This window comes from Streptomyces sp. NPDC097981 (assembly GCF_040302565.1).
GTDB lineage: Bacteria > Actinomycetota > Actinomycetes > Streptomycetales > Streptomycetaceae > Streptomyces.
This window is the reverse complement of the sequence record NZ_JBEORW010000021.1, coordinates 1-56,807: the sequence shown is the minus strand read 5'-3', so window position 1 is coordinate 56,807 and position 56,807 is coordinate 1. Positions and strand designations below refer to the sequence as shown.

At 72.5% G+C, this 56,807-nt stretch carries 49 protein-coding genes (1 of these 49 running past the window's edge); 19 read left to right on the top strand and 30 right to left on the bottom strand.

Annotated features, from left to right (window positions below; all coding sequences use genetic code 11):
* The 3 genes in view from ABTY04_RS21120 to ABTY04_RS21110 are tightly spaced (at most 4 nt apart) and all read left to right on the top strand, a layout consistent with a single transcriptional unit that may run on beyond the window.
* On the top strand, positions 1-327 hold the final stretch of the coding sequence (locus ABTY04_RS21120; RefSeq protein ID WP_352214888.1) for a tetratricopeptide repeat protein. The gene continues 2,838 nt to the left of window position 1, outside the view; 327 of the gene's 3,165 nt are visible here — the last part of the coding sequence; its start codon lies beyond the left edge, outside the window; its stop codon occupies positions 325-327.
* Between the two features lie 4 nt (positions 328-331).
* Positions 332-1,723 carry a CHAT domain-containing protein gene (locus ABTY04_RS21115; RefSeq protein ID WP_352214887.1) on the top strand — a complete coding sequence of 464 codons (1,392 nt, stop codon included), beginning with the start codon at positions 332-334 and terminating at the stop codon, positions 1,721-1,723.
* Positions 1,720-2,793, top strand: a complete 1,074-nt coding sequence (locus ABTY04_RS21110) for a hypothetical protein (protein ID WP_352214886.1) — start codon at positions 1,720-1,722, stop codon at positions 2,791-2,793. The genes ABTY04_RS21115 and ABTY04_RS21110 overlap by 4 nt, the downstream gene beginning before the upstream one ends.
* Before the next feature lies 1 nt (position 2,794).
* Here the strand turns inward: ABTY04_RS21110 and ABTY04_RS21105 are convergent, their stop codons facing one another.
* On the bottom strand, positions 2,795-4,195 hold the full coding sequence (locus ABTY04_RS21105; protein WP_352214885.1) for an aminotransferase-like domain-containing protein: 1,401 nt from the start codon (positions 4,193-4,195) through the stop codon (positions 2,795-2,797).
* Between the two features lie 75 nt (positions 4,196-4,270).
* On the opposite strand from ABTY04_RS21105, the gene ABTY04_RS21100 reads away from it, so the two are divergent.
* The gene (locus ABTY04_RS21100; RefSeq protein ID WP_352214884.1) at positions 4,271-4,933 is read left to right on the top strand and encodes a LysE family translocator; all 663 of its coding nucleotides are present in this window, start codon (positions 4,271-4,273) and stop codon (positions 4,931-4,933) included.
* 194 nt (positions 4,934-5,127) lie between these two features.
* Here the strand turns inward: ABTY04_RS21100 and ABTY04_RS21095 are convergent, their stop codons facing one another.
* Both ABTY04_RS21095 and ABTY04_RS21090 read right to left on the bottom strand, forming a co-directional pair.
* A complete protein-coding gene (locus ABTY04_RS21095) occupies positions 5,128-5,685 on the bottom strand; it encodes a pyridoxamine 5'-phosphate oxidase family protein (protein ID WP_352214883.1) in 558 nt (185 codons plus the stop codon).
* A gap of 122 nt (positions 5,686-5,807) precedes the next feature.
* Positions 5,808-6,044, bottom strand: a complete 237-nt coding sequence (locus ABTY04_RS21090) for a hypothetical protein (protein WP_352214882.1) — start codon at positions 6,042-6,044, stop codon at positions 5,808-5,810.
* Between the two features lie 248 nt (positions 6,045-6,292).
* On the opposite strand from ABTY04_RS21090, the gene ABTY04_RS21085 reads away from it, so the two are divergent.
* Positions 6,293-6,766: a carboxymuconolactone decarboxylase family protein gene (locus tag ABTY04_RS21085; protein WP_352214881.1), complete on the top strand. Its 474-nt coding sequence runs from the start codon at positions 6,293-6,295 to the stop codon at positions 6,764-6,766.
* Between the two features lie 114 nt (positions 6,767-6,880).
* Here ABTY04_RS21085 and ABTY04_RS21080 read toward each other — a convergent pair whose 3' ends face one another.
* The 11 genes from ABTY04_RS21080 to ABTY04_RS21030 all read right to left on the bottom strand — a co-directional run bounded on the left by ABTY04_RS21080 (position 6,881) and on the right by ABTY04_RS21030 (position 18,392).
* The gene (locus tag ABTY04_RS21080) at positions 6,881-8,506 is read right to left on the bottom strand and encodes an ADP-ribosyltransferase domain-containing protein (protein ID WP_352214880.1); all 1,626 of its coding nucleotides are present in this window, start codon (positions 8,504-8,506) and stop codon (positions 6,881-6,883) included.
* A gap of 85 nt (positions 8,507-8,591) precedes the next feature.
* Positions 8,592-9,269 (bottom strand): macro domain-containing protein, encoded by a 678-nt coding sequence (locus tag ABTY04_RS21075; RefSeq protein WP_352214879.1) that lies wholly within the window; start codon positions 9,267-9,269, stop codon positions 8,592-8,594.
* Between the two features lie 235 nt (positions 9,270-9,504).
* Positions 9,505-9,984 carry a peptidoglycan-binding domain-containing protein gene (locus tag ABTY04_RS21070; RefSeq protein WP_352214878.1) on the bottom strand — a complete coding sequence of 160 codons (480 nt, stop codon included), beginning with the start codon at positions 9,982-9,984 and terminating at the stop codon, positions 9,505-9,507.
* Between the two features lie 5 nt (positions 9,985-9,989).
* Positions 9,990-10,385, bottom strand: coding sequence for a peptidoglycan-binding domain-containing protein (locus ABTY04_RS21065; protein ID WP_352214877.1), 396 nt, complete (start codon positions 10,383-10,385; stop codon positions 9,990-9,992).
* A 127-nt stretch (positions 10,386-10,512) separates the two neighbouring features.
* Entirely contained in the window at positions 10,513-10,902 is a 390-nt protein-coding gene (locus ABTY04_RS21060) for a peptidoglycan-binding domain-containing protein (RefSeq protein WP_352214876.1), read from the bottom strand.
* A gap of 522 nt (positions 10,903-11,424) precedes the next feature.
* A complete protein-coding gene (locus ABTY04_RS21055; RefSeq protein ID WP_352214875.1) occupies positions 11,425-12,789 on the bottom strand; it encodes a carotenoid oxygenase family protein in 1,365 nt (454 codons plus the stop codon).
* A gap of 34 nt (positions 12,790-12,823) precedes the next feature.
* Positions 12,824-13,264, bottom strand: a complete 441-nt coding sequence (locus ABTY04_RS21050; RefSeq protein WP_352214874.1) for an SRPBCC family protein — start codon at positions 13,262-13,264, stop codon at positions 12,824-12,826.
* A 63-nt stretch (positions 13,265-13,327) separates the two neighbouring features.
* A complete protein-coding gene (locus ABTY04_RS21045) occupies positions 13,328-14,818 on the bottom strand; it encodes an MFS transporter (RefSeq protein ID WP_352214873.1) in 1,491 nt (496 codons plus the stop codon).
* 113 nt (positions 14,819-14,931) lie between these two features.
* The gene (locus ABTY04_RS21040; protein ID WP_352214872.1) at positions 14,932-16,935 is read right to left on the bottom strand and encodes a P-loop NTPase family protein; all 2,004 of its coding nucleotides are present in this window, start codon (positions 16,933-16,935) and stop codon (positions 14,932-14,934) included.
* Positions 16,936-17,163: 228 nt separating this feature from the next.
* Complete coding sequence (locus ABTY04_RS21035; protein ID WP_352214871.1) at positions 17,164-18,198, bottom strand: cytochrome P450; 1,035 nt, start codon at positions 18,196-18,198, stop codon at positions 17,164-17,166.
* A complete protein-coding gene (locus tag ABTY04_RS21030; RefSeq protein WP_352214870.1) occupies positions 18,153-18,392 on the bottom strand; it encodes a hypothetical protein in 240 nt (79 codons plus the stop codon). The genes ABTY04_RS21035 and ABTY04_RS21030 overlap by 46 nt, the downstream gene beginning before the upstream one ends.
* A gap of 229 nt (positions 18,393-18,621) precedes the next feature.
* Between ABTY04_RS21030 and ABTY04_RS21025 the strand changes: the two genes are divergently transcribed.
* Entirely contained in the window at positions 18,622-19,164 is a 543-nt protein-coding gene (locus ABTY04_RS21025; RefSeq protein ID WP_352214869.1) for a hypothetical protein, read from the top strand.
* A 75-nt stretch (positions 19,165-19,239) separates the two neighbouring features.
* Here the strand turns inward: ABTY04_RS21025 and ABTY04_RS21020 are convergent, their stop codons facing one another.
* On the bottom strand, positions 19,240-19,593 hold the full coding sequence (locus ABTY04_RS21020) for a VOC family protein (protein WP_352214868.1): 354 nt from the start codon (positions 19,591-19,593) through the stop codon (positions 19,240-19,242).
* Between the two features lie 121 nt (positions 19,594-19,714).
* The gene (locus tag ABTY04_RS21015) at positions 19,715-20,458 is read right to left on the bottom strand and encodes a class I SAM-dependent methyltransferase (protein ID WP_352214867.1); all 744 of its coding nucleotides are present in this window, start codon (positions 20,456-20,458) and stop codon (positions 19,715-19,717) included.
* A gap of 329 nt (positions 20,459-20,787) precedes the next feature.
* Between ABTY04_RS21015 and ABTY04_RS21010 the strand changes: the two genes are divergently transcribed.
* The gene (locus tag ABTY04_RS21010; protein ID WP_352214866.1) at positions 20,788-21,909 is read left to right on the top strand and encodes a nucleotide disphospho-sugar-binding domain-containing protein; all 1,122 of its coding nucleotides are present in this window, start codon (positions 20,788-20,790) and stop codon (positions 21,907-21,909) included.
* A 77-nt stretch (positions 21,910-21,986) separates the two neighbouring features.
* Here the strand turns inward: ABTY04_RS21010 and ABTY04_RS21005 are convergent, their stop codons facing one another.
* On the bottom strand, positions 21,987-22,562 hold the full coding sequence (locus ABTY04_RS21005) for a TetR/AcrR family transcriptional regulator (RefSeq protein ID WP_352214865.1): 576 nt from the start codon (positions 22,560-22,562) through the stop codon (positions 21,987-21,989).
* A 122-nt stretch (positions 22,563-22,684) separates the two neighbouring features.
* Between ABTY04_RS21005 and ABTY04_RS21000 the strand changes: the two genes are divergently transcribed.
* Positions 22,685-23,131: a nuclear transport factor 2 family protein gene (locus ABTY04_RS21000; RefSeq protein ID WP_352214864.1), complete on the top strand. Its 447-nt coding sequence runs from the start codon at positions 22,685-22,687 to the stop codon at positions 23,129-23,131.
* Positions 23,132-23,247: 116 nt separating this feature from the next.
* Here the strand turns inward: ABTY04_RS21000 and ABTY04_RS20995 are convergent, their stop codons facing one another.
* The 6 genes from ABTY04_RS20995 to ABTY04_RS20970 form a co-directional block, all read right to left on the bottom strand.
* Entirely contained in the window at positions 23,248-25,014 is a 1,767-nt protein-coding gene (locus tag ABTY04_RS20995) for a thiopeptide-type bacteriocin biosynthesis protein (protein WP_352214863.1), read from the bottom strand.
* Between the two features lie 10 nt (positions 25,015-25,024).
* Positions 25,025-27,010: a TOMM precursor leader peptide-binding protein gene (locus ABTY04_RS20990; protein ID WP_352214862.1), complete on the bottom strand. Its 1,986-nt coding sequence runs from the start codon at positions 27,008-27,010 to the stop codon at positions 25,025-25,027.
* A complete protein-coding gene (locus tag ABTY04_RS20985) occupies positions 27,007-28,833 on the bottom strand; it encodes a serine/threonine-protein kinase (protein WP_352214861.1) in 1,827 nt (608 codons plus the stop codon). Before ABTY04_RS20985 ends, ABTY04_RS20990 begins: the two co-directional genes overlap by 4 nt.
* On the bottom strand, positions 28,830-30,005 hold the full coding sequence (locus ABTY04_RS20980) for a lantibiotic dehydratase C-terminal domain-containing protein (protein WP_352214860.1): 1,176 nt from the start codon (positions 30,003-30,005) through the stop codon (positions 28,830-28,832). The genes ABTY04_RS20985 and ABTY04_RS20980 overlap by 4 nt, the downstream gene beginning before the upstream one ends.
* Positions 30,006-30,122: 117 nt before the next feature.
* On the bottom strand, positions 30,123-32,939 hold the full coding sequence (locus tag ABTY04_RS20975; protein WP_352214859.1) for a lantibiotic dehydratase: 2,817 nt from the start codon (positions 32,937-32,939) through the stop codon (positions 30,123-30,125).
* A gap of 111 nt (positions 32,940-33,050) precedes the next feature.
* Positions 33,051-33,242, bottom strand: a complete 192-nt coding sequence (locus tag ABTY04_RS20970; RefSeq protein WP_352214858.1) for a thiazolylpeptide-type bacteriocin — start codon at positions 33,240-33,242, stop codon at positions 33,051-33,053.
* A 497-nt stretch (positions 33,243-33,739) separates the two neighbouring features.
* Between ABTY04_RS20970 and ABTY04_RS20965 the strand changes: the two genes are divergently transcribed.
* Positions 33,740-34,294, top strand: a complete 555-nt coding sequence (locus ABTY04_RS20965) for a YbaK/EbsC family protein (RefSeq protein WP_352214857.1) — start codon at positions 33,740-33,742, stop codon at positions 34,292-34,294.
* A gap of 194 nt (positions 34,295-34,488) precedes the next feature.
* Here the strand turns inward: ABTY04_RS20965 and ABTY04_RS20960 are convergent, their stop codons facing one another.
* On the bottom strand, positions 34,489-35,724 hold the full coding sequence (locus tag ABTY04_RS20960) for a M20 metallopeptidase family protein (RefSeq protein WP_352214856.1): 1,236 nt from the start codon (positions 35,722-35,724) through the stop codon (positions 34,489-34,491).
* A gap of 401 nt (positions 35,725-36,125) precedes the next feature.
* On the opposite strand from ABTY04_RS20960, the gene ABTY04_RS20955 reads away from it, so the two are divergent.
* Positions 36,126-36,875 (top strand): MIP/aquaporin family protein, encoded by a 750-nt coding sequence (locus ABTY04_RS20955; protein ID WP_352214855.1) that lies wholly within the window; start codon positions 36,126-36,128, stop codon positions 36,873-36,875.
* Positions 36,876-36,955: 80 nt separating this feature from the next.
* Here the strand turns inward: ABTY04_RS20955 and ABTY04_RS20950 are convergent, their stop codons facing one another.
* Positions 36,956-38,428 carry an RNB domain-containing ribonuclease gene (locus ABTY04_RS20950; protein WP_352214854.1) on the bottom strand — a complete coding sequence of 491 codons (1,473 nt, stop codon included), beginning with the start codon at positions 38,426-38,428 and terminating at the stop codon, positions 36,956-36,958.
* A gap of 356 nt (positions 38,429-38,784) precedes the next feature.
* Positions 38,785-40,293, bottom strand: a complete 1,509-nt coding sequence (locus ABTY04_RS20945) for a serine/threonine-protein kinase (RefSeq protein WP_352214853.1) — start codon at positions 40,291-40,293, stop codon at positions 38,785-38,787.
* 187 nt (positions 40,294-40,480) lie between these two features.
* On the opposite strand from ABTY04_RS20945, the gene ABTY04_RS20940 reads away from it, so the two are divergent.
* A complete protein-coding gene (locus ABTY04_RS20940; RefSeq protein ID WP_352214852.1) occupies positions 40,481-41,539 on the top strand; it encodes a vWA domain-containing protein in 1,059 nt (352 codons plus the stop codon).
* 442 nt (positions 41,540-41,981) lie between these two features.
* Here ABTY04_RS20940 and ABTY04_RS20935 read toward each other — a convergent pair whose 3' ends face one another.
* Together ABTY04_RS20935 and ABTY04_RS20930 are read right to left on the bottom strand one after the other, a co-directional pair.
* A complete protein-coding gene (locus ABTY04_RS20935) occupies positions 41,982-42,812 on the bottom strand; it encodes a methyltransferase domain-containing protein (protein ID WP_352214851.1) in 831 nt (276 codons plus the stop codon).
* 153 nt (positions 42,813-42,965) lie between these two features.
* Positions 42,966-44,210 carry an MFS transporter gene (locus ABTY04_RS20930; protein WP_352214850.1) on the bottom strand — a complete coding sequence of 415 codons (1,245 nt, stop codon included), beginning with the start codon at positions 44,208-44,210 and terminating at the stop codon, positions 42,966-42,968.
* A 134-nt stretch (positions 44,211-44,344) separates the two neighbouring features.
* On the opposite strand from ABTY04_RS20930, the gene ABTY04_RS20925 reads away from it, so the two are divergent.
* Positions 44,345-45,280 (top strand): LysR family transcriptional regulator, encoded by a 936-nt coding sequence (locus tag ABTY04_RS20925; protein ID WP_352214849.1) that lies wholly within the window; start codon positions 44,345-44,347, stop codon positions 45,278-45,280.
* A 154-nt stretch (positions 45,281-45,434) separates the two neighbouring features.
* On the opposite strand, the gene ABTY04_RS20920 is transcribed toward ABTY04_RS20925, so the two are convergent.
* Positions 45,435-45,878, bottom strand: coding sequence for an HXXEE domain-containing protein (locus ABTY04_RS20920; protein ID WP_352214848.1), 444 nt, complete (start codon positions 45,876-45,878; stop codon positions 45,435-45,437).
* A gap of 98 nt (positions 45,879-45,976) precedes the next feature.
* On the opposite strand from ABTY04_RS20920, the gene ABTY04_RS20915 reads away from it, so the two are divergent.
* A complete protein-coding gene (locus ABTY04_RS20915; RefSeq protein ID WP_352214847.1) occupies positions 45,977-46,537 on the top strand; it encodes a TetR/AcrR family transcriptional regulator in 561 nt (186 codons plus the stop codon).
* A gap of 332 nt (positions 46,538-46,869) precedes the next feature.
* Positions 46,870-47,481, top strand: a complete 612-nt coding sequence (locus ABTY04_RS20910) for an RICIN domain-containing protein (RefSeq protein ID WP_352214846.1) — start codon at positions 46,870-46,872, stop codon at positions 47,479-47,481.
* Positions 47,482-47,589: 108 nt separating this feature from the next.
* Here ABTY04_RS20910 and ABTY04_RS20905 read toward each other — a convergent pair whose 3' ends face one another.
* Positions 47,590-48,495 (bottom strand): hypothetical protein, encoded by a 906-nt coding sequence (locus tag ABTY04_RS20905; RefSeq protein ID WP_352214845.1) that lies wholly within the window; start codon positions 48,493-48,495, stop codon positions 47,590-47,592.
* 514 nt (positions 48,496-49,009) lie between these two features.
* Here ABTY04_RS20905 and ABTY04_RS20900 point away from each other — a divergent pair.
* Genes ABTY04_RS20900 through ABTY04_RS20880 form a run of 5 tightly spaced genes read left to right on the top strand, consistent with a single transcriptional unit; the run spans position 49,010 to position 56,288 of the window.
* On the top strand, positions 49,010-50,494 hold the full coding sequence (locus ABTY04_RS20900) for an aldehyde dehydrogenase family protein (protein WP_352214844.1): 1,485 nt from the start codon (positions 49,010-49,012) through the stop codon (positions 50,492-50,494).
* 15 nt (positions 50,495-50,509) lie between these two features.
* A complete protein-coding gene (locus tag ABTY04_RS20895) occupies positions 50,510-52,069 on the top strand; it encodes a GMC family oxidoreductase (RefSeq protein WP_352214843.1) in 1,560 nt (519 codons plus the stop codon).
* Positions 52,066-53,172, top strand: a complete 1,107-nt coding sequence (locus tag ABTY04_RS20890) for a quaternary amine ABC transporter ATP-binding protein (RefSeq protein ID WP_352214842.1) — start codon at positions 52,066-52,068, stop codon at positions 53,170-53,172. Before ABTY04_RS20895 ends, ABTY04_RS20890 begins: the two co-directional genes overlap by 4 nt.
* Before the next feature lie 52 nt (positions 53,173-53,224).
* Entirely contained in the window at positions 53,225-55,300 is a 2,076-nt protein-coding gene (locus ABTY04_RS20885) for an ABC transporter permease (RefSeq protein ID WP_352214841.1), read from the top strand.
* A gap of 1 nt (position 55,301) precedes the next feature.
* Positions 55,302-56,288, top strand: coding sequence for an ABC transporter substrate-binding protein (locus ABTY04_RS20880; protein ID WP_502996685.1), 987 nt, complete (start codon positions 55,302-55,304; stop codon positions 56,286-56,288).
* Positions 56,289-56,807: the final 519 nt, after the last annotated feature.

Genomic DNA, 56,807 nt, shown 5'->3' with positions numbered 1-56,807 from the left:
CCCATCCGTATCGCCCTGCGCCTGCACGCCGATCCCGGGCACCCCTGGGCGGTCTCCGATTCCCGCCGTCGCCCCACCCTGGAAGTGGTGGCGACCGCGCTCGGAGCCGCCGCCGTCGAACCGGCCCGGGTCCTGTACGACCACGTCCACGACGTGGAGTTCACACTCCTCGCGCGCCGCGCCGGCCGCCACATCATCAGGTTCACGCTGTACGAACACGCCAGCGGAACCGCCCTGCAACAGGTGGAGACCGAGCTGACCGTGACCGGGGCCGCGCAGGACGCCGAGGCGCTCGTACCGGCGCCCGAACGACGCAGGCGGCGGTGAACCGATGCCCACACCCTTGCCCGTACGGGTGGTCCAGGACCCCAGCGACGGCTACCGGCGGCTACCCCACCTGGAGACCGCCGAGCCCGATCTCCGCATCAGCTTCGACGTCCTCGACGGCGGTCGCATCCAGGCCCGGATGTCCGGCCCCGCACTGCCCACCCTGCGCGGCGGCGAGCACAAGGTCGTGCTGTCCGCGCGCCCGGCGGACGTCCGCTCCTCCGCCGCCCGGTTGTGCCGCCGCTGGAACCAGGTCTTCGTCGACCACCAGCCCAAGGACGCCGCGGGCCGGCCGCAGGCCGACCGGCGCCGTCCGTACGCGACGGCAGCCGATCTGCGCCACGAACCGGAGTCCGAACTCGTCGGGGCCATGTCCAAGCTCGCCGGCGCCGGCGCCTCGCTGCTCTTCGACGTGCTGTTCGGCGGGAACGACGAGCGCGTCGAGATGTTCCGCGGCTATCTCGCGATGATGCTGGCGGGCGAGGGGCTGCGGATCCGCTTCGACTCCCAGGACCTGCATCTGCCGTGGCCCATGCTGTGTCTGAAACCGCATCACCTCGCCCACACGCCCACCGCGCCCGGCACCGGGGTCGGCGAACTGGACGCGCTCTTCGCGCTCTTCCTCGGACACCGCCACCAGATCGAGCACACCGGCGACGCCTACCAGTGGTTGCGGCTGCCACAGCCCGCCACCCCGGGCCCGATATCCGTGAGCCTGAACCACAACCCCACGGTCGGCCCCAAGACCTGCGCTCCCGCCGTCGCCGCCGCACTGGCCGAGGGCACCCGCTGCGAGGTCCGCACCACGTACGACGACCTCGTGCGCGACCTCGGCAAGCCCGACATCGACGAGCAGCTGATGTACTTCTGGGGCCACGGCGGCTTCGAGGCGAACGGCGCGGAGGCTCCCCAACTGGTCATCCGGCTGGGCGACGAGATCCCTTTCGACGGGCAGACCGTGATCGAGGTCCGGGCCGACCACCACATCACCGGGACCTTCCATCCCTTCGTGCTGCTCAACGCCTGCCAGGCGGGCAACGCCGCCGCCGACGCCGACCGCTCGTTCCTCGGCCGGGTACTGATCCGGTACGGCGCACAGGGCGTGCTCGGACCGCAGATCGACATGCCGCAGGCGTTCGCCGCCGAGTACGCCCGGGAATTCGTACGCCGCTTCCTGCGCGGCGGCCCGCAGGACACCGCGGGCCGGATCGTCTGGCAGCTGGCCCGCCACTTCACCGCCGAGTACCGCAACCCGCTCGGCTTCGCCTACGCCCTGCACTGCGGCATGGACACACGGATCCGCCTCGCCGAGGCGTACCGGGTGGCCGAGCCGGGGCGTCAAGCCGAGAGCCACGCGGCCGGCAGCCGTCCGGCCGGCAGAACGGAGCACGCATGACCCTCCGCCGCAAGCATGCCTCCGCGGGGCCGGACGCCGCCGCGGTCCCGGCCGTCGACCTCGACGAGCGCGGCTGGCTGCTGGACCAGGACACCGGCGAGCCGGTCGCCGAGCACCATCTCCGGACGTACTTCGCCGAGCGGCTCGCACCGCCCGCCTGGGCCACCGACATCATGGTCTACGTCCACGGCTGGCAGACCCCGCCACGCTCGGCCGCCCGCGCGGCCGACCGGCTGAGGGACCTGGCGGAGCGCGCCTTCACCGCGTCCCCGCACCGCTACCCGAGCCTCGCGGAAACCGGCTTCCGCCCCTGGACGGTGGTGGTGCGCTGGCCCTCCTCCAGCCGGACCGGCCGGACCGGCTACGAGCTGATCCGCGAACGCGCCCACGCGATGGGGGCCCGGGGCGGCACCGGACACGCCGCCCACGTGCTGGGACGGCTGCTCGGCTACCTTGACGCGGAGCGCCCCGATCCGGCCGGGGCTCCCGTCCTGGCCAACCGCGAAGGCCAGTACCTGCACTTGGTGGGCCACTCCTTCGGCTGCCGCTTCCTGTGCGAGGCGGTGCAGTGGGCGGCGGAGGCCTCGCTCGGCGACACGCTGAGCTGGAACGTGGCCGAGGCGCTGCCGTCCCGCCCGTTCACCGCCGACAGCATGCTGCTGTTCCAGATGGCCGCACCCCGGGACGCCTTCGGGACCCTCTTCCCTTCCCTGCTGCCGGATGCCGCCGGCGCGCACGACGGGGCCCCGCTGCGGGGCCCGGTCGTGACGACGTACTCCCGCCACGACCGGGCGACCGGCTTCTGGCATCTGCGTGCGGAAGGCGAGCGGGGGATCGGCCACAGCGGGATGGCTCCGATCCCGCTGGAACCGTCCCGGATCCGCCTGCTCCCTACCGCCGAACGCTATCCCTTCGAGGCCCTCGACCACCGTTTCGTCAGCGTCGACGCCTCGGCCTTCTACGTACGGGGCAGACGCCTGAACCCGGCGGGCGCGCACTCCGACCATCTGCGCCCCGAGTCCGCGCACTTGCTGCTGTCGCTGGCGGACTGCTCCCGGGACAGTCCTTAGGTCAGTCCAGCAGGTCCTCCGGTGTGCTGCGGGCCATCTGGGCAAGGGTTTCGAGCGCTCCGGCCAGGACGGGTAGCGGCGGTGAGGCGAGGCCGACCCGGACCGCGGACGGGGTGGTGCGGTTGTCGACGGCGAACGCGGCGGCGGGGGTGACGGCGATGCCCTGGCGCGCGGCGGCGGCGACGAACGTCTCCGCGCGCCAAGCCGGCGGGAGCTCCCACCAGACGTAGTACGAGCGCGGGTCGGACCGCAGCGTCTGACCCGCGAGGACCCGGCGGGCGAGCTGTTGGCGTTCCGTCGCGTCGGCGCGCTTGGCGGCCTCGACCGTCGTGACGGTGCCGTCGGCGATCCAGCGCACCGCGGCTTCGAGGGCGAAACCGCTCGGCGTCCAGCCGCCGGAGCGCAGTGCGGCCGTCATGGAGGCGCGGAACGGGGCGGGTACGACGGCACATCCGGTGGTCAGGCCGGGAGCCACGCGCTTGGACAGGCTGTCGACGAGGATGGTCCGCTCCGGCGCGAGCGCTGCCAGTGGCGGGATCCCGGGCCGCAGGAAGGACCAGACCGCGTCCTCGACGACCGGGAGGCCGAGGCGGTGCAGTGCGGCGGCCAGCGCGTCGCGGCGCTCCGGCGCGAGGGTGGCGCCGAGGGGGTTGTGCATACGCGGCTGCAGGTAGAGCGCCCGAAGGGGGGTGGTCCGGTGGACGGCCGCGAGGGCGTCCGGGAGCAGACCGGATTCGTCCGTCGGCAGCGGTACGAGCGTGATGCCGAGGCGCTGTGCGAGCGCCTTGACCACGGGGTACGTGAGCGCCTCGACCCCCAGGCGCTGTCCGGGCGACACGAGCGCGGTCAGGGCGGCAGCGATGGCCTGGCGGCCGTTGGCGGCGAAGAGCATGTCGTCGGCGGAAGCGCGCCAGGCCGGACCGTGGCAGGCCGCGCCCTCATCGGAGGCATCCGGCCCGGGCCCGGTGCCGGTGCCGGGCCCGGAAGCGAGCGCGGCAAAGGCCTCCCGGGCGACGGCCGTTCCCGCCGCACCGACCGGTCGCAGTGCGGCGTCCAGCGCGTCCGCCCGCAGCATGGGCGCGAGTCCGGTGGCGAGCAGGGCGGACTGCTCCGGGACGAGGGGATAGTTGAGCTCCAGGTCGACCGGAGCGCCGGCGGGCTCGGCGAGCGCGACGCCCGTGCCGGGCGCGCCGCGGCCGGCCCGTACGAAGGTGCCGCGGCCGACCTCGCCCACGACGAGCCCGCGCCGGACCAGCTCGCGGTAGACCCGGCTCGCCGTGGATCCGGCGATGCCGTGGCGACGGGCGAAGGCACGCTGCGTCGGCAGTTGCTCGCCCGGACGCATCCGCCCGTCGGCGATGGACGCCGCGATCTCGTCGGCAATCACACGGTAGTCGTCCATCGGAACATTCCTCCTCATTGCACCGAGTGCAAAGTCATTATTGCACCGACCAAGATTCGCCCATAGCCTCGTCGCATGCACGCACTCACCTCCGCCGTCAACCTGCCGGGCATGCTCGGGATCGCCGCCGTGGCGACCGGCATGGTGCTCACGCCCGGACCGAACATGCTCTATCTGGTCTCCCGGTCCATCACGCAGGGGCGCCGCGCGGGGCTGCTGTCACTGATCGGCGTCGCCCTCGGCTTCCTCGTCTACCTCACCGCCGTGACGGCGGGCATCGCCACGGTGTTCGCCGTCGTGCCGCTCCTCTACACCGCGATCAAGCTCACCGGCGCGGCCTACCTGCTCTGGCTCGCCTGGCAGGCCGTCAAACCGGGCGGTACCGCCGTCTTCTCACCGCAGGAGCTGCCGCCGGACCCCCCTCGCAAGCTCGTCACCATGGGCTTCCTGACCTGCCTGCTCAACCCGAAGATCGCCATCATGTACATCTCACTGCTGCCGCAGTTCGTCGTCCCGGACCGCGGCCACGTCGCGGAGCAGAGCCTCCTGCTGGGCCTGACCCAGATCGCCATAGCCGTCACCGGCAACGCCCTCATCGCGATGAGCGCGGGCACCATCGCCGCCTTCCTCGCCCGCCGCCCCGGCTGGCTGAGGATCCAGCGCTACGCCATGGGCACGGTCCTCGCGGGACTCGCCCTGAACATCGCCGCGGACCGGGCCAAGGCCGTCGCCGCCTGAGGCCGAACCCGGCACAGGGAGCACGCAACGAAGCGGGGAGCCGTCTTCGCCGCGCTCGCGGGAACCCTGATCGGCGCTCTGGCCGGTCTCACGGGCAGCCTGCTCGCCGCGGGCGGTCACGACCGTGCGGCTGGTGACGACGCGGGACGGCAGGCGTGACCTGGAGGTCTGACGCCGTCGCAGGGCCTCGTCGCTCAGAACACCCACCGCGTATGGGTGTAGACCCCGTCGTCGCGACCAAAGCCGTACGCGGTGGCCGGGGCCACCGCGTACACCACCACGTCCCCGTTCCGGAACGCGTCCCCGATTCCGTGGAAGGTGCCCTCGGACGAGGTGATGTGGGCCCCGTACTTCGCCTCGTACGCCGCGATCACCTCCTCCAGCACCGCCGGATCGGCAACCCGCTCGGCCGTGCCCTCCACCACGAGGTCGAGCCCTTCGGTGAGCGAGTTTCCACCGGTGGTCAGCGCACAGTGACCGTCATGAGCGAGGTTCCTGGCCTTCTGTTCCCCCACGCCGGTCGAGAAGTACAGCACCCCGTCGTGCCAGGCGGCGATCACGGGCGTGACGTGCAGCCGGCCGTCCGGCCGTACCGTCGACAACCAGAAGATCTCGGCGGTCTCCAGCTGTCTCCGGGCCCCGGCCCAATCGGTGGCCGTGACGTCCTCGGCACCCGGTCGGGGATTGAGCGCGGAGCTGTAGCGCGCGTCGAGCTCGGTCGTCGGTTGCTGCGCGGATCCTTGTGCCGGCATGGTGGATCTCCTTCCTCTCCCCATGATGACCGGCTGCCCGCGCGGAAATGATCGCCACGCCCCTCGTGCCGGAACGCCCGCCCGATCGGCACAGCCGCGAACCTCGTGCCCGGCCCGGGTGGCTAGTGCGGAGTCCAGGTGAACTTGCCGCCTCCGACCCACCGGACCACGTCCAGGTCGTCGAGGTCGTGGATCTGGATTCCCGCCTCCGCGGCGATCAACAGCACGTCCGTCATCGACTTCGCCCTGCCGACGAACTGTCCGTCGACCTCCACGATGCGGAAGGGAGGCTTGCCGGGTTGAACGCCCCGTACGGTGATCCGCGCCGGGGAGATGTGGGGTGTAGAGCCTTCGGTCATGCGCAGACGGTTCCACGCCGTGACCGCTGGCGGGGGTGGCGACACGTTCCGAGGGGCCGATCGGCTGGTGCCGAGAGCGAGGAGGCCGGGGTCAACGGGATTCGTGCCGTCCGCGCCGCACCATGTGGACAGGATTCTGCTGCCGCGGCACGACAGGGGAGACGCACGTCACAGGCCTCCGTGTCACATCTCGGCGAGCTGTCCCGTCATAGAGGTGCAAGCACCGGACAACGGCACTGGAGCCCATCATGGAAGCACGCCTCAACCCCTTCACCAACCCGGTCCTGGGCAAGGTGTTCAAGCACATCATCGCCGCGGGCAAGGTGCTGGAGGGCTCGACCCTGCCGGCTTCGACGCAGGAGCTGGTCAAGCTCCGGGCCAGCCAGATCAACGGCTGCGGCTTCTGCACCGACATGCACTTCAAGGACGCCGTACACGCCGGAGAGTCCGCGGAGCGCCTCAACCTGGTCGCGGCCTGGCGCGAGGCCACGGTGTTCACCGATGCCGAGCGTGCCGCGCTGGAGCTGGCGGAACAGGCCACGCGCATCGCCGATGCGGCCGGCGGCGTCCCGGACGAAGTCTGGGAGAACGCCGCCAAGCACTACGACGAGGACCAGCTCGGCGCCCTGGTGGGCGTCATCACCATCATCAACGCCTTCAACCGCGGGAACGTCATGCTCCAGACGCCCGCCGGCGACTACCAGCCCGGCCAGTTCGGATAACCCGGAGCGTTGCCTGAGCCGAACGGGTCCGCCGGGACCCGTTCGGCAGGCGTCCCCGCTGGTACGGGGACGCCAACCGCAGCCCGCAGCCCGCGGGTTCACGGGTTCACGGGTTCACGAAACGAGGGAAGCGCCCTCCACTTCCACCAGCTTGACCGTGGACAGCCCGCCGCGCTCGGTCTTCACATCCGTCACCTTGAGCTGGGTACCCGGCGCGAGGATGTACTCCTCCTCCCCGGTGAAGGCGGAGTAGCTGCGGATTCCCACTGCCCGCGCCGGCGTGACCTCGAAGAGCGTCCGCTTGCCGCGGCTCCCCAGGAAGGACCGCGCCACGCTCAGCTCGGAGGTGCACGAGGACACGCCCCACCAGGCCACCGTCCGCCCGACCGGGTACTGCGCCCGCAGGTCCAGCGACACACCGCGCCACAACGGCCGGGTGTGGGCGGGCAGCCCCGAGACCGCCGAGAACAGCAGTCGCAGGTACGGGAGGTAGGGCACGACCTTGGTCCGGTCCGGGGAGCGGAGGACGGCGTTGATCTCGCGGTAGAAGGCGGACTCGCAGGTGTAGAGGTAGAGCGCGGCGATCGCATCGGCGGACACACCGTCCGCCGTCGCGTCCGCCCGCCGCTTGCCGAACTCGCGGGACAGGTCGATGTGCCGGGCGAGTCCGGACAGCACCTCGGCGACCGGGGCGACGGCGTCCTGGAAGTCCATCAGCGGGGTGTCGAACACACCGGTGATCGCCGGGAGGACGAGCCCCTCGTCCTTGACGCCTGCGAGCCGCTCCAGGTACAGCTGATGCAGTTCCATGGTCGACGTGATGAAGGCCCCCATACGTGCCGCGACATCGCCGTCCGCACCTCCGGCCCCCGCCGCTGCCTCGTTCCACCCCTTGCTCGGCAGCCAGTCGATCTCCTCGGCACCCAGCGACGCGAGGGCATCGTTCACCGTGGCGAAGTGGTCGCCCTCGCAGAACATGTCGCCCTGGGCCGCGGGGTTCGCGTGGTCGATGTGCCGGACCTCGACGTCCGGATACTTCTCCTGGAGCCGCAGCACGACCTTCTTCAGGTTGCGGGCATGCGCTCCCCACCAGGCGAACACGACGCCGCGGTCCTCCTCGTCGGCATCCTGCTTGGCCCTGAGGATCTCCTCGACGATCCGCTCCGCGACAGGCCGCCAGAACGCGGCGTGCCGATCGGCCTGCATCGACCCGTCGCTGCTGGCGGTGAGCGAGGCGTTCAGCAGCAGCACGCCCTGCGTGAGCATCGCCTGGAACCACTCCGGCGGCTGGACCGTGTCCCGCTCCTTCAACAGGGCGCGGACGTCGGCGATGGGGGTCTTCTTGACGATGCCGTACTTCCACATCGCGGCTGCCTTGATGATGCAGCGGATGCTGACGACCCTGCCGAACTGGCTGTCCTTCCAGTCGTTGAAGGTGTTGTCGAACATGGCTATGCCGGTGGCGCTCTCCGGCCGCGGGTACGGGTTCTGGCCGAAGGCGACGACCTTCCACTTGTGCGGAGGGTTGGGCTTGAGCGCTTGGAAGGTCAGCTCACGGACCGGGACGACCTCCGGGGAGCGGTTCTGGCCGATGAACCGGGCAACGTCCGGCTGCGCCTCGATGACGGGCTTCAGGAGCGGAAGCCAGGGTTCTCCACCGCCCTCGAAGAGTTCGGTGAGGCCGAGCGGGTCGTTCGCGTCGGGCTGGCCCGCAGTGACGGTAGTGGTGGCGTCGCTCATGGCGGAAGGGCTCCCGGTTGTCGTACCTGAGGGATGGAGGTGGCCGGCGGGGTGGCTTGCGGGCTGACCGGCGGGGTGGACGGGGTCAGCGGCGAAAGGAATGCCCTTTCGGCGGCACGATGCGCACCCGCTTCGCGACCGGCGCGCTCTCGATGCCGCCGAGCTGCGCGGTGATGGTTGCGCGCAGCTCGTCGTCGTCCTCGAACCAGTGGTCGTGGAAGAGGGTGTGACCGGTCCACATCAGGTTGGCGCAGACCCCGGCCGGTACCCGTCCGGTCTGCGCCCCCATCCCGACCAGCGCCACCGAGCGGATGCTGCCCGGCACCCGACGGTTCTGCCGGTGGACGGCCTGGAATGCGGCGGCGCACGCGAGGGCCACGTTCAGCGTCTCACTCACGTTCTGCGAGGACTCCACCATGGTCGGCGTGGATATCAGGTACCGCGGGACGGTCGCCCCCGACGGGACGCAGACGGCACTGCCCACCGGGAGGGTCCCGGCGAACCGGTCGCGGATCGCCCGCTGCACGCGAAGCTGGATGCCGGCTCCGAGGTGCCGCTTGATGACGGCGTCGACTCCGCCGTCCATCCGGCCCCGGGAGTTGGTGGGGGTGACCCAGGCGTCGACGTTCTCGTCGAGGATCGATCCCCGGAGGATATCGATCCCGGGAGTATCGGCGAACGCCGCCCGCCACGCCTCCACCACACGCTCGTTGACGTCGGTCAGCACCACCCTGAGCGCGGGCTCCACACGGTTCTCGGTCATCGTCCACTCCTGTCGGGAATCGGCCCTTCCAATACCCCCGACGCTATCCGCCACCACTGACAACGCCGTGGCGAGCGGGGCACGCTGACCTGCCGTCACGGGGCGGCGCGCCCCGCCCCCGTCGGGGCATGCGGCCGCCCTTGGCCCGTGGGTGTACGTCCCCGGGCCGATGTCGTCCGGGCAGCGGTTCGGGCCGGCCGACAGGAGTCGGCCGGCCCGGCGTGTCCGCAAACCGTCAGCCCTGGGCTGCCGGGAGCAGGAATCCCCAGGTCTTCACCCCGACGATGCCGTCCGGGCCGCCCGTCTGCTCCCGGTACGCCGACTGGAACCGCAAGACGGCGGCCTCGGTCTTGGGCCCGAAGTCACCGTCGACGAACGTCGGTGCGTCCGAGCCGGTCACGAAGGCGGTGCGGACCAAGGCCCACTGGAGCAGCCTGACGCATTCGCCCTTCGATCCCCGGGCCAGGTTCACGGCGGGGACGTACCACCCGTTGGAGGCGGTGCGTACGCCGACCTGGTCGGTGCAGGACGTCAGATAGCCGCTGTCGGCCGACGCCTGAGGGGCGGCGAGTCCGGCGGCCAGGAGCATCGTCACACCGAGCACTCCGGCCCGGACCCTCGCGGGCGTTGCGCCCAGAGCGCCGACCAGTGCCGCCGCGCTTGCGAGGACGGCGGCCGTACGGGCACCACGGGTGCCCGGTATCAGCTTGATCACGCCGCTCAGTCCTTGGTACGGGAGACCAGCGATTCCCAGGTCTTGGGGCCGACGATCCCGTCGTCGTCGAGGTGCGACTGGCGCTGGAACTCGCGCACGTACCGCTCGGTGTTCGGGCCGAACCGGCCGTCGATGAAGTTGTCGGCGTCGGCCGGGTCGAGGCCGATGGTCGAACCGATATCAAACTGGATCTCCCTCACGCAGGGGCCCGAAGAGCCCTGCGCGAAGTTCCGTGCGGGGATCTTCCAGCCGTTCGGAGAGGTGCGTGTGCCCACGCTCGACAGGCAGGCGTCGAGGTGGTCCCCCGCCTGCGCGGCGGGGGCGGAGACGAGCAGGCTGCCCGCGGCAGCCGCGGCCAGGGCGAAGACGGTGAGGGGACGCGTGCGACGGAACGTCGACATGGTGAAAGGTCTCCTGACGAAGGGGTAAATGGATGGACGGCGCGGGCACGCGGCACACAGGCGTGCCGTACGAGCGTGTGCCGGACGGTCGGGCGCCGGAGGACCCGGCGCCGGGTGGTGGCCGACGTCAGCCGGTCACGAGCCGTTCCCAGGTCCTCGGGCCGACGATCCCGTCCGGGTCGAGGTTGTGGCTGCTCTGGAACCGGCGGACGGCCGACTCCGTGCGGGGGCCGAACTTGCCGTCGGTGAAGACCCCGCCGCTCTGCTCCCAGGACGTGAGGCCGTAGCCCGCGACGAGCTCCTGGAGACCGACGACGCAGGCGTCGACGTCACCGAGGGAGTAGTTGTACCTCGGGACGGTGTACCCGCCCGGGGACAGACGCGTGCCGTGCGTGTCCTTGCAGATCTTGTAGGCGGAGTCGTCCGCGTGAGCGGCGGTGGCCGAGGTCAGCAGGGCGCCGGTGGCGGCCGCGGCGAGAACGACCGCGGTGAGGGCTCTGGGGCGAAGCGATCCCATGATGAAGGTGGCTCCTTTCGTTGACGGCTCGTCCAGCCTGCGGGCAGGCGCAGGGCGTCCCGGGCCGTCCCGGGCCGTCCCACGCCGTCCCGCGGCCCCCGGGATCCGTACGCCCCACGATCACCCGGCCTGCGCCGGACCGAGCAGCCCGTCCCTGAGACTTCCCGGGCCACGAACCCCGCCCCGGGAACCGCCCGGGCCGGCCCGCCTTCGCCACCGAGACGGGCCGGGCGAGTACGGGGCCGGCAGCCACCACACTCACCCCCGACGGCCGCGGCACGATCACGGTCGCTTCCGGGACCTGCACGCTCACGCCCGCCCCGGACCGTCCCGCTCCGCGAGGGTCCACGGCACGAGGTCACACTTCTTGGTCGTGTCGTCGGCGAAACCCGGCAGGTTGACATGCATCGCCAGGCGCAGCCGCTCGATTGCACAACCGCCCGCCCCGTCGTTGAGGAGCGGGCGCCCTGGCGGTGCGCCCGCTCCTCGGCCGGCCAGCCGGCGCCGACTGCGTACTCCCTCTCAGCCCGCGGCGGCTTCCAGGGCGCTGTCGGGGATCCAGGAGCCGTGGACTCCGGCGGGCACCCGGTGGGGCAGGTGCACGGTGGCGACCCGTTCGAGGCCGGAGGCGTCGAGGACCAGCAGCTGGGAGGCGTTCTGCTTGAGGTCGGAGACGACGGTGAGCAGATAGCCGTCGTCCTCGCACGTGCCCTCGGCGGCGGGGACGAACACGGCCTCGCTGGGCAGGCGGGCGTCGCCGACCTGATGGATGCGGCGGGCGCCGGTGGTGCGGTCGTACTTGACGACCCCGTAGCCGCCGAAGCCCTTCTCGTCGGGGAAGGAGATGGCGTACTGGTAGCGGTTCTCGGTGCCCAGGAAGTCCTCGTTGAGGGTCGGGAACTCCACCGGCAGATCGTCGATGATCTGCTCGCCGACGGTAGCGTCGGCCATGTCGACGACCCAGCGGCGGGTGTAGGAGCGGGACGCGGGCTCGCTCCCGCGCCCGGGTGCGCCGACCCACCAGTTCCAGGAGAGCCGGAAGCCCTCGCGGTCCACGGTGGGGCCTTCCAGGACGATGCGGCCCTGGCCGTCCTCGTAGGCGTTGGAGACGTGCAGCAGGTTGCCCGGCTCGATGGAGAACCAGCGGATGTGCGCGGAGCCGTCACTTCCGCGCGGCATGACACCGATGCGGGCGGGCTGCCGGTCGTTCCAGCCGTACGGGATGCCGGAGTGTTCGGTGGGGTCGAAGGTGACGTTGCCCTCGATGAAGACCACGTGGCGGCGGGTGACGGCGAAGTCGTGCTTGAGCGAGGCGGTGGCTCCGGGAACCTCGCTGCTGTGGATGATTTCGCCCTTGGCGTCGGAGACGTAGTAGGTCAGGAACGGCGGGAACGGCGAGGACCCGAAGAAGTGGAGCTCTCCGGTGGCCGGGTCCTCCTTGGGATGTGCGGTCATCGCGCTGCGCAGCCTGCCGTTGAAGTCGTGGGCGGCGACCGTTTCCAGCTCCGGGGTGAGTTCGAAGGGAAGGTTCGACTCGCACAGGGCCAGCAGGCGTCCGGCGTGTTCGATGATGTGCGTGCCGGCGGGGCTGGCGGTCAGGTCGGGCCCGTGCTCGGTCATGTAGGGAGCGCCGTCGAGGGCGGGGGTGTGCACCCAGCGGTTGCGGTACCACTCGGCGCGGCCGGTACGCAGCCGGATGCCGTGGACCATGCCGCTGCCCTTGAACCAGTGGGTGGGAGTGACTCCGGGCTTCGGGTTGTGCCCGTTGCGGAGCAGCCGGCCGGTCAGCTCGGGGGGCAGCGAGCCCTCCACGGTGAGTTCGGTGGCGGTGACCTCCTCGACAAGGGGGGCGTAGTGGCCGGTCAGGTACGGCTTTGCGGCAGTCATGGCAGGAACTTCTTTCGTTCGGTGTGATGGTTGTTCAGACGGACTGTTCACAGCGGGACTTGAGATGCGCGAGCCAGTTCTCCAGGGAGTCGTGGAGGGCCTTGCCGAGTTCCTCGGCCGCGGCCTCGACCGGGGCGCCGCTCCAGGACTCCTCGGTGCGGACGGTGACATGGTCGCCGTTCTGCTCGAACGTCCACACGTGTATGCCGGTGATGCCTGCAGAGGGGCCGCCCCAGACGATCCGCTGTCCGGGGATCAACTCGTGCACGGTGGAGGTGATCTCCATGCCGTGGGTTCGCCAGCTGAAGGAGCTGCCGAGCGCCAGCGGGCCGTCGAGCCGGGCCTGGTCGATGTCCGTGTTCCAGGTGGGCCAGGCGTCGATGTCGGTGTGCAGCCCCCACACCGTCGCGAGGGGGGCGTCGATCACGGTGCTCAGGCGGACGATGGCGGGAGCGGTTTCGTCGATGGTGACCATGGTTGTGCTTCCTGTCTGGACGGTATGGACGGTATGGACGGGTGGTGCGGCCGATCCATGGGTTCAGCCACGGGCGGGAGACCGGGAGGCTCGCGGGCCGGCGGCCGGGTGGGGGGAGGCGGCTGCGGTACGGGCGCCGGCGCGGCGGGTGAGCAGCAGGGCGAGGACCGCTGTCGCGGCCAAGACCGCGGCCGAGACCGTGAAGGCGGTCCGGTAGCCGGCGGTGAGGGCTTCCAGATGGGGCGTACGGCCGGCTGCGCGGGCGGTGACGGAGCCGGCCAGGGTGGTCAGCGCGGCCAGGCCGATCGCGCCGCCGACCTGTCGGGTGGTGTTCACCAGCCCGCCGGCCAGGCCCGCGTCCTCCTGCGGGACGCCCTCCACGGCGAGCGCGGTGAGCTGGACGAAGGCGACACTGAGGCCCAGGCCGACCAGGATGCTCGGGCCGAGGACGTCGCCGACGTAGCTGCCGTCGGCGCTGATGCGTGACAGCCACAGCAGTCCGGCGGCCTCGGTGAGCAGGGCCGTGACCACGGTGGCGGGGGCTCCGATGCGCCGGGAGACGCGCGGGGCGAGAGCGGCTCCGAGCATGTTGGCTGCGGCGAAGGGGAGTTGTCCCGCTCCGGTGGCCAGGGGGCCCGATCCGAGGACCTGCTGCTGGTAGAGCGGAAGGAAGAAGAACAGGGCGATCCATACGGACCCCAGCAGTGCCATCAGCAGGTTCCCCGCCGCGACCCGGCCGGTGGCGAACAGCCGCGGCGGCACCAGCGCGTTCGGCCGGCGGAGCTCGATCACGACGAAGGCTGCGAGCAGCGCGGCGCCGGCGCCGAGCGCGCCCAGCACCCCGGCGTCCGTCCATCCGGTACCCCGTGCCGTGGTCAGGCCCCAGACCAGGCAGGTCAGGGCGAGGGTGACCGTGGCGGTGCCCAGCAGGTCGAACCGCCCCGCCCGTTGCCCTGCCGCCTCCGGTACGAGTGCCACGACGGCGGCGAGCACCAGCACCGCTCCGAGCGCGACCGAGTGGAAGATCCACGGCCAGCCCCATGCCTGGGTGAGCGCACCGCCCAACAGGACACCGGCCGCTCCTCCCGCACCGGAGACCGCGCCCCACACCCCCAGTGCCCTCCCGCGCCCGGGGCCGGACGGGAACCGGCCCAACGCCAGGGCGAGCGAGGCCGGGGCGATGGCGGCGGCGCCGACGCCCTGAACGGCACGGGCCGCGATCAGCCCGCCGGACGAGGTGGCCAGCCCCGACGCCAGCGAAGCCAGCGCGAACAGGGCGAGCCCGGCGGCCAGCACCCGACGGCGGCCGAGGAGGTCGGCGACCCGTCCGCCCGCCAGGAGCAGTGCCCCGAACGCCAGGCCGTAGGCGTTGACCACCCAGGTGGTTGCGCCGTCCGAGAGGCCGACTCCGGCGCGGATCTGCGGGAGCGCCACGTTGACGATCGAGGTGGCCAGCATGACGGTGAACTGGGCCGCGGCGAGCGCCGCGAGCACCGCTCCCGGCCGTGCGGCCCGGTGTGCCGGCCCGTCTGTCTGTGCGCGTACAACGTTCATGGCGCACAGATTTGCCGCAGACGCTGTCCACTATCCAGGCCCCACGGAGCCGGGCACTGCCCACTGCTGTCCGCACCTGTCCACCCGGCCCCGCAGTCGGGCGTCCACAGGGGCTATCGCGGACCGTGCAGCTCCTGCTGCCACAAGGCCGCGCAGAGCAGGTCCAGGCCCTGGCGCAGGTGCCGGCGGTAGGTGCCGTACGGAAGACCGAGGCGGCGGGCGGCGCCTTCCTGGGTGGGAGCACCGGAGAAGTAGCCCGCCGCCAGGGCCTCGCGGGCGCGCACTCCGCGCGGGTCATGGGCGAGGTCGTCGACCGCCTGGCGCAGCAGGGCACGAAGCTCACCGACAGGCTCTTCGAGGTCGGCCGCGAGACGGGTGCGCAGCAGGGCGCAGGCGGCGAAGGCGCCCGTATCGCGCCAGTGCGCCAGCGCTTCGCGTACGGCCTGGTCGAACTCGTTGCGCGAGAAGGGCGACGGCCCTGACGGGGCGGGCGCGTCGTCGGCGGCCGATATGAAGCGCAGGAGCCACGACTCGACGGGTACCTGTCGCCAGTCGATGCCGAACACCCCGTAGGTGTGGGCACCGACGCGAGGGCGCGCCCCGATGTCGACGAGGGTCCCCTTGACCCGCTCGGACCAGGTCTCGGCGTCCTGGTAGACGGCGAATCCGTAGGCGCGGCCGCGGGCACGGGCGGCCTCGGCCTGGGCCCGGGAGCTGCTGAGGTCGATGACACGCGAGGGGACCTGGTACCGCTCCGGGTAGATGGAGAAGCGGCTGACGCCGATGTGCTCGCCGGGGTTCACCGGCGCGGTGGTGTCGGTGTACTGCCATGCGGCGGCGACGACGGGGTCGGTGGCCAGGTCCTGGGGGTCGGGAGGGGCCGACAGGGCCAGCCGGGCCGTGAACGCCACGATCCGGCCCGTGTTCACGAGGCGGTAGACGCTGAAGGCCTGGGGCTGGCGCTGCGCCCAGTAGCGGACCAGTTCCGCGGAGGCGGCGCCCTCGGTCTCTTCGGTCATGCGCAGCACGACATCGATGTCATCCGGGTGCAGGGGACGGTCGTGCACTTCGTCCTCGCGGGACCAGGTGCGCAGTCTGGCCAGCGTCTCGCCCTCCCGGAAGAGGTAGAAGAGCTCGTCGGTGACCGTCCACACCCGGTCCTCGGGAGCCTCGCGCAGGATGCGCAGGTATTCGTCCGACAGGCGCCGGCGCATCGTCTCGAAGGCGTTGGGAGCGCGCCAGCGCAGGTCGGCAGCGAGCGTCTCGCGCGCGGCGTCGTGCGGGTGGAGCCCGCGATGCGTGGACTCCATGAAGGGCAGGTCCCTCAGCCAGGAGAAGAGCAGGTGGGTGTCCTCCTCGGGCAGCACGGCGGCGAGCAGTTCCTCGGACGTCGAGTGGGCCTGCGCCGCCACCTCCAGGGCCCGGCGGTGGGCCGCCGTGGGCACCTCGCCTATCAACCCCGCCAGCAGGGTGCGCAGGACGTCCGCCGACGGGGTCCAGATCTCCTCCCGGCTGCAGCCCGCCGATCCTGCCGCGGCCGCGAGGGACAGGGCCAGCGGGTTGCCGCCGGCGAAGCGGAGCACCCGGTCCCGTAGTTCGGGCCGGATCCCCGCCGCGACCAGCAGGCGCCGGGCCTGTTCCTCCGCGAAGGGCTCCAGCTCGGTGACGTGGAGGAGCCGGGACCAGGCGGGGTCGGCGGTCCACTGCGGCTGCGGAGCGCGCCGTCCGGCCAGGACGACCAGGGTGTCGTCTGCGGCCCGGGGCAGGAAGTGGTGCCACAGCCAGCTCTCCAGCCACTGACAGTGCTCGAAGGAGTCCACGAACAGGACCGTGCCCGGAACATCGAGGAAGGGACCGGCGGCGCGCTCGAAATCGGCCGGGTCCCGGTTGACGAACCGGCCGTCGAGTTCGACGAGCTGCCGGCCCGCCGCGCGCGCGTGGTCCGCCAGGCGCCGCAGCAGCGTCGACTTCCCGATGCCGCCCGGCCCGCACACGTAGAACGCGAACGGCGCCTGCGGATCACCGGCCAAAGCCTCGCGGAAGCAGTCGAGTTCCTCGTCCCGGCCGATGAAGGCCCGTACGCGCGCTCTGCTCAGTCTCTCCCCGACGGACACCACGGCGGCTCCCTACCCCCTTGTTCCAGCACCCAATGAGTGCACCACCCGGCTCCGAGTGGCCGAGGCCGTGCGGCGCACACACCTCGGCAGGTGGCGGATCCGGCATCCCGGACGGTCGATTCCGCCTCAACGGCCGCTGCTCCGTTGGAGATCGTAACGGAGGGGCGCCGCGTGCCGGCGGGTGAGCACCGCAGGTGCGCGGCGAGGCCGCGGGCGGCCAAGCGGCCGTCAGCCGAGGCCGTGGACAGGGGTGAAGTCCAGTGGCAGGGCGACAGGGCCCCGGGTGTACAGGCCGGTCTCCCGGTACCGGAAGCCGGGGCTGTAGCGGACCTGGTCGAGCCGAGGCAGGAGCATCGCCGCGACGGTTTCTGTCTCGGCGCGAGCGAAGGCCGCGCCGACGCACTGGTGGAGTCCCGTACCGAAGGACAGGTGCCGGGCGGCTGCGGTGAAGGAGCGGGCGGCGCCCAGGTACGGGCGGTGGATGTCGAAGGTGTCCGGGGAGGTGAAGGCGCCGGGGTCGCGGTTGGCCGCGCCGATCATGCAGAAGACGGTGGCACCTGCCGGGACAGTGGTGCCGGCGAACACGGTGTCCTTCTCCGCCTGGCGGGGGATGAGCTGGACCGGTGGCGTGAAGCGCAGGGTCTCGGCGATCGCCGCAGGCAGCAGGTTCGGGTCCTGGCGGACCTGTGCCAGCTGCTCGGGGTGGTCGATCAGATGCTTGAAGAGCAGGGCGAGGGTCTTGTCCGCGGGCTCCGTGGAGGCAGCCAGAACGTTGATGATCAGTGCGGTGACGTCGCGATTGCTCATGGCGACGCCGTCGAATTCGGCGGTGCACAGCTGAGATATCAGGTCTTCGCCGGGACGGCGGCGCCGCTGTTCGATGACGGGGACGAGGTAGGCCTCCAGCTGCTCGGCACATTCCATGCAGTGCCGTCGGCGCTCGGGGGTGAGCGCCGGGCTCGTGATGAACTCGGCGACCCCGCTGTGCCAGGCGGCCACCTGCTGCCAGTCCTTTCTGTCCAGACCGAGGACGTCGAGCGTCACGTGGACGGCGAAGGGCTTGCCGAAGTCGTTGACCAGGTCCACGCGGCCCCGAGGAAGGAAAGGTGCCATGAGTTCGACGGCGTTGGCGTGAATGGCGCGCAGCCGGTCCTGGAGGGCCTGGCCTGTGAAACATCGGACGACGATCTTCCGCTTGGCGGTGTGCTCGGCCCCGGTCATCTGCGCGAGGACCGGCCCCCGCACCACCGGCTCGGCGCGCACCGCAGGGTCTTGGTGGTGAACGCCTCGTGGTCGGTCAGCACCCGCTTCACGTCCTGGTGGCGGGAGAGGAAGTAGCTGTCGATCTCCGGCTCGTAGTGCACCGGAGCCTGGTCCCTCAACTGTGCGAAGGAGCGGCAGGGGTCCGCGGCGAAGCCCTGGGACAGGACGCTGAAATCGTGGTCGACCCTGGGCATGGGGGGAAGCCTCTCGACGTGCGCGGTGGGGGAAAGAGCGGGAGACGGGGAGGGCTGCGGTCGCGGCGAAGGCGGGCAGCATGCGGTGCCGAGGGGATTCGGCCAAGTCGTCACCTCCAGACCCGCACGGGGTGCAAGACGAGCGAATGGTTGTACGGGTTGCTCGCGTTGCGCGGCCAACGATCCGGCCGGCTTTCCCAGACCCGTTCCGTCTTGTCATGATCCAGCCATGACCGATTCCGTCTCGCCCGTGTACGAGGCCCGCTACGGCTGGGATCCGAAGACCACGGCGGTAGTGGCTCTCTCTGCCGTTTTCACCGCAGCTCTGCTGCTCCCGGACATACCGCCGCTCGCGCGGGTACTGGGCCTGCCGCTGTTCGGCGCGGGCGGGCTGTTCATGGCTTACGTGGCTTTCAGCCACAAGGTCGCGTTCCGTGTGGACGAGACGGGCGTGCTCCTTGGCGGAAGCCCCGCCAGGTACAGGGCCACCAGCGCCCATGTGCCGTGGAGCGACATCACCGCCTTCGTGCTCTGGCGCCAGAACGCGGGCGGAACCTCTCTCCCGTACGTAGGGGTGACACGGAGGGACGGCGCTCCGCCCTTGCCCGGGGACGGCCCGAAGGCCCGCGCGGTCCTCGGCGCGCTCGTGCCGGTGCCCGCCGAGGTCGCGGTGGCTTCACGAGCGGTTACCGGGTGGCGCTTCGACAAGAAGCGGCTGATCGCCGCAGCCGCCCATTTCGCGCCCGGCATCGCAGTGCGCGACCACTCCTGACCGACGAGTGGATCCCGTCGGGCGAGCCGGGAGCCGCGGACACCGCCGGCGGCGTCCGCGGCCGTACGGGCCCGATCAGGCGGGCTGCCACAGCTCGACCCGATTGCCCTCAGGATCGGTCGCCCAGCCGAATCGACCGACGCCCTCCATGTCCTGAGTCTCTTCAGCCACGTCCGCTCCCTTGGCGCGCAATTGCGCAAGCATCGCATCAAGGTCGCGGACCCGGAAGTTGAGCATGGTCTGCTGGGCACGGGACCCGAAGTAGTCGGTCTCGGACTCGAACGTCGCGAACACCGTCAGCCCGGCTCCCTGACGCCACAGGCCGTGCTCATCGGCGTCCAGGCCCAGGCAATCGCGGTACCAGGAGCTCAGGGCCGCCGGGTCGGCGGCCCGCATGAAATATCCACCGATTCCAAGCACACGTTCCATGCCGCCATCTTGCCAGGACGGCGATCGGGCGGGCCGGCACCACACCATGGCCCGCCCCGTTCCGAGGTCTTCGGCGGGGTGGAACCGTACTCACGGTGCGGCCAGTCGGCCAGTCGGTCGGTCAGGCGCGGCAGCGCAGCATCTCCAGCGCCGGGTGCGCGAGGAAGTCCGCCCAGAAGTCCTCGCCGAACTCACGGATACCGGCTTCGGACACGTGCAGCGGAACCCACTCCACCGCACTGAACCCGGCCGCCCGCAGACACTTCTCGTAGACCTCGCGGCGCGGGGCCGCGACGACGATGCTGATCGGCACCGGGTCGAGGAGAGCGGTGACGCGCACCCGCGGACCCGTCTCGATTTCTTCGCCGGTCGGCTCGCAGAGGAACCCGTACGTGGCGAGGGATGCACAGTCGAACCGGTAGTCGGGGTTCTGGGCGAGCACGAAGAACTCCCCACCCGGCACCAGGTTCCGGTGGATGTTGCGGCACATCCGTTCCATCGCTGCGATGTCCTCGGCGTAGTTGAGGCACTGCACTCCCAGCGCGATGTCGAAGCGCCGATCGAGAGGCTGCAGCCCGGCCACGTCGCCGACCTCGTAGCGCACACCCAGCGGGTCACGCTGATCGATCTCCCGCGCAGCGGCGATCATCTCGACTGAGATGTCGACCCCGAAGACATCCGTGGCGCCGCGCCGCTTGAACTCCCTGCTGTAGAAACCGGTGCCGCACGCCAGGTCGAGAACCGACTTGCCGCGCACGTCCCCGACCAGGGCCAGGAAGCTCGGCACTTCCCCGTAATGCATCAGCGGCAGGGACTTGAACCCCTCGAACGCCTCACCGATCTCGTCGTACTGCTGCACGCTCATGTGACGCCCCCTCCTGTGCTTCGTCCTGTACACACGGCCACGCCGGGCCCCCGGATGCGGAGGCTCGCCGGTCGCGGCCGTGGCAGAAAGTCTGCGCCGCCCCGGTCCGGCTGCCGTACTGGCAGATGACACAAAGAAGTTGACCGGCAGATCCTCCCATCGCCCAACACGACTTCACATCACACCCCCGTCCTGCGTCCGCACCAGAACGTCTGAAAATCGATCGTTCTGGGGGAACGCAACACGCCTGCCGATCAGTTGATCAAATTGAACCGGGAGCGGGCCGCACGACTCGTCCCCGACCGGCAGACCACTGGCAAGGAGCAAACGTGCGCATACTCTTCACCGGACCGGCCTCGGCCGGCCACCTCTTCCCGATGATCCCGACGGCGCAGGCCCTGCGCGCCGCCGGCCACGAGGTGCTGTTCGCGAACTCTCAGCCGCTGAAGCAGCTCCGCGAGGCCGGTTTCCCGATCGTCGAGATCGGCGACGGCCGCACCATCCGGGACGTGTTCGAGCAGTTCACCGGCGAGGAGGTGCGCTACGTCGCCCACGACATGACCCCGGACCAGATCCTCGACAGGGCGGCCCACGCCTTCGCGCTCGTCTCCCGCCCCACGGTGGACGGCCTGCTGCAGACCGCCGAGAGCTGGGGCGCCGACCTGCTGGTCTACGACTCCTTCCAGGCCTCCGCCCCGCTCGTCGCCGCCAAGCTCAAGATCCCCTCGGTGATCCAGAATTTCGGTGTCACCTCCGGCCACGACATGGTCGCCCGGCTCGCCGCCAACTTCACCGAGGCGTACGACACGTACGGGGTGGCCGGCCCCGCCAAGCCCACCGCGCTGAACGTCGTGCCCGCGTCGCTCGGCGGTGACCCGGACGGCCTGCGGATGCGCTACCTCCCCTACAACGGCGGCGGCATCGTCCCCGCCGAGCTGCTCCGCCGCGGCACCCGCCCGCGCGTTGCCGTCACTCTGGGCACCGTCCTCACCGAGGTGGACGGCGTCCGCGCCATCGTCCGCCTGATCGAGGCCTCCGCCTCGGTGGACGCCGAGTTCCTGCTCGCCGTCGGCGACGCCGACCTCACCCCGCTCGGCACCCTTCCCGACAACGTCCGCCCGCTGCCCTGGATCCCGCTCGCCGAGCTGCTGGCCGCCTCCGACGCGCTGATCCACCACGGCGGCTCCGGCACCATGCTCACCGCCCTGCAGGCCGGCCTGCCCCAGCTCCTGCTCCCGCAGGGCGCGGACCACTTCACCAATGCCGACGCCCTCACCGCGACCGGCGCAGCCCTGCGCTCCGCCTCCGAAGACGTCGACGCCGCGCTCCTCACCCGCCTCATCACCGACCCGGCCCTGCGCGAGGCCGCCGCTCGTCTCCGGGCGGAGAACGCCGCCCTGCCGACCCCGGCCGAAACGGTCCCCGCCCTGGAGGCCCTGACCACCGCCTAGAGGGTTGATCCGACCGGGCGCAGATTTTGCAGCGGCTGCGACCCGTTGGATCCGCGGAAGGCTTGAGATCCTTCGGCTCAGCGGGGTCGCAGCCCGTCGAACACCACACTGAAGATCCGCTCCCGGGGCGCCGGGTCGTCCTCTTCGAGTTGTTCCATCGCCCTGCTGGTGCCGGCCAGCAGGGCGATGAACTCCGGCAGACCCAGTTCCTGGCGGACCGCCCCGGCCTGTTGTGCTCCGGCCAGCAGCTGGGCCAGCCGTCCCTGGATCTCCATGCTCGGGGCCTGCAGGGACGCGTGGACGTCCACCCCGGCCGCGGCAAGGGCCTGGGCGAACTCGGTCTTGCCCGCCGACTGCTCCACCACCAGGCGGAAGCAGGCGAAGAAGGCTTCGGCCGGCGCGGTCTCGGCAGCCAGTCGCGCGGTCTGGGCTGCGATGGTCTCCAGCCTTCGCACCACCACCGCCTCCAGCAGTGCCTCCTTGGTCGGGAAATGCCGGAAGAGCGTGCCGACCCCGACCCCGGCGGCCCGGGCGATCTCCTCGGTCGGCACACCGGCGCCGCGGCTGGTGAACACCTCCGTGGCAACCTCCAGCAGCCTGGCCCGATTGCGGGCCGCATCCGCCCGCAGCGGGCGCTCAGCAGCGCCACTCATCCGTCTCCCGCCTTTCTCGGCCGACGCCGAATCCACTCTGGACAAACGGAGTTGGTAGTCCGTATCGTAAAAACGGAGTTGCTAGTCCGATTCTAGTTGGCGGATCCCACTGGAGGTTGATCATGTCCGAAACGCCGTCACCCCGCGAGATCTTCCAGAAGCTGATCGACGGTATCGGCGCGGGGCGGTTCACCGAGCTCGCCGAGCTCTACGCCGAGGACGCCGTGGTGGAGACCGTCTTCGAGCCGGTCGGCCCCCGCCGCTTCGAGGGGAGGGCCACCCTCAAGGAGCGGTTCGCCGAAGTCTCCGCGAGCTCGCCCGTGGAGCTGACCCCGATGAACGTGGTCGTCCGGGAGACCGACGACGCGGAGGTGATCGTCGCCGAGTTCGACTACCGGGTCCACCACCGGGTGACCGGACAGACCTTCACGTCCTCCAACATCCAGGTACTGCGGGTCCGCGACGGCCTGATCGTCAGCAGCCGGGACTACCACGACCACCTGGCCTTGATCGTGGCCGGCGGCGGGCTGCCGCAGTTGGTGGCAGCGCTGGAAGGCAAGGCCGGCTGACGCCGTCAGCCCCCGGGCCGGGTCGGGGGAGAGGGGCCCGGCCACCCTTCGCGGCGGCCACCGCGTGCGTTTGGCCGGCATCGGCCCTTCGTCGTGGCCCCGCGTCGCTGCCCCGCCTACGACCGCCGGTCGGCGTCGGACGTGCCTGCCCGCAGCTCCAGGCGCCCGAGCGGCATCAGGTACTGGACCGGCTCGTCGAGATCGTCCAGGCCGAGCAGCTCGTGCGCCAGGTCGTCGTGCAGGCCACCCAGCGGAATCGTGGCCAGCCCGAACGCACCGGCCGTGAGCTGGAGGGTCTGGGCCAGGTGCCCGGCCTCCAGCAGGCCCAGCCGCAGTGCCCGCAGCCCGTACCGGCGGCGGAGCAGCCCGAGGTCCAGGTGGACCGCCAGCACGGCCGGTGCCTCGTCGATGCCGACGAAGTCCGGGTCGTCGGCCGGGCGTGAGAAGTACGACGACAGCGCCTTGAGCCCGCCTAGGTCCGGCGCGGGTCCGAGGGCGACCAGCGACCGCCGCTCCGGCACGCAGTGGTAGGTGCCGGGGGGAAGCCCTGCCACGGCGAGCGCCAGCAGCCGTACCCGGACGCTGTAAAGGGCGCCCGCGCTCGGATACGGGCGGTGGTGCAGGGTGCGCTCCGTACCGTCGGCCAGGGGCTGCCGGGACACATGGCTCGGCGCGTGGGCGTGCCACAGCACCCCGCCCAGTTCCTCTGCAGTGAGCGGCCCCCGCAGGGCTCCGCGCGCCGAGCTGCGGCGGTGCAGCGCCTCGGCGAGGGACAGCTCCGGCAACACGGCGGCGGGCAGACCGCGTTCGGCCTCGGCGCGGTACCCGGACGAGACGCCGGGCCGTGCGATGCTCCGTACGGCGGAGTCCTGTGCGCGACCGATCTGGAACTTGCTCTGCTCCAGGTACTGGTAGTCGGCCGCGCGCGGACCGGCACCGAAGAAGCCGTCCTCCTCCTCCGTCTCCAGCAGGGCGCGGCCCGCCAGCCGGCAGACCGCCCGCTCCTCGTCGGGGGTGACCCCCAGCCGGTTGAACAGCATGTGGAGCTGTGAGGCCCACACCCACAGCCGGCGGTGCGTCCGCACCGGCGCGTCCGGCCGGTCCGCAGGGGGTACGGCGGTACGCAACCGGATGTCGGCCGCTCGCACCTGCCGGGCCCATTCCGTGAGCCAGGTCGCGGCGGAGCCGTCGTCGAGCCCGGCGCGGACCGCCCGGGCCCGCCGCCCCAGGTTCGTTCGCTGCGCAGCGAACACCGTGTTCACGCGGGTGTGGACGGCGGCTCCGGGCAGCGGCCGCACCTCGGCGGCCCAGCGCCAGGAGGCGGCGTGGCGGCGCAGCCAGCCCGCGGAGGCCAGCTCGTCCAGGCCCAGGGCGTACGCCGTGGCGTGGGCGAGGTCCAGGGCGAGCCGCAGCCGGTCGGCCCGCCCGGGCACGGCGCGCAGGGCGGCGACGGCCGCGCGCGTCGAGTGCACGAACACCTCCTCGGCCACCGGGAGCGCGGCCGGACCGCCGTAGCGCTCGGTCTCCGGCTCGTACGGCGCGGCGCGCACCTCCCCGTGCCGGCCGGGCCAGGGGCCGGTGACGGGAGTGGTGCCGCCGGCCAGCAGGGCCAGTTCGGCGGCGAGTCCGGCCGCGTCCTGGGCGGGTGCGGCGCTGCGGAACCTGATCCGCAGGTGGGGCCCGCCCTCGTGGTAGCGGATGAAGAACCAGGCGCCGCCGTCCGGCCCGAACCGGCCGTCCATCAGCGGGGCGAGCGCCCCGGTGACGAAGGCGTCGGTGTCCGCGCCGTCGGTGTGCAGGGTCAGGTGCAGGCTCTGCCAGACTCCCACCGGCGTGACGGGAGACGCGGGCGCGTACGGGTACGGGTACGGGTGTTCGGTCATCGGGTCGTCCTCACGGGAACGGGTGGGGGTACAGGGGGAGTTCGTCGTATCGCAGCGGACGGGCGGTGCGTCCCAGCCGGTGGGGCACCTCCAGCAGCCGGGGCAGCCCGAGCGTGCGGCGGTTGACGTGGCCGAACGTCATCGGGAGGGTGCCGGGCACGATCACCTTGGCGCAGTGCAGCCCCAGCCGGTCCCGGATCCCGGGCTCGTCCTGCGTCACGACGACCACCTCCAGCCCCTCGGCGGCCAGCCGCGCGACCGTCTCCGTCAGCAGCCGGGTGAGATCGGCCACCGGCGTGGGAGCGCCGGGCCACCGTTCCTGCCAGGAGGCCTCCCCGCTCCCGGCGAACAGGAACTCCAGCCGGGGCTGTGCCTCCGGCAGGGTGTTGAGGCCCACGTGGTCGTCGAGGTCGACCACCAGCTCGGGCCGCGCCAGCATGGGCCGCAGCCGCTCCGGGTCACGCGGCCCGCCTGGGCCGGCCTGCCGGCGCACGGCGTCCTGGACGTTGGTGACGACCTCCGCCACCGCCGAGCGGATCGCGGCGCACGGATCGTGGTGGGCCCCGGCGGCCAGGAAGGTGCGGGGAGCGTCGGACCGGTTCCCCTCGTAGCGGCAGAGCGAGACCACCGCCGGGATGCCGAGGTCGTTGGTCGCGTCCAGCAGATGCAGCCGGTATCCCATCAGCCCGGCGCGCGCGGCCAGGGCGTTCACCAGCGGGTCTTCGGCGGGCAGCGCGACGCCGGGCAGCGGCGTGCGCGCGTACCACGCCATCAGGAAGGCGTCCCGTTCCGCCACCTCGAACAGCCCGTAGAGCGCAGCCTCCTGCGGACTGTTCCCGAGTCCGCAGCCGTTCGAGGACTCGTAGACCACCCGTGCCCGGCCCGGCCCCTGCGGCAGGTCCCAGTACGCCACGTGCTCGGGCACCGCCCGGGCCCGGCCTTCGGTGAGCGACCAGCCGTACACCCAGTCCAGCTCCAGGTCCGGGCGGTACGGGACCGTCCGGGCGGCAGGGTGACCTCGGTGGGCCGGGTCGGGCAGACCGAGCCGGGCGGGATCCACGGCGGTCTCCGGGCCCAGCTCGGCGAAGGATGCGCGCAGGACGGTACGGCGGCCCAGCGGGCGCATGCCGGCCAGCCGCTCCACGCCCTCGAACAGTGCCACCCGCTCGCTGGAGCGGAAGTCGGCGGAGCGCCCGTATCCGCCGTCGTCGAGCAGACGGCCGTCCGTCACCCAGGCCGTGGTCAGGGCGAAGGCAGAGTTCTCGGTGCGGAACAGGCGGCGCACCGGGCCGAACCGCTCGTCGTACAGCTCGGCCCGCAACCGGTCCGCGCCCGTACGGTCGTTGGGGCCGCGCAGCACTGCGGGGTCGGGCAGCGGCTGCGGCGTGTCCGGAAACCCGGCCGTGGCGGGGGAGTCGGCCGGCAGCGGGCGGCACACCGGGCAGCCGCCGACCGGGCCGACGCGATGGGTGGACCAGGTGGCCCGGTGCCCCTGGACGATGTGGACGGTGGAGGGCGGCGGAGCCCCCGCCTCCGCGGCGGGCCCGGGCTCCAGCAGGCCGGCAGCAAGCAGCAGGGCCGCCTCCGCCAGGGCCGGGGTGCCGGTACCGCCGAGCGCCAGCCGGGGGCTCTGCCAGGGCACCCGGCCGCCCGTGGTGGCCAGTCGCCGGTACTCGGTGCACGACAGGCACGCCCGCGTCGAGGGCTCCAGCACGGGGCCGATCACGGTCAGTGCGCCGTCCTCGCGCACCGGAACCAGGCGCACGGGATGGGCCAGTGCATGGCGGCTGAGCCGCTCCGCCAGCTCCAGCGTCCAGGAGGTGAGGTGGACGATGGCGGCGCCGCCGGTGGTCTTCAGTGCCGCGGCCGGATCCAGGACGGGCACGGCGCTGGCGGCGGTGGCCACCACCGTCGCGTCAGCAGCCGTGGCGTCAGCGGCCGTTGAGCCCGCAGCAGTCGCCTCCGCAGCCGTCCCGTTCGTCACGACCCCGCTCATCGGGCTCCTCCCCGCCCGGCCAGGACGGTGAATCCGCACGCGTGCAGGGCAGCCCCGACCGGCCCGGAGGGTCCGGCCGGGCCGCTGCCGTCGAGGTCCGCCTCACCCGGCTGCCAGGGTTCGGGGCGCAGCCCGGTCAGCCGGGCCAGCGCCGAGCACAGATCCGGCTCCCGCCGGGCGATCCCGGCCAGCCAGCGGTCGGTCCATCCCTCGTCCGTCCAGGCCGCCGACTCGACTTCCGCAACCGCGAGCGGTGCCTCGGCCCCGCTGAACGCGGTGTGCACGGCCCCGGCCGGACCGTGCTCGGCGGCCATGGTCCGGGTCACCGCGCCGAGCGCGGCCAGGGCCGCGGCGTCGGCGGGTGTCGCCTCCACCGCACGGGCGGCCACTCCTGCGGTCCCGGCCCGCGCAGCGGGGTCCCGTACCACGGCCAGGTAGGCCCGCTCCGCGGTGAACCGGTGAACCGTCATCTCCATCGGAAGCCCCAGATGCCGGGTCAGCACGGTCCACCAGTGGCGGGCCTGCGGATGCGCGCGCCATTCCTCCTCGCTCAGTGCGCGACCGGGGCCGGAGGAACCGGCGGCGGCGAGGGCGGCACGGCGCAGGGCCCGTCCCAGGGCGTGCCCGGGGCCGGCGCCGACCGCCACCGGGCCCGGCAGCCCTTCGGCCAAGTGCAGTTCGGCCGCACGGCACGCTGCGGTGAGCCGGGCCAGGTCCGCCCGGGGCGCACCGGCCACCAGCGGCCCGGACACCGAACGGCAGGCCGCGAGCGCGGCGGGCAGCTGGGGCAGTCCGCCCGGCTGCGGTGCGTCGAGCACTCCCAGGTACCGGTCGCCCAGTGCCCCGGTACGGCGCAGCGCCTCGGCCAGGTTGCCGGCCGGGGCGGGGGAGAGGGCCGCGGGATCGGCCGGCCCGGTCACCCACGGATGGTAGGACGCGTGCGGCGGCCGGGCCACCGCGACCAGTACGGCGGGACGGTCCGGGAGCAGCAGAGGGTCGTCCTCCCGCCCGGCCGGATCGGGCAGACCGGCCGCGACACACAGCAGCCGCTGCGCTGCGGAACCCGCCAGCAGGGCCGTCAGCGCCGCCGCTTCCCCCGCTGTCGCCCCCGTTGCCTCCCCTGTCTCCCCGGCGGGCGCGGGGCCGCCGCCGGGACGCAGACGGGCGGCGATCGACTCGGCGTCCGAACGCACCCGTTCCGGAGCGGCCGGGGCCGTGGCGAAGCCGCCGTCGGCGGTACGGGCCACGGCCACGGCCATCGGCGGAGTGCCGGCGACCGCCATCACCCGGTCGGCCGGCAGGCCCGCGTCGCGGTACACCTCCGGCGGGGTCCCCGCGCGGTCCAGGGCCCTGATCAGCGCCCTGGCGAGCGGCCCGTCGGGATCGGCGGCCGCGACCACGGGCCGTGCGGCGGCCAGGGCCGCGGCCGCCGGCGCGGGCCGTTGCGCGGACGCTCCCAGCCAGGCGGCCGGTTCGGCCGCGCCCGCCGGATACTCGGCGAGCAGGCCGTGCGCGTGCAGCTGCGCGGTCAGCGCGGTCAGCGCGGCTCCGACCCGGGGATCGGCCGGATCGAGGCGGGGGCCGGGCCGGGTCCGGGGACAGGACCGGTCCCCGTCATCGCCCCGGCCGTACTCCTGCGCGCCCAGGACGTCCCCGGTCCCACGGCCGAGCTGCTCGGACAGCAGCTCCCACAGGGCGGGCAGGGCCTTGCTCCCTTCGAGCGTCACGCTCCCGTCCCGGCCGCGCAGGTGCAGACCGGCCCGCAGAGGGGTGACCGCCACCCCGGGCCGCAGCCGCGTGCACGGCGGTTCGGCGGGGGTCACGGCGTCCCCTCCACAGCGGCGATGACCTCGTCGATGCGCGCCTGCCACCGGTGCCCGGTGAGTTCCGGAACGCTCCGTACGACGAGGTGGGCGGCGAGGCAGCGCTCCACGGGCAGGACGTCGCAGACGACGAGGAGCCGGTACAGCCCGTTCGTACAGGCCCGGTTGACCAGGTAGTCGGGGCGGCTCCACATCGTGCCCTGCGGGTCCGAGCGGTGCAGCCGCCGGTGGAAGTCGCTGTACCGGGTGCGTACCTGCCCGTCCCAGCGTTCGAGGGTGGCCCGGTCGCCCAGCGCCGCGGCCCGGTCCCGGTACTCGGCATGCACCCCGGTGAAGTCCGCGCCCGCCCTGAACCGTTCCTCCGCGATCCGCCAGGCGCCGGCGGACCAGTCGGCCCAGGCCCGTTCCCAGCCGGCCGCACCGCCGCCCGCGATCCGGCCCACCAGCGCGGAGATCCGCCCGCCCGCGGCCTCCCAGCGGCGGTCGAAGGCCGCCCGCAGCCGCCCGTCGCGGTCCTCGTGGACGAGGAAGTCCTCCAGGTGGGAGACGTACGAGTAGTGGCCGCCGACCAGTCCCTCGGGGTGCGCGGCGGCATGGGCCGCGAGGGCCGCCACCACGAGTTCGACCCGGGCGGCGGAGGTGTCCGCGCGCTCGCCGAGGAAGGCGGTGCCCGCCTGGAGGGCGGGCAGGCCCAGGGCCAGCAGGTCCTCGCGCAGCCGCACCCCGTCCGGGCCGATCAGCGCCTCCAGGGAGGATTGGTCCACCGGCTCCACCCGCACGGTGTTGTCCGGTACGAGCGGGCCGTACGGGGGCGGGATCAGCTCAGCCCGCCCTGCCATTTCGGCCTGAGCCAGCAGCTGCTGCCCGTCGGCCGCGGCCCGCGACGGGTGCGAGGCCACGCGGGCGCGCAGTTCGGCGGCGGTCCGCTCGGCCGCGGCTGCCACCGCCCCGGGGTGGCCGCGCAGTCGCAGCCGCAGGTGCGGGCCGTGGAGCCAGTGGCGTTCGACATGAGCGGTCAGCCCGTCCGCGGCGGCCCGTCGGGCGAGGGGCAGCACGGCTTCGCGCAGGAGCGGCGCCTTGACCGGCTCGTAGTGGTGGACGACCACGTCAAGGGCCGTGGCGGCGGGCGAGTCGGGCCGGGCGGTGTCCGGGCCGGTGGCCGGGGCGTTCATCGGGTGTCTCCTCGGCGGATGACGGGCGGGGTGGTGGTGCCTGCCGGGCAGGCGGACGCAGCGGCGCGGGTGGCGCAGGGAACTCGGCCGGACCGAGCGGCCCGGCCGGACCCGGATTCAGCCGGACGGGGCGGTGCGTGCAGGCCGGTAGGTCTCGGCGATGAGTTCCACGGCATGCGCGGGGCGGCTCCGGCCGCCGGAGTCGGGCAGCGCCTCCTCCAGCACCACGCCGCGCGGATGGCGGGTCAGCCAGCCGGAGAGGCAGCGCAGGTGCAGGGCGCTGCCCAGGTCGAGGGCCTGGGGCTTCGGCGCGCGCAGACTCCGTACGAAGTCCTCGACGGGCCGCCCGGCAGCGGGCTCCGGTACCGGGTGCAGGAACAACTGCTCGGGCAGGCCCAGCAAGGCCCGCCAACGGGTCACCGCGGCGGCCGGGATCTCGCCGGGGTCGGCCGCGAGGTCGGCGCGGAGCGCGGCCAGTACCCCTTCGGGCAGGTGCCAGCGCCGCCGGGCGATCACCGCATGGCGGTGGCGCAGCCGGGGGGTGCGCCGCACCTCACCGCCGGGGACGGTCACGGTGCGGCGGGGGAGGAGCCGGCGGAAGTCCACGACGCCGCCCGGGTGGTCGCAGAGGAACGGCGCGAGGCGCTGCGGCAGCATGACCGGGGCGAGGAAGCCCAGGTAGAGGACGTCGACGGGTTCACCGGTGGCCCGCAGCCGGAGCCGGAGCTGGTCGGAGGCCGGGTCGTGGACCAACTCCACATCGGCTTCGGCGAGTGCGGCCCGGTACCGGTCGGGGCCGATTTCCTCGCCGACCAGCAGCGGGTGGAGATTGGCGTTGAAGCCGCCCACCGGCCGGATCTGGGCGGCCCGCGCGCCGTCGCCGAGACCGCGGCGGATCTCGCGTGCCACCTCGGCGGCGGCACCGCGGGGCAGGTCGTCCAGGAAGCGGCTGGTGAAGCGGCCCCAGCCGCCGTACACGTGGTTGACGCAGAGCAGGCCGCCGGGGACGGCGCCCTCCGGTCGATCGGCCGGAACCGGTTCCGCCCGGGTGCTTCCGGCGGCCGGGACCGCGTGTTGGACGAACCACGCGTAGCTGAGCGGGCGGGCGGCGGTCCAGCCGGGCAGCCGGGCGGCGAGCCCACGCACCTCTTCGGCGGGCAGGACGACCTCCTCGGCCCAGCCGCCGGGAGCGGCCGCCACGGAGGCCCGTACCCGATCGACGAACTCCTCCCGCAGCCGGGCCAGTTCGGCTGGCTCCCCGGAGAGCCCCGGATCACCGGCCGGCCGGACGGCGAGGCGTGCGGCCTCCTCCCACGCGGCGGCGGTGTCGGCGCCGAACTCCCAGGGGGCCGGACAGGTTCCACCGCGCCCGTAGCGGGAGACGAACCGCTCCAGTGCGGCCCGCCGCATCAGGTGTCCGAGGTCGAACAACTCGGCCAGAGCGGTCAGTTCACCCAGCACGGCCCGGTCCGGCCCGGTCAGCCGGCCGGTGGAGACCATGTCGCCGGTACGCACGCCGAGCCGACCGGAGTCCGCGGCGAGTACGTCCTCGGAGAGTACGTTCAGCGGGGCGGCATCGGCCGGCACGGGCCGGCCGGCGTCGGCCAGAACGCGGCGCCAGCGGTCCGCCAGGCCGGCGAGCAGGGCGGGCCGGTCCTCGGCCCGGGCGTTCGCGAACCGGGCGGTGTCGGCGGCGATCCGGTCGATCCGGTCGGTCAGGGCCGCGTCCTCGGGCCACTGCCGCAGCCAGTCGGCCAGAGCTCGCAACGGGTGAGGGTGCTGCGGGTCGACGGGCTCCACGGGCACCAGCAGGCCGCAGTCGGCGAGTCGGCCGAGGAAGCCGCCGACGGCGGGGTCCGTGCGCGGGCGGCCGAGGGCCGGACCGAGTCGGGCGGCCAGTTCGTCGAGGGTCGCGGGCACGGCGGCGAGCGTGTCCAGCGCGGTCAGGGCGGGGCGGGCCGCGAGCTCGATCGTCTCCTCATGGGTGACGAGGTACCGGCCGCCCGCGAAGAGCGTACGGTCCCGGGTGTACAGGGCCCGGCCGTCCACGGTGGGCCGCGCACTGCTCGTCATGCGATGGGCGAGCACGCGCCGGCGGCGCGGTTCGTCCAGCAGCGCGGCGACGAGCGCCGCGACGAGGGTCCGGTGCTCCCGCACCACGGACCGCAGCGACGCCGGCGACGTCAGCGGCTGCATCGGCTCCGGCGGCAGGGCGGCCGGACCGCCCCTCCCCGCGGCGGCTGCGTCAGCGCCGCCCGCACCGGCTGACCACCCCACGGCGGTGAACCAGGACAGCGGGCTGGTCTTCGTACTGGCACGCAGGGCGTGCCGCAGCACCGAGGGCTCCTCCTTGCGGGCCCTGCGCCCACCCTCGTCCCGGGCGGCCCGGGACACTGCGCGGAGCAGGTCGGCACTGGTGAGCGCAACGGCCCGGGCGAAGCCGGGGGAGCGGCACAGTTCCGCGAGGACGGAGCGCTCGGCGGTCAGGGCGTCGGGGACGGCCCCGGCCAGATCGGTGAGGAGAGTGGCGCGGAGTCCGTGCAGCGTCAGCCAGGTGCCGAGCCGGGGCACCCGCGCGGGCAGATCACCGAGACGGGTCAGCAGGACCGGGCGGGGGGTGCGGCCGTTGTGCAGCGCTCGCCGCAGCGGGAGCACCACCTGGCGGTGGAACTCCTCGTGGTGCCCCGGCCGGGAGGCGAACAGGTCGTCGCACAGGGCCGGACGCAGTGCGTCCTCCTGTGCCGCGAGGGTGGTGAGCCGGTCGAGCAGGGTCCGTACCCGCGCGGCTTCCTCCGGCTGTGCGGGGTGCGCCGTCACCGTGGTGCGGACCAGCGCGTACGGGGCGGTCCCCGCCGGCGGCCCGGCCGGCGGGCGAGGGGTCCCCGACACGGGCGCGACGTGTTGTGGTGCAGCCGGCTGGGCGGGGTGCGGCATGGCGGGCTCCTGTGGTGCGGTACGGGCCTGTGAGCTGTCTTCCGGCTCGGGCGCAGCCCGTGCGGCCGGCCCGGGTGGGCCGGCCGCACGGGAGCGGCCGTGTCACAGCCGTCAGACGACGGGCGTCTCCACCTGCGGCTGGGCGCAGGAGGACGAGGCCTGACAGGAGCAGGAGCCCCACGAGGCGCCGTTCTCGGGCAGTGCGGCGGTGTCGCTGATGGCGGTGACGGTCAGCTCGCTGAGGTCGAGGTCGAGGTCCAGGTCGAGGTGGTTCGTTCCGGTGCTGGAAGAGATTTCGGACATGCGGATTTCCTCTCGCTTCTGAGGGATGGCAGAACCGCGAAGTCGGCGTCGGCCGGCCGACGCCCGCGGACGACGGGCGGAGTGCCCCTGAGGAACAGATGGTTCGAAGGCGGGGCATCCGAAGGAGCGTCGTGGTGCAGCACGAGTCTCTGCCGCGGAACGGGCCGACGGCAACTGCACTTGTCATGTTGGCCTGTTGTCCGGGTCTGGTCCGTCATGTCGCGGCGGGCCGCCGGTCCCCGGCCGGCAGCCGTCCCGACGGCGCCCGCCCCCGTTGCCGCGGGGCGCGCTCCACGGCGGGAGGGGAATCGCTGCTCGTGGCCGCGGGAAGCGCTACCGGGAACAGGAGGTTCCACCGGACGACCGGGCCTGGCCGCGGTCGCCCCGGACCGCCGCGAGGCAGTCCGGGTGGTCCCTTCGCGGGCGTGGTGAACCGGTCAATCTCCGGGAGTCCGAAGCCCCGCCGACCCGACGGTCGACCGGGCACAATGGCACGCATGCGCGCACCCATCGGATCCTTCGACAACGCCCGCCCGGCGCCGGACTGCCTGGCTGAACTCACCGGGCCGGTGGCCGAGGCCGTCCGCGCCTGGCAGGGCACCGTCCCGGCCGAGGACATCGTGTACGTCGACACCGACCCGGCGATCGCGGACACCGCCGCCTTCGTCGAGCACTACGGACAGGAGCTTCTCGCGCAATCGGCGAACTGCGTGATCGTCTCCGCCAAGCGCGGCGGCGCGTCCGTGCTGGCCGCGTGCCTGGTCCCCTCCGCAGCCCGGGCCGACGTCAACGGCGTGGTGCGCCGTCACCTCGCGGCGCGCAAGGTGTCCTTCGCGCCGATGGACACCGCGGTGCAGCTCAGCGGCATGGAGTACGGCGGCATCACCCCCATCGGCCTGCCGTCGGACTGGCCGTTGCTGGTGGACTCCGCCTTGATCGGGCTGCCGTACGTACTGGTCGGCAGCGGCCGCCGCCGCGGCAAGCTCATCGTTCCCGGGAAACTCTTCGCGCAGCTCCCGGGCGCCGACGTCATCGAAGCCCTCGCTGCCTGACTCCGGCGCGACCGGTCGATGCGGCTCCCCGATCGGGTGATGTGCTGGGCTCGGGCTGCTCCTTGCCTCCTTCGTCCTGGTCAACGTGCTGATCGGTGTCGTCCTCAACGCCCTGGGGAGGCGCGCGAGACTGAGGAAGAAGCGAACCGCACCGAGCACGTCGCCGCCAGGCAGTCCGCGGGGCGCGCGGCTCGTCACCGGGGAAGCCCGGCCTGCAGGGCCGCTGCCGCGTACAGGGCGGCTCCGGTGGCCAGGGCGTCCTCGTCGAAGACGACACGGCTGGAGTGGAGGTCGGGGGAATCCGCGGGAGCGATACCGGGCGGGCGCGCACCGAGGAAGGCCATCACGCCCGGCACCAGCTGCAGGACGTACGAGAAGTCCTCGGCGCCCATGAACGGCTCGGCCAGATGGTGGACCCTGCCCGGTCCGAGGAGCGTGGCCGCGGTGTCGCGGAGAGCGGCTGTGGAGGCGGCATCGTTGACGCAGGGCGGGTAACCCTCGGTCAGGCCGACGTCGGCGTGCACTCCGTGAGCGGCCGCGACATGGTGGGCGACACGCATGATGCCGTCGCGTACCAGCTGCCGGGCGGTGGGGGAGAGGGTACGGAAGGTGCCGCGGATCTCGGCGGTCTCGGGGATGGCGTTGGCCGCCGTGCCCGCATGGATCGAGGCGACGGTGAGCACGACCGGATCGAAGACGTCGACGGTGCGTGTGACCATGGCCTGCAGGGCCTGGACGATCTCGCAGGCGACGGGGACGGGATCGAGGGCCCGGTGCGGCGCCGAGGCGTGTCCGCCGCGGCCGCGTACGGTCACGTGAAGCCCGTCGGAGGCGGCGAAAGTGGGGCCCGGCCGCAGATGGACGGTGCCGCTGTCGAAGCGCGTGGTGATGTGCAGGGCGAAAGCGGCCGCCACTCCCGTGCCGTCGGCGGTCTCCAGCACTCCCTCGTCGATCATGTGCCGGGCGCCGCCGCCGGATTCCTCCGCCGGCTGGAACATGAAGACGACGCGGCCTGCCAGCCGGGAGCGGCGGGCCGCCAGCAGCCGGGCGGCCCCGACGAGCATGGCGGTGTGGGCGTCGTGACCGCAGGCATGCATGGCGCCCGGAAGCCGGGAGGCGAAGTCCAGACCGGTCTCCTCGTCCAGCGGGAGCGCGTCCATGTCGGCGCGCAGCAGGACCGCAGGGCCGGGCCGGGCGCCTTCGAGGGTGGCGGTGACGGAGCTCAGGCGGGAGCCGGTGGCCAGGTCCAGCCCCAGGCCGCCCAGTGCCTCCAGGACGGCCTGCTGCGTGCGGGGCAGATGCGTGCCCAGCTCGGGGAAGCGGTGGATGCTCCGGCGCAGCGCCACGATGCCCGGCAGGGCGGCGTGCGCGTCCGCCGGCAGCCCCGCGAAGGCACCCGGGAGTGCGCCGTCGCCTCCTGCCTCCGTCACCGCGCCACCACCGGGAGCGTGTTCACGTCCGGGGCCCGGCAGGTGTCCGGCACGGCGAGGGTGCCGGCCGGAGGAGCGACACGCATGGCATCTCCTTCACGAGAGCGGGTAGTACGGCGACTGTCATGTGTCCCCCGCATCCTCGGTCGCCACGCCGGGCGACGCGGCGGGCCGGGGGAGCCGGCACCGTACGGACGCCGCCGAATGGGCCCTGCCCGTCGGCGTGTACGCGCACGTGCCGGCCGACGAGTGCAGCACGCTTCCTCGAAGCGTTCGCGTGTGCGCACCCTCGCGCCGAAGTCGCCCGATCGAAAGGAGGACCCGTGAGCGGAGGCGAGACGTCCCGAACCGGGCCCCCGGCCGGTGAACCCGGAACACACACAGATTTCGCCCCCGCACCCGTGCAGACCGCGCCTGAACGCGGCAGTTACCCCTTGTACGAGTTCGCCCTGACCGCCGTGCTGATGTTCACCGTGGTCACGGCCATCCGCTGGGTACTCGATCCGGCCTCCCCGGCCGTCCTCGGGAACGTCCGACTGGCCCTCCTCCTCGTGGGTGCGCTGGCCGGGGCGCTCGTCTTCGGACTGTTCCGCTCCCCGTGGGGGCGGCGTTCGGGGGCACATGTGAATCCCGCGGTCACGCTCGCGTTGTGGCTGCTGAGGGCGTTCCCCGGCCGGGGCGTGGCGGTGTACGTCGTTGCGCAGCTGGGCGGGTCGCTCGCGGGGACCGCCCTGGCCCGGCTGGCCTGGGGTCCGGCGGTCGCGCGGGTCGGCTACGGCGCGGCGGCCGCGGCGCCGTCGTGGAACGGCTGGGCCGTCTTCGCGGCCGAGGGCGGCTGCCTGGTCGTGGTCACCCTGGTGATCGGCTTCTTCCTCGCGCACCCGGCCCACGAACGATGGTTCCCCTGGGTCCTGGCGGTTCTCATCTGCACGATCGTGGCCGTTCTGGGCCCGCTCAGCGGCGGCTCCGCCAACCCCGCCCGCCAGTTCGGACCAGCGCTGATGTCCGGAAGCACCGCCCGCCTGTGGATCTACCTCGTGGCACCCGCCCTCGGCGCCGCCCTGGGCGCTGCCGCCCACCACCTGATCCGGCGGGGCAGGCCGTCCGGCCGCCGCCCCCGTCGCGACCCCACCGCCTCGCACCCGACCTGAGACGCGACCGGCCCCCCACCCGCCTCGGCGGCTCTGCCCCCTCCGCCCCGCACCCGCGACCGCATCATCGGCAACACCCTTCAGCTGGGCACCAGGCTGAAGAGGATCTTCCTGTCCCTGTCGGGGAACGCGGGGTCGGCCCGGTCGACCCGGACCCGGACGCTCGCGCCGAGCTTGAGGTCGACGTCGGCCGAGGTGACTTTGCCCAGCACAGCGGGCTCCGCCAGCTGGACCAGTCCCTCCCGCGGGTTCGACGGATGCTCTTCCTCGTCGGTGTCGATGACCGTGGCGTCGAAGATGCAGCCCACCTGGTCCATGAGCAGTGCCGCCTCGACGAGGTCCACGGACTGCCGGTCCGCCGCACCCCCCTTCGCCTTTGTCATCCTGACCGGCAGGTCGTCCAGGGCCGCGAGCACCCAGTCCGGTGGGGCCTGCTCCGCGCAGGCGGCCACGCACAGCTCACCCGCGTACCGGTCGACCAGACGCCGCAGCGGGGCCGTGCAGTGCGTGTACGGGGCCGCGATCGCCGCGTGGACCGTCTGCTCGGGGATGTGGTCGTGGTCGTGGAAGGACTTGTAGACCGATTTCAGCAGCAGGGCGCCGGCCGCCTCGTGGAGGAAGGCCGCGTGCTTCTGGTCATGAGGATCGAGGGAGCGGATCAGCTCGGCGTACGAGACGTGGTGCGGCCAGTCGATGCCCAGGCCCTGAGCGATGCGGTGCAGTCGCGTGACCTCGTGGGTCGGTGCCGTGTCCTGGATCCGCAGGATGCCCGGGCCGCTGTCCAGCATCATCCGGGCCGCGGCCATCCCGGTCATGAGGGAGATCTGCTCGTTCCAGCCCTCCGCGGCCAGCGGTGCCCGGTAGCTCAGCCGGAACGATCCGTCCTCGAAGGTGACTTCCTGCTCCGGCAGGGTGAGCGAGATGCCGCCCCGGGCGGCCTCGACGGCCTCGCGCAGGGTGCCGATGTCGCGCAGCAGGGCCACGGACTCCTCCGCGGTGCCGGAGTCGATGGCCTGCTGGACGCCCGCGTAGTCGAGTTTGGCCCGGCTGCGGACCCGGGCCCGGCTCACGTTCGACGCGGTCACCTCGCCGTGGGCGTCGAGATCGTGCTGCCACAGCAGGGCGGGGACGATCTGGCCCGGCAGCAGGCTGGCCGCGCACTCGGACAGCGCGGGCGGGTGCAGGGCCACCTTGCCGTCGGGGAAGTACAGCGTCACGATCCGCTGGTGTGCCTCGGCGTCCAGCACGCCGCCGGGCGCGACGAAGGCGGCCACGTCGGCGATGGCGTAGTGGACGCGGAACCCGCCGCCGGGCCGCCGCTCCAGGTACATGGCCTGGTCGAGGTCCTTCGAGGTCGGCGGGTCGATCGTGAAGAGCGGCAGGTCGGTGGCGTCCTTGTCGGGCAGCCGGGGCGCGTGGGCGGCGGCGTCGGCCGCTTCGAGCACGGGTGCGGGGAAAGCGGTGGGGGCATGCAGCTCGTTCCGCAGCTTCAGCAAGGCGGTGCGCAGTGCGGCCTTGGCCGCTTCGGACATGTGCATCGGGCGGCGTGGCATGCCCCGAGCGTAGGGCGGCGGCCGCGCACCGGCACGGCGGGGCGATCCGTCCGGGGGAGCGGGCCGTGCGGGCCGCCGGCCGGAGAGCCGCCCGGTCGCGAGGGCTCGTCCGTACTGACCCGGCTCCGCGGTCGGTGTACGGGGCAACTCGGGTGAATCTCCGACCGTGCCTCCTGCAGGTGACGTGTTCTTCTGCGCTCCGCGTGGATGTCAGTGCCTTCCTCAGGAACGGGGACAACGCCGCGTGCGCCGGTGAGCTGGTTTCAGCCGTGGGTCCGGGTGAGAAGACCGGAGACATGAAGGCTGTCGCCGTGGCCTTCGACCGCACCGGGTCGACCGACCAGGCCGGCACGCCCTCAGACGCTGCGGACGAGGGAGACCAGTCCACCGTCGTACAGGTAGCGCTCGCCGGCACGATGCAGCAACGCCTCGTGCAGCCGGCCGATCTCCGCCCGCGCCAGCCGTTCGTTGCGGAAGCGGATGGCGGTGACGGCCGCCCTCGGGCCGGGACGGGCAGGCCGGAAGCGTTCCCAGACGATGTTCTTCGTCGCCCTCGGCGACAGTTCGCCCACCACGACGAACTCCTGCAGCAGGCCCCAGCGCGTGGCCTTCAGTGTGACCCGGCTCAACTCATCCCAGGTCGCGCTCCATTCGTGGCCCTCACGCAAGAAGGAGAGCCCGTCACCCGTCACCCGTACACACGCCGCGTCCCCGCGCGTCATGGCCAGTCCTCCCAGGCTGGACAGGGCCAGCGCGACGATGCTCGCCAATGCGGCAGGGAGCGGATGGTCCACGAAGGAGTACACGGCCACGCCGAGCGGAACGGCCGCGGCGAGCATGGCCGTGACGGCGACGCGCATGTGCCCCATGGAGTACCGCACCTCGACGGGCGGCCTCGACTCCGCCTCGATGACCGCCCGGACCGGAACCGCATCCACGACCGCGTCCTCGACCCGCACGGCAGGCGGCCTGGGCCCGCCGACGGGCGGAGGCGGAGGAGCGAACGGCAGGTCCGGCGGAGCCGCGGGCGGACGCACCCCCGTGTCCGCAACCGTCACCGCACCACCCCCGCTCAACGCGGACAACGCCTCCTCCGCAGACGGCCGCTGCTCCGCCCGTTTCTCCAGGCACCTGCCCAGCACCGCCCGCAGCCCCTCCGGCACGCGGTTCAGGTCCGGCACCTCGTGCACGACCCGGTACAGCAGCTCCGCCGCACTGCCCTCCCCGAACGGCATGCGCCCCGTGGCCGCGAAGCACAGAACCGTACCGAGCGAAAAGACGTCGCTGGCCGTGCCGACACTGCCGCCCTGGGCCTGCTCGGGCGACATGAAACCGGCGGTGCCGATCGCCACGCCCGTCCGGGTGAGCATGGTCGCACCGTTCAGTGCCTTGGCGATCCCGAAGTCGATGAGCCGAGGCCCGTCCTCCGTCATCAGGACGTTCGCGGGCTTGAGGTCCCGGTGCACGAGCCCTGCCCGGTGCACGGAGTGCAGCGCCTCTGCCAAGCCCGCGCCGAGCCGCCACACTGCGTCCTCCGTCAACGGGCCGCCCTCCCGGACTCGTTCGGCAAGATCGGGTGCCGGGATGTAATCGCTCGCCACCCAGGGCGTCTCCGCCTCCGGATCCGCGTCGACCACGGCCGCCGTCCAGAACCCTCCGACCGCCTTCGCCGCCTCCACCTCGCGCCGGAACCGCGCCCGGAAGCCGGGGTCCGAGGCGATCTCCGGCCGGACGACCTTCACCGCCACCCGCCGACCGCTGCGCGACTCCCCGAGGTAGACCTGCCCCATGCCGCCTGCGCCGAGCCGCGCCGTGATCCGGTAGGGGCCGACGACCGGCGGGTCACCGGCCTTCAACTGCTCCACAATTCCCCCGAGTGCAATCGCCTACAGCAGAACCCGGAGCAGGCCCGCACCCGCTGTCGGCCGAACAACCTGCGTCCAGCCCGTCCATTGGTCCGGCCTCCGGGGTGAGCATCCGTCAAGCTCCGTTGTCAGTGCCTCCCCATAGTGTGGAGACATCACTCGGGGAGCTTCGGAGAAGGAGCAAAACATGTCCGGCAACAAGATTCAGCACAAGGTGAATCACGTGGCGCTGGTGGTGGACTGTTCGGGTTCCATGCATCAGCACCAGAGTCAGCTCATCCGTGTCGTGGACGAGTTCGTGGCGGGCTTGAAGGCCGAATCGGACAGCCTCGGTCATGAGACCCGGATCAGCCTCTACTCGTTCGACCACAAGGTGGAGAACCTGGTCTGGGACATGGACGTGAAGCACCTGCCGTCCATGCGCGGCCTGTACAAGGTCAACAATGGCGCTACGGCCCTCATCGAAGCCTCGCTGAAGTCCCTGGACGACCTCGGCCACATCTGGGAGGCGTACGGCGAGCACAGTTTCCTGCAGATCGTGGTGACGGACGGCGAGGAAAACGCCTCGGGCGGCGACCGAAGGCACGACGGCGACATGGCCATCCTCGGCCCCTGGCTCGACAAGATCGCGGCGAAGATGGGCGCGCTTCCGGGCCACTGGACATCCGCGATTCTCGTTCCGAACTCCCTGGCGAAGCGAACCGCCCAGAACTACGGCTTCCCGGCCGGGAACATCGCCATCTGGGACGCGGATTCCAAGGAGGGCGTCGAGGAGGCGATCGGCACCGTGCGGGCTGCCGCCACCAGCTTCCTCCGCGGACGCGAGCAGGGGGTGCGCGGCACGAAGAACCTGTTCGCGGTCGGCCAGGACCTCTCGGTCGACGATGTGCGGGCAAAGCTCGAACCGATACCGGCAGACAAGTACCGGCTCCTGAAGGTCGAAACGGAGACCGAGATCCGGCCCTTCGTCGATTCGCATCCGGGCGTTACGTACGAACGCGGCTCGTGTTACTACCAGCTGGGCACCCGGGTCCAGATTCAGCCCGACAAGGAAATCATCGTGGTCGAGAAAGACACGGACCGCGCATACACGGGCGACGCGGCACGCAGCCTTCTGTTCGGAACGGGTATCCAGGGGACCGTGTCCGTGAAGGCGGGGAGCAATCCCAAGTTGGAGGTGTACGTGCAGAGCCGTTCGGTGAACAGAAAGCTCAAGCCGAAGACGCGTCTGCTCATCATGCTCTGATAATTGGGGAACAGCAGGTTCTTGACGGTGGCGGCCTTGATGCGGCGGATCTCGGATCGTCCGTGGCCGGTCTGCTTGGTGCGGCCCAGCAGGTCGTACGGCACACGCGCTCAGCGCGAGCACGGCGGCCAGGGCGTGGCGCACTCCGTGCGGGTCACGCGGGTCGGGCACTTCAGCCAGCCGCTCCAGCAGCCCCGGGATCTCCTCGGGGCGGGTTCGGGCTGCTCGCGGAGTTGGTCACGAGCAGCCAGGATCGGGGACGATGCCTCGGCAGGCACGGTCTTCCACTCGGATCACGGGGCGCCGAGAACTCCATGATCTTCGAAGCCCGTGCGCGGGCTGGTCCCGGCTCCGGTGACGCGCAGCGCGCACCTGCGCGAGCTGCCTGGCCTCCCTCGACGAACAGCGCTGTGGGCAGGTCGGACAACGCCTGGATCCGCACCTACCCGAGTGCCGGAGGGTGCTCGGCTGGACGGCGTCCCCAGGCCGAGATCAGCGGGGCGAGCGTCAGGTCGAGTTTGCCCGCGTGGATGGCGGCCAGGTGCGCGTCGATCTCGGCGTCGTCGGCCAGGCCGGCCGCGAGCAGCTCGCCGCGCACGTGCCGGATGGTTGCCGCCTCCAGCCGGTCGCAGGCCAGCCCGCCGACCGGGAAAGTGCCCGCCGCGGCGACGTCCACCAAGCCGGCTTCACGCAATGCGCGCGGCAGTGTCCGGCCGTAGCGCAGGTCTGCGCCGCGGCGCGTGAGCAGCTCCCGGACTGCGTCGCGCAGCCGGTTGGCCCGCCGCTGTGCAGGGCCGCTGTCGTCCAGGCATGCCAGTGGCTGCAGAGCGGTATCGGCGTCCTCGATCAGCAGCCAGCCGCCGGGCCGTAGCGCTGCTGCCATGGTGGCCAGCGCGCGGGCCCGGTCGGGTACATGGACCAGCACGAGCCGGGCGTGCACCAGATCGAACGTCCCCGGCTCCGGGGGCGGGTCGGCGGCGACGTCGTGCTGGCGCACCTCGTACCCGTCGCCGGTCTTCAGCCACGACGGGTCGATGTCCGTGGCCAGTACGTGCCCGGTCGGACCGACGGCCGCCGCGAGCGCCTCCGGGATACCGGGGCCACCGGCCCCCACTTCCCAGCAGCGCGAGCCAGCCCTGACCCCCAGTCGGTCGAAGTGCCCGCGCGTCACACCGTCGAACAGCTCGGCCAGCCAGACGAATCGCTCGCCCGCCTCGGCGCGCGCGTTGTCCAGCAGGTACCCGCGGGCGGGAGCGGACTCTCCACCGGGCACGGCAGTCCCGCCCAACGGATCCGGTCGGCCACTGACGTGTCGTGGGTGGGGCGAGGAGGTCATGACTACATGGTCAACCTTCCCAGACCACCAGCGCCACGACGACGGGAGAGGGATGGCTCACACAGCCGGCGAACCCCGCACGTCCCGTCGTCAGGGCCGGCTCGGGGCCGGCTCCGGCTCCGAGTGGTGCGTTGCCGCGCGACGGGGGAGCAGCAGCGGGGTCGCCAGCAGGAGTACGCCGGCCAGGCCGATGGCCGTACGCGGGCCGAACAGGCCGCCCAGCACGCCCCAGAAGGCCGTCAGGAGCGCGGTCGAGGCCTTGGTCGTCACCGCCCAGGCGGACAGCGTGCGGGCGACCCGGTCGGTCGCGGTGCGCCCGAGGCGGCAGGTGGCAGAGACGGGGTTGAAGACCCCGCAGCAGAAGATGAGCCCGAGCTCGACGCCGATCACCAGCAGCAGCCCACCGGTACCGGGCCCGATGAAGGCGAGGCCGACGGGCCACAGGGCGCGCAGCACCCCGGCCACGACCAGGACCCGGTGCTGCCCGAACCGGGTGACGAGCGGTCGGGCCAGCCGCGAACCGAGCAGCCCGCCGATCGAGGGCGCGGCGAACGCGAGGCCGTACTGCCAGGGCGAGAACCCGAGTCGGCCGAGCATCAGGACGGCCAGCAGCGGCGAGACGGCCATCACCAGACCGTTGAACAGGACGGTGTTGAAGAACAGCGGACGCAGCGTCGCGTCGGCGAGGATGTAGCGCCAACCGTCCAGCAGGTCCCCGGCCCGCATGCCCGCGGCCTCCGGGCGCTCGGGTCGCGGCTCGTGCCCGCCCATCGCACGGATGCCCAGCGCAGAGAGCAGGTAACTGGCCGCGTCGGCCACCACCGTCGCCACGGGACCGAGAAGCCCGATCGCAGCGCCGCCCAGCGGCGGTCCGATGATCGTGGTCGTCCAGGCCGTGGACTCGAATCGGGCGTTGGCGACGAGCAGGTCCTCGGTCGGCAGCAGCGTCTTCAGGTACGCGCCGGAGGCGGCGCGGAAGGTGATGTCGGCCGCAGCGACGACCACTGAGACCAGCAGGAGCTGAAGGAAGGTGAGCACGCCGAGCACGAACGCGGTCGGGATCGTCAGCAGCGCCGCGAACCGCACCAGGTCCATCGAGATCAGCACCGGCCGCTTGCGACGGAACTCCACCCACGGGCCGAGCGGCACCGCCACGGCCGCGCCCACCGCAGCCCCCACGGAGGAGAGCGCGGCGACCTCGGCCGGTCCGGCGTGCAGCACCTGGATGGCGATCAACGGGAACGCGCCGAAGGCGAGCCATGTGCCGAGCGCACTGGTCCCGTACGCTCCCCAGAGCCACCCGAACCGCCGCCCCAGCCGGTGCCCGCTCCTCATGCCCGACACCCCTCGCCACTCACCCTGCACAACCGATCCGCGATCAGAAGCATCAAAGCGAGCGCCACAACCAGGAATCAAACAACCACAGAGCCTCCAGCCACAACCAGTGGTTGTGCGCATAGGATATCGGCGTGGACCTCGACACCGTCCGGACGTTCGTCGCCGTCGCCGACGCGGGGCAGTTCCAGGTGGCCGCCGCCGAGCTGACGGTCACCCAGCAGGCCGTCTCCAAGCGGATCGCCGCGCTGGAGCGCAGTCTCGGCGTGCGGCTGTTCACCCGCACCGCGCGCGGCGCCGAGCTCACCATCGACGGGCAGGCGTTCCTGCCCCACGCGCGCGAGCTGCTGCGCGTCGCCGAGCGTGCGGCCGCGTCCGTGCGCACCGGCCGCCGTCCGCTGCGCGTCGACGTGATCGCGTCGCGCGTCGCCCCGTCGGGCCTGATGCGCGGCTTCCACCGCGCGCACCCCGAGATCGAGCTCGACGTGGTGATGCTGTTCGACGTCGAGACGGCCGTCGCCGCCCTTCGGTCCGGTGCGATCGACGCGTCTTTTCGCGCGGTCGCCGTGCCTGGCCGGCCCCTTCCCGAGGACATCGAATCCGTCCGGGTGCTCGACGAGCCGCTCCAGCTCCTCACGGGCCCCGCCCACGCGCTGGCGGGCGCCCGGTCGGTGACCGTCGCTCAGCTCGCCGGGCACCGGATCTGGATGCCCGGCATCGTCCCCGGAACCGAGTGGGCCGCCTACTACGACGACCTCGTCGCCGAGTTCGGCCTCACCATCGAGGCGACCGGCCCCAACTTCGGCTCCGACGCGCTCCTCGACACCGTTGCCGACACCCCGGCCCTGGCCACCTTCATGGGCGAGCAGACCCGGCTGGTCTGGCCCGCCGGCCACGGCCTGCGCCGTATCCCGGTGACCGACCCGACGCCGGTCTACCCGCACTCACTCCTGTGGCACCGCGACAACCCCCACCCCGCGCTGGCCACCCTCCGAGCCCACCTCGCCACCACGGAGTCAGGCCGCGACACCGCCGGGACCTGGGTGCCGGGCTGGGTGGTTCCGCGCTGAACGCCGGTCACCGGTCACGATGACGATGCCCGGCTCGCCGGGCTGCCGCTGGCCGGCTGTGACGAGCCGTTCGACGAGGTGCGGTCCGGCCGGGTACGGCGGACGGGCGTCTGCAAGGCCGAGGGCGTGGCTGCTCCCACGCGCGAGCTGCAGGTCAGGCCGAGCGTCGCGTGGCAAGCCAGGCCACTCCGTGGACCGTTGCCGTCGCCACGGCGGCCAGGCCCAGGCCATGCAGCACCGCCTTGCGCGCATCGCCGTCGGTCAGCGGCACCCCTTCCGATCGCATGCGGCGGGCGGCCCACACGGCATACGGAATCACCACCGTCGGCGCCGTTGCCACTCCCGGCGTGTAGCGGCCCAAGGCGGCCGCCGACAGAAGGTGGGTGACTCCGTGCAGGCCGAAACCGGTCACGGTCGTGCGGAAGAAGCGGCTGCGGCCGCCCGTACGGGCACCCGCGGCCGAAGCCGCCGTCACGATGCAGCCCATGAGCCCGATCGCGATGTTCACCCGGCGCTGAGGCATGCGGGAGAAGCGGGCCATCGTGGCGATTTCTTCGGCGTCGTTCAGCACCCAGGCGGCCAGCAGGCCCCACGCCACGGTGGCAGGGGCGGCGCTCTCGGCAGGCATCAGTCAAACCTCTTCCTCTATGAAATGCAACGCAACGTTGCGTTGCATTCGCAGCGTACGATGTCGTCATGAGCGTCACCAGAGGTCCCCGCGCAGCGGCCGCCATCTTCGACGCCACCCTCGAACTCCTGGCCGAGCGCGGGTATGACGGCCTCACCATCGAGGCTGTCGCCCGGGCCGCCGGCGTGAACAAGACGACCATCTACCGCTGGTGGCCGTCGAAGCCCGCCCTGGTGCGGGCCACCGTGTTGCACGCACGGGCGCTCGACATCTCCGTGCCGGACACCGGAAGCCTGCGAGGCGACCTCGTGGCGCTCGTCGAACAGGTCATCGGGCTGCTCACCGGGCCTTACGCCGAACCGGTCGTACGCGCCCTGGCAGCCGGTGGGTCGGGCCAGCCCGAACTGGCGGAACTCACCCGGGAGCTCTTCGCCGATCGGTTCGCCCGCGAGCAGCCCGTTTTCGAGCGCGCTCGTGCGCGGGGAGAGCTTCCCGCGACGGACCCCAAACTCCTCGTCGACCTCGTCGCCGGCGCCGTCTGGGTCCGGGTACTGCTGCGCCGCGAACCGCCGACGCAGCACTTCGCTGCCGAGGTCGTGGATGCCGTGCTCCGCCAGGGACCGTCGTAACGGGTCACGAGCCGGTTCTCCGGACATGATCCGGGCCGACGGCCCGAACCCGGGTGGCTCCGTCGTCGATCGCCCGAAACGTGCGCGGGCCCAGCGCCTCGGGCACGGCCGGGTCTGCCCGCGCCGCATGCGTCGACTTCGGCCTCGGAATCACGTGCGCCGCGCTCGGCAGGGCTGTGGGAGGCGTGGCCGGATCTGCGCTCTGACGCGACGGTGCCGGGCTGTGTTCAGCTTCCTCCCGGCACGGCCCCCGCACCGGCACCCACGCCACCGGTGCGTCTCGGGCGTGCCCCCGCACGGCCCTTGCACGCCCCGATGAGCCAGGAGAGGTCATGCCCCGCATCACACGATGGACCGCGGTCACCGCCGTAGCCTTCGCCACCGCACTGGCCGGAACCTCAGGCGCCGGCGCCACCAGCGCGAACGCCGCTCAGGCCCAGGCGGCACCCCGCCCCGTGTACTGGACCGCTCAGCCGCAGGGTGTGACAGCCGCGGCGCCGCAGCGATTACTGAACCAGCCCGTCCGGATCACCAACGACTTCGCCAAACGCCCCACCACTCAGTGCCTGGACGTCGACGCGAACGGAGGCGGCAACGGCACGGTCGTCCAGATCTGGCAGTGCAACGGCACCACCCAGCAGCGTTGGTACCTCTGGAACAACGGCGCACTGGAGAGCTACCGCTTCCCCGGCAAGTGCCTCGACGCGGACCTCAACGGGGGCGGCTACAACGGCACCAAGGTACAGATCTGGGACTGCAACAACACGCCGCAGCAGAGCTGGTCCCACCCGTCGGGCGACCGCGCCATCTACAACGCCCGCTTCTACGGCGGCGGCAACATCGTCATGGACCGCGACGCGAACGTGGTGGGGAACGGTGCCCGCATCCAGTTGTGGGAGAAGAACTTCCAGTCACAGCAGTGGTGGGACGTGTGGGCCGACTGACCCCGGCCGGCCGCGCAGGCCCGTTCCACGCAGGCCCGTACCACGCCGTCACGTGACGCGTCGGACGGATCCGCTCCCCGATCCGTGATGTACCGACCGGGCCGGCGGTCACGGGCTCACCGTGGTGGGCCCTCGGCGCTGGGGGAGGGGGCGGGTGTAGCGGCGGTGCAGCGCCTCGCGCGCGGCGTCGAAGCCGGCTGCGGCGGCAGCAGCCGGTTCCGCGGTGCCTTCGGGGAGGGCCCGGACCCGGATCCGTTGCTCTGCCGCCATGCTCTCGCAGGCCCGCAGCATGTCCATGGTCGGGGCTGCCGCGTTGACCACCAAGACCGGTGCGTCCGGGGCGGCAGGCATCTTGCGGGGGACGGTGACCAGCGACAGGGCGGCGAGGCGGTCGGGGCTTTCGGCCCGGGCCCGGACCGCGCCCGTGGTGGCGGCCAGGTGCCCGCCGGCCGCCGTCACGTCGTGGAGCAGCCGCAGCGGGCCGGTCTCCGTCGACCGGCGTGGCCGCCGGGGCGTCACGAGCGGATCCCGGGAGGCCACTTCGTTGCAGGCGAGCTCCAGGCGGCGGGCCACCCGTGGGTCGCGGAGGCCGGAGGCGAGGGCGAAGGCGTACAGGGCCAGGTGGTCGCAGAGCAGCTCGTCGAGCGGCAGCAGCCTGAGGGTGCGGGCCCGTAGCAGCCAGGGCACCTCCATGCGGTAGCGGCCGTTGGGGTCGACGGCTTCCAGCTCGTGACCGCTGTGCCAGCTGACGGTGACCCGGTCCCGGCGGTCACCCGTGGACGCAACCTGGACGTGTACGTCCGCCACAGACCAGCGGCGGCCCCCGTACTCGGCGAGAGGCAGGCACAATTCCCCAGCGGGGGGTTGGGCGTCCGGCCGCGCCAAGCCGCTCAGGGTGGTGGTGCCGGAGGGGCGCGAGAGCAGTTCGGCGCCGTCGAGGTGCACCGGTGGGAGGCCCCCGGCGAACGTGAGCACCGCCGCTCCGGGCCGGCCCGGAGCAGCTGCGGCCGTCATCGCGCATCCCGCGGTGCGGGGGCACCGGAACCGGTGCTGATCCGGTGAACGATCTCGGTGTGCGACTCGGTCCGGGCCATCAGGTTCGTGAGATCCATGACCGGACCGATACCAGGGCTGAGACGCTTCCGGAATGTGCCGCGCCGGTCAGGACGCCCCTTCCGCGGGCCCGGCGCCACCCGGTGGTTCCCTCCACACGTGTGCCGCTGCCGGACCCGGGCGGGCACGAGGCGCACGTTGCGCCCGCGAGGTGCGCGCTGCCCTGCGTGCGGATGACCGTGGTGTTCCGGACCGTGCCACGAGCGACGTGTGCTTTTCGTCCGGCGCCTGCCGGTACCGGTGGTCCTGGAGCGGGATCCCCGATGTGCAGCGCCCGGCTCCGGGGAGCGACAGGGAGTGACTCCAGTCACTTCCGGTGACGGATGGGACATAGCTTCGCGGGACTGGGGCAAGCGGGCACGAGCACCACCACCGCGGGTAGGCCGCGGTGCCGGAATCGGAGGTACAGCGCGTCGTGTCCGACCAGAAGACCATCCACATCGCCGGAACCTGGCGTTCCGCGATAGCAGGAGCCACGCGAGAGGTCCTCGACCCGGCGGATGCCACGGTCCTCGCCGTCGTCGCCGAAGGAGGCATCGCGGACACCGACGCCGCCGTCGCCGCCGCCCGCGCGGCCTTCGACGGCGGGGAGTGGCCCCGGACCCCCGTGCGGGAACGCGCCGCACTGCTGCGCCGTACCGCCGACCTCCTCCACCGCGACCGCGAACGCCTCGGGCTGCTGGAGAGCCGCGACGCGGGCAAGACGCTGGAAGAGGGCCGCGTGGACGTGGACTGCGTCGCCGACGCCTTCCGCTACTTCGCCGACCTCGTCGCCGGCGAGAGCGCGGGCCGCGTGGTCGACGCCGGCACCCCCGACGTCCACAGCGTCGTCGTCCACGAGCCCGTCGGGGTGTGCGCCCTGATCACCCCGTGGAACTACCCGCTCCTCCAGGCCTCCTGGAAGATCGCCCCGGCCCTTGCCGCGGGCAACACCTTCGTGCTCAAGCCGAGCGAGGTCACCCCGCTGTCCACGGCTGCTCTCATCGGCCTGTTGGCGGAGGCCGGCCTGCCGGCCGGCGTCGCGAATCTGGTCACCGGACCCGGCGACCCCGTCGGCGCGCGGCTCGCCGCCCACCCCGACGTCGCGCTCGTCTCCTTCACCGGCGGCGTCACCAGCGGTACGAAGGTGATGCGCGCGGCCGCCGACTCCGTCAAGAAGGTCGCCCTCGAACTCGGGGGCAAGAACCCCAACATCGTCTTCGCCGACGCCTGCACCACCGAGGACGGCTTCGACACCGCCGTCGACCAGGCCCTCAACGCCGCGTTCATGCACAGCGGCCAGGTCTGCTCCGCCGGCTCCCGACTCATCGTCGAGGAGAGCGTCGCCGAGCGATTCGTCGCCGAACTCGCAGCCCGGGCCGACCGTATCCGCCTCGGCCGCGGCACCGACCCCGGCGTGGAGTGCGGCCCGCTGGTGTCCGCCGCCCAGCGCGAACGCACAGAGGAGTACGTGGCCTCCGCCCTCGCAGAGGGCGCCGTGCTCCGCTCCGGCGGCGAACGGCCCGACGCGCCCGGCTACTTCTACCGGCCGACCGTGCTGGACCGCTGCCACCGCGGGATGCGCGTCGTACGGGAGGAGGTCTTCGGACCGGTCCTGACCGTCGAGACCTTCCGGACCGAGGCCGAAGCCGTCGCGCTCGCCAACGACACGGAGTACGGCCTCGCCGGCGCGGTATGGACCTCGGACCCGGGCCGCGGCCGCCGCGTGGCGGGCGGACTGCGCCACGGCACCGTCTGGATCAACGACTTCCACCCCTACCTCCCGCAGGCCGAGTGGGGCGGCTTCGGCAAGTCCGGCACCGGGCGCGAGCTCGGCCCCTCGGGCCTGGCCGAGTACCGGGAGACCAAGCACGTGTACCAGAACCTCGCCCCCCGACCCGTGCGCTGGTTCGCGGGCTGAAGGAGGAACAGCGCCATGACCACCCCCAAGCACACCCCGGCGCCCGCCGAGCAGGAGTACGACTACGTCGTCGTCGGCGGTGGCACCGCCGGCTCGGTGATCGCCTCCCGCCTGACCGAGGATCCGGACGTCACCGTCGCCGTCATCGAGGGCGGCCCCAGCGATGTCGACCGCCCCGACGTGCTCACCCTGCGCCGCTGGACGGACCTGCTCGGCGGCGAACTGGACTACGACTACCCCACCGTCGAGCAGCCCCGCGGCAACTCCCACATCCGCCACAGCCGTGCCCGCGTCCTCGGCGGCTGCTCCTCGCACAACACCCTCATCGCCTTCAAGCCGCTCCCCTCCGACTGGGACGAGTGGGAGCGGTCGGGAGCCGAAGGCTGGCACGCGGCCGCCATGGACCCGTACTTCGACAAGCTCCTCAACCACATCGTCCCGGTCGACGAGAAGGACCGCAACGCCATCGCGCGCGACTTCGTCGACTCCGCGCAGACCGCCCTGGGCGTACCGCGCATCGAGGGCTTCAACCGGAAACCCTTCCACGAGGGCGCCGGCTTCTTCGACCTCGCCTACCACCCCGAGGACAACAAGCGCTCCTCCGCGTCGGTGGCCTACCTGCACCCCGTCATGGACGAGCGCCCCAACCTCCGGATCCTCCTGGAGACCTGGGCCTACCGCCTGGAACTCGACGGCACCCGTGCGCGCGGGGTCCACGTGCGCGGCTCGGACGGCACGAAGTCCCTCGTCACCGCGCGCCGCGAAGTGCTCGTGTGCGCCGGCGCCGTGGACACCCCGCGGCTGCTGCTGCACTCGGGCATCGGCCCGCGCGCGGACCTGGAAGCCCTCGGCATCCCCCCGGTGCACGACCTGCCCGGGGTCGGGGAGAACCTGCTCGACCACCCCGAGTCGGTGATCGTCTGGGAGACCGACGGGCCGATCCCGGAGAACTCCGCGATGGACAGCGACGCGGGCCTGTTCGTCCGGCGCGACCCCGACTCGGCGGGCCCCGACCTGATGTTCCACTTCTACCAGGTCCCCTTCACCGACAACCCCGAGCGCATCGGCTACGAGCGCCCCGCGCACGGCGTGTCGATGACCCCGAACATCCCCAAGCCCCGCAGCCGGGGCCGCCTCTACCTGACCAGCGCGGACCCCGAGGTGAAACCGGCCCTGGACTTCCGCTACTTCACGGACGAGGACGACTACGACGGCCGGACCCTGGTGGACGGCATCAAATTCGCCCGGGCGATCGCCGCGACCCAGCCCCTCGCCGGCTGGCTGAAGCGAGAGGTGTGCCCCGGCCCGGAGATCACCGGCGACGAGGAGCTGAGCGCCTACGCCCGCTCCGTCGCGCACACCGTCTACCACCCGGCCGGCACCTGCCGCATGGGCGCCGCCGACGACCCCGCGGCCGTCGTGGGACCGGACCTGAAGATCCGCGGGCTCGAAGGCGTCCGTATCGCGGACGCCTCCGTCTTCCCGACGATGCCCGCGGTCAACCCGATGATCGGAGTGCTCATGGTCGGCGAAAAGGCAGCCGAACTGCTCACCCGGGAAGGCGGTACCCGGTGAACACCACCCCCGCCACCTCCGCCACCCCCCACGCATCCGCCGGCCCCGCCACGCCGCCCGTCTTCGCCGTGGAAGGCCTGTGGAAGGTCTTCGGCCCCGGCAAGGCGGCCGCGAAGGTCCCCGGCTCCGCCGACGCCGACCTGTCCGCCGCCGAACTGCGCGAGCGCACCGGCTGCACGGCGGCCGTCCGTGACGTCACCTTCGACGTCCGCAAGGGCCAGGTCTTCGTCGTGATGGGCCTGTCCGGCTCCGGCAAGTCCACCCTCGTACGCTGCCTCACCCGGCTCATCGAGCCCACCGCCGGAAGCCTGGCCATCGACGGCGAGGACGTCCTCGCCATGGACGCCACACAGCTGCGCGCCCTGCGCCGCCGACGCGCCGCCATGGTCTTCCAGCACTTCGGCCTGCTCCCGCACCGCACCGTCCTCGACAACGTGGCGTACGGACTGGAGATCCAGGGCGTCGGACGGGGCGACCGCCGGCTCAAGGCCGCCGGCCTCGTCGCCAAGGTCGGCCTCGAAGGACTGGAGGACCGGCGCCCCGGCCAGCTCTCGGGCGGCCAGCAGCAGCGCGTCGGCCTGGCCCGCGCCCTCGCCTGCGACCCCGAAGTACTCCTGTTCGACGAGCCGTTCAGCGCTCTCGACCCCCTCATCCGCCGCGAGATGCAGGAAGAGGTCGCCCGGCTCCACCACGACGAGGGCCGCACCATGGTCTTCATCACCCACGACCTCGCCGAAGCCCTGCGCCTGGGCGACCGGATCGCCCTGATGCGGGACGGCCGCATCGTGCAGCTCGGCACGCCCGAGGAGATCGTCGGCTCGCCCGCCGACGACTACGTACGGGACTTCGTCCGCGACGTTCCCCGCGAACAGGTGCTCACCGTCCGCACCGCGATGCGTCCGCCCGTCGCCGACGAGGCCGAACAGGGGCCCGCACTCCACCCCGCCACCACCGTGGCCGAGGCGATCCGGGCCGTCGTCCGTACCGGCGGCCCGGCCCGTGTGATCGACCGCGGCCGCTGCCTGGGCGTTGTGGACGACGCGGGACTGCTCGCCGTCGTGGCCGGACTCCCGGCCACCACCGGACGGGGGGTGGCGGCATGATCCGCCCCGCCCGCCCCGCGGCCCCCGTCCCCGACGCCCGGAGGTGGTGCGCATGACCGCGACCCCGACCCCGACCCACACCCCGCCCGACACCGACACCGGCGCCGTCTCCCCTTCGGAGGCCCCCCAGACCTCCGAACGGCCCGTCGGAACGCGTTTCTCCCGTGTCGCGTCCGCCCGACGGGACCGCCCCCGCAGATCCCTGCCCGGCCGTGGCGCCCGCCGCAGGGTCCTCCTCCCGTGGGGCGTCGCCGCCGCCCTGCTGATCCCGCTCTCCGTGGCCTTCCCGGGTGCCGGCAGCTGGCCCGCGGCCCTGGCCGTCGACCTGTCCGGCCCGCTCGGCCGCGCCGGCGACTGGATCACAGACCACCGCGACAGCCACCCGCTGTTCCTCTATTTCTTCGGCCACGTCAGCAACGCCGTCGTGGTGTCCGTCCGCGCCGTGTACGTGCTCCTCCTCGCGGCCGGCTGGACCGGGGTCACCGCCCTGTCCGCGCTGGTCGCCTGCCGCCTCGCCGGTGTCCGGCTCGCACTGACCTGCGCCGCCGCCTTCGCCGCCTGCGGACTGCTCGGCATGTGGGTGCCGACCATGCAGACCCTCGCTCTGATGGTCGTCGCCGTCGCCGCCTCCGTCGTACTCGGCGCCCTCCTCGGGCTCGCCGCAGGGCTCTCCCCGCGCACGGGCCGCATCCTGCGCCCCGTGCTCGACACCATGCAGATCCTGCCGGCCTTCGCGTACCTGCTGCCGATGGTGCTGGTCTTCGGCATCGGCGTGCCCGCCGCAGTCCTCGCCACCGTGGTCTATGCAGCCCCGCCCATGGCCCGCCTCACCGCCCTCGGCCTGCGCGAGGCCGACACGGGCGTCCTCGAAGCCGCTGCCTCGCTCGGTGCCACCGGACGCCAGCGACTGCTGACCGCCCGCCTTCCGCTCGCGCGCCGACAGCTCCTGCTCGGTGTCAACCAGGCCGTCATGACGGGCCTGTCCATGGCCGTCATCGCCTCCGTGATCGGAGCGGGCGGCCTCGGCGACCGCGTCTACCAGGCCCTCGCCTCCGTGGACGTCGGCGCAGCCCTGGCCGCCGGCATCCCGATCGTGCTGCTCGCGGTGGTACTGGACCGCACCGCCGACGCCGCGGGCGAGCGGATCGGCGCCGCCCCGGTGCCCGTCGGCGAACAGCACCTGCTGCGACGGGTGTTCACCGGCTGGTACGGCCGCCTGCTCACCCTCCTCGCGGCGGTGGCCGCCGCCGTCGCCGGCCGCATCGCCGGCAGCTCCCTCTGGCCCGAGTCCTGGACCGTCTCCCTGGCCGACCCGGTGAACTCGGCCGTCGCCTGGATGACCGGTCACCTCTACTCCGGCGTACCCCTCGTCGGCGGCACCGCCGACTGGGCCGCCCGCTTCACCGGCTGGATCCTCGACCCGCTGCGCAGCACACTCCAGGCCGCCCCCTGGTGGCTGCTCCTGCTCGTGGCCTGCGGGTTCGCCCTGCTCGTGGGCACTTGGCGCACCGCACTCACAGCCGTCCTCGCCTTGGGCGCCGTCGGAGTGCTCGGCGTGTGGGAAGCCTCCCTCGACACGCTCTCCCAGGTCCTGGCCGCCGTGGCGGTCACGCTCGTACTGGGCTTCGCGATCGCCGTGGGCGCCGCCCGCAGCGCCCGCGCCGAACGACTGCTGCGGCCCCTCCTCGACGTCTGCCAGACCCTGCCGCAGTTCGTGTACCTCATCCCCGTGGTGGCGCTGTTCGGCGTCGGCCGCGCGCCGGCCGCCGCGGCCGCCGTGGTGTACGCACTGCCGGCCGTCGTCCGGATCACCGTCCAAGGCCTGCGCGAGGTGGACCCGACCGTCGTGGAATCCGCCCGATCGCTCGGCGCGACCAGCTCACAGCTGCTGCGCCAGGTCCAACTGCCACTGGCCCGGCCCGCGCTGTTGCTGGCCGTCAACCAGGCCGTCGTCCTGGTCCTCGCCGTCGTCATCATCGGCGGCCTGGTCGGCGGCGGCGCGCTCGGCTACGACGTAGTCCTCGGCCTCGCCCAGGGCGACCTGGCCACCGGCCTGGTGGCCGGCGCGGCGATCGTCTGCCTCGGCCTGTTCCTCGACCGCGTCACCCAGCCCGCGAAGGAGGCCTGACATGCGCGACGCACAGCACTGCGGCCCCGGCCGCCGCCGACGCGCCGCGGGCGTGTTCGCCGCCGCCGCCGCACTCGCCGTCCTCACCGGCTGCGGGGCCGCGGACATGACCCGCCAGTCGTCCCCGTACGCCGCCGCACAGGGGGCGAAGACCGTGACCCTCTCCGTCCAGTCGTGGGTCGGTGCCCAGGCGAACACCGCCGTCGCCGCCTACCTCCTCGAACACGAGCTGGGCTACCGGGTGGACACCGTCCAGGTCGACGAGGTTCCCGCCTGGGACGCCCTCAGCCAGGGCCGCGTCGACGCGATCCTGGAGGACTGGGGCCACCCCGAGCAGGAGAAGCGGTACGTCGAGGCCAAGAAGACCGTCACCCCCGGCGGCGACCTGGGGGTGACGGGCCACATCGGCTGGTTCGTCCCCACGTACTTCGCCGAGGCCCACCCCGACGCCACCGACTGGAAGAACCTCGACAAGTACGCCGACCAGCTGCGCACCCCCGAGAGCCGCGGCAAGGGCCAGCTGATGGACGGTTCCCCGTCCTACGTCACGAACGACAAGGCCCTGGTGAAGAACCTGGGCCTGGACTTCGAGGTGGTCTTCGCCGGCTCCGAGGCGGCCCAGATCGCCCAGATCAAGCAGTTCGCCAAGGAACACAAGCCCTTCCTGACGTACTGGTACGAGCCGCAGTGGCTCTTCGAGCGCGTTCCGATGACCGAGGTGAAGCTCCCCGAGTACACCGAGGGCTGCGCGGACGATTCACAGAAGGTGGCCTGCGCCTACCCGCGCACACCGCTGCAGAAGTACCTGAACACGCGCTTTGCGAACTCGGGCGGAAAGGCGGCCGACTTCCTGAAGAGGTTCCAGTGGACCAAGGAACAGCAGAACGACGTGTCCCTGATGATCGCCGAAGAGAAGCTGTCGCCGCAGCAGGCGGCGAAGAGGTGGGTGGAGCGCAACGAGACCGTGTGGAAGCCCTGGGTGAAGTGACCGGGAATGCCGGCCCTTGGGGCCGGCACCCCATTGATGGTGCGGCCGTCCCCGGAGGGGTACAACCAGTTACTCTCGGTGAGTTTCGGGTGCCCCCGGGGTGAGCCGCCCCATAGGGCCCACGTCACATACGAACCGGGATAGTGGCTCTCAGCGGGCCCGGTGCTGGTGCCCGATATGGGCTCCTGCCTGCAGGGATTCGTGGAGGCCGTGGGGAGGCTTGGTGGTGGCCGGCTGCGAGGGGCTGTAGTAGGCGGGGTCGTTGCCAGGGGGGCGGGGGGTGGGTAGAACTGGATGAGTCGCCGGGCGGCACGGTGCTTGTCCGCCGCCTGCGAACCCCTCTCCTTGGCGTGAGTGGCTCACGCATGTCTTCGGCATGCCGCGACGGTCTGTGTCCCCTTCGGAAGGTTCCTCCGTGTCCAACGCTGTCATCCGCCGCATCGCCGCTTCCAAGAAGACCCTTGCCGGCTCCATCGTCGCCCTGGGCGTCGCCGGCACCATGCTCGCCACGGTTCCCGC

What these genes read in the sequence shown, in the direction of transcription:
- ABTY04_RS21005 (WP_352214865.1), bottom strand. Translation starts at nt 22,562, where the DNA reads ATGAGTGGCGCTGCTGAGCGCCCGCTGCGGGCGGATGCGGCCCGCAAT.
- ABTY04_RS21055 (WP_352214875.1), bottom strand. Translation starts at nt 12,789, where the DNA reads ATGACTGCCGCAAAGCCGTACCTGACCGGCCACTACGCCCCCCTTGTC.
- ABTY04_RS21115 (WP_352214887.1), top strand. Translation starts at nt 332, where the DNA reads ATGCCCACACCCTTGCCCGTACGGGTGGTCCAGGACCCCAGCGACGGC.
- ABTY04_RS20980 (WP_352214860.1), bottom strand. Translation starts at nt 30,005, where the DNA reads ATGAACGCCCCGGCCACCGGCCCGGACACCGCCCGGCCCGACTCGCCC.
- ABTY04_RS20965 (WP_352214857.1), top strand. Translation starts at nt 33,740, where the DNA reads ATGCGCGCACCCATCGGATCCTTCGACAACGCCCGCCCGGCGCCGGAC.
- ABTY04_RS21075 (WP_352214879.1), bottom strand. Translation starts at nt 9,269, where the DNA reads ATGACCGAGAACCGTGTGGAGCCCGCGCTCAGGGTGGTGCTGACCGAC.
- ABTY04_RS21100 (WP_352214884.1), top strand. Translation starts at nt 4,271, where the DNA reads ATGCACGCACTCACCTCCGCCGTCAACCTGCCGGGCATGCTCGGGATC.
- ABTY04_RS20930 (WP_352214850.1), bottom strand. Translation starts at nt 44,210, where the DNA reads ATGAGGAGCGGGCACCGGCTGGGGCGGCGGTTCGGGTGGCTCTGGGGA.
- ABTY04_RS20970 (WP_352214858.1), bottom strand. Translation starts at nt 33,242, where the DNA reads ATGTCCGAAATCTCTTCCAGCACCGGAACGAACCACCTCGACCTGGAC.
- ABTY04_RS20880 (WP_502996685.1), top strand. Translation starts at nt 55,302, where the DNA reads ATGCGCGACGCACAGCACTGCGGCCCCGGCCGCCGCCGACGCGCCGCG.
- ABTY04_RS20995 (WP_352214863.1), bottom strand. Translation starts at nt 25,014, where the DNA reads ATGACCGAACACCCGTACCCGTACCCGTACGCGCCCGCGTCTCCCGTC.
- ABTY04_RS21050 (WP_352214874.1), bottom strand. Translation starts at nt 13,264, where the DNA reads ATGGTCACCATCGACGAAACCGCTCCCGCCATCGTCCGCCTGAGCACC.
- ABTY04_RS21080 (WP_352214880.1), bottom strand. Translation starts at nt 8,506, where the DNA reads ATGAGCGACGCCACCACTACCGTCACTGCGGGCCAGCCCGACGCGAAC.
- ABTY04_RS20950 (WP_352214854.1), bottom strand. Translation starts at nt 38,428, where the DNA reads ATGCCACGCCGCCCGATGCACATGTCCGAAGCGGCCAAGGCCGCACTG.
- ABTY04_RS21065 (WP_352214877.1), bottom strand. Translation starts at nt 10,385, where the DNA reads ATGTCGACGTTCCGTCGCACGCGTCCCCTCACCGTCTTCGCCCTGGCC.
- ABTY04_RS21025 (WP_352214869.1), top strand. Translation starts at nt 18,622, where the DNA reads ATGACCGATTCCGTCTCGCCCGTGTACGAGGCCCGCTACGGCTGGGAT.
- ABTY04_RS21015 (WP_352214867.1), bottom strand. Translation starts at nt 20,458, where the DNA reads ATGAGCGTGCAGCAGTACGACGAGATCGGTGAGGCGTTCGAGGGGTTC.
- ABTY04_RS21085 (WP_352214881.1), top strand. Translation starts at nt 6,293, where the DNA reads ATGGAAGCACGCCTCAACCCCTTCACCAACCCGGTCCTGGGCAAGGTG.
- ABTY04_RS21000 (WP_352214864.1), top strand. Translation starts at nt 22,685, where the DNA reads ATGTCCGAAACGCCGTCACCCCGCGAGATCTTCCAGAAGCTGATCGAC.
- ABTY04_RS20990 (WP_352214862.1), bottom strand. Translation starts at nt 27,010, where the DNA reads ATGAGCGGGGTCGTGACGAACGGGACGGCTGCGGAGGCGACTGCTGCG.
- ABTY04_RS21020 (WP_352214868.1), bottom strand. Translation starts at nt 19,593, where the DNA reads ATGGAACGTGTGCTTGGAATCGGTGGATATTTCATGCGGGCCGCCGAC.
- ABTY04_RS21030 (WP_352214870.1), bottom strand. Translation starts at nt 18,392, where the DNA reads ATGCCCAGGGTCGACCACGATTTCAGCGTCCTGTCCCAGGGCTTCGCC.
- ABTY04_RS20895 (WP_352214843.1), top strand. Translation starts at nt 50,510, where the DNA reads ATGACCACCCCCAAGCACACCCCGGCGCCCGCCGAGCAGGAGTACGAC.
- ABTY04_RS21060 (WP_352214876.1), bottom strand. Translation starts at nt 10,902, where the DNA reads ATGGGATCGCTTCGCCCCAGAGCCCTCACCGCGGTCGTTCTCGCCGCG.
- ABTY04_RS20910 (WP_352214846.1), top strand. Translation starts at nt 46,870, where the DNA reads ATGCCCCGCATCACACGATGGACCGCGGTCACCGCCGTAGCCTTCGCC.
- ABTY04_RS21090 (WP_352214882.1), bottom strand. Translation starts at nt 6,044, where the DNA reads ATGACCGAAGGCTCTACACCCCACATCTCCCCGGCGCGGATCACCGTA.
- ABTY04_RS20915 (WP_352214847.1), top strand. Translation starts at nt 45,977, where the DNA reads ATGAGCGTCACCAGAGGTCCCCGCGCAGCGGCCGCCATCTTCGACGCC.
- ABTY04_RS21095 (WP_352214883.1), bottom strand. Translation starts at nt 5,685, where the DNA reads ATGCCGGCACAAGGATCCGCGCAGCAACCGACGACCGAGCTCGACGCG.
- ABTY04_RS21105 (WP_352214885.1), bottom strand. Translation starts at nt 4,195, where the DNA reads ATGGACGACTACCGTGTGATTGCCGACGAGATCGCGGCGTCCATCGCC.
- ABTY04_RS21110 (WP_352214886.1), top strand. Translation starts at nt 1,720, where the DNA reads ATGACCCTCCGCCGCAAGCATGCCTCCGCGGGGCCGGACGCCGCCGCG.
- ABTY04_RS20975 (WP_352214859.1), bottom strand. Translation starts at nt 32,939, where the DNA reads ATGCCGCACCCCGCCCAGCCGGCTGCACCACAACACGTCGCGCCCGTG.
- ABTY04_RS20940 (WP_352214852.1), top strand. Translation starts at nt 40,481, where the DNA reads ATGTCCGGCAACAAGATTCAGCACAAGGTGAATCACGTGGCGCTGGTG.
- ABTY04_RS20885 (WP_352214841.1), top strand. Translation starts at nt 53,225, where the DNA reads ATGACCGCGACCCCGACCCCGACCCACACCCCGCCCGACACCGACACC.
- ABTY04_RS21045 (WP_352214873.1), bottom strand. Translation starts at nt 14,818, where the DNA reads ATGAACGTTGTACGCGCACAGACAGACGGGCCGGCACACCGGGCCGCA.
- ABTY04_RS20905 (WP_352214845.1), bottom strand. Translation starts at nt 48,495, where the DNA reads ATGACGGCCGCAGCTGCTCCGGGCCGGCCCGGAGCGGCGGTGCTCACG.